Origin of the sequence: Streptomyces sp. NPDC002790 (genome assembly GCF_040295505.1) — a bacterium.
Lineage (GTDB): Bacteria > Actinomycetota > Actinomycetes > Streptomycetales > Streptomycetaceae > Streptomyces.
Map to the genome: position 1 here is coordinate 110,978 of NZ_JBEOVM010000002.1, position 55,119 is coordinate 166,096.

The window sequence follows — 55,119 nt, forward strand, 5'->3', positions numbered from 1 at the left end:
AACTTCGCCACCTCTTCGGCAACAGCCAACTGGTGGCCAGCAACGCGAAGTTCGTCATCCTGAAGGCAACCAAGCGCGAGCCCCGCGGCCGACGCGACTGAGGGTGTTCAGGCCCGCCCGTGCGAGACCGGCATCGGCATCAGCGGGAACAGTGCACAATGCACTCCCGTGACTGAACCGCATCCGCTCCTCGCGTACTTCACCCGCGCGTCCGACGGTGGATTCCCGCCCTGCGACGGCGGTGTGACCGTGCTGCCGCCACTGCCCGGCGGCCTGGAATGCTCCGTCGCGTTCACCGGACACGCGGTCGTCGCCACGGCCCTGCCCACCGCCGACGTACAAGGACACGCCCCCGACGGCTACGGTGCCTCCCTGGCCCCCGACTTCCTGCGGTACCTCGCCGGACCCGCCGGATGGATCGGCTGCACCGACGCGACCCTCACCGCGCGGGGCACCGGAGGCACCCCACGTCTGGCAGACCTGACGCACGACGTGACTGACCACCCACGTGTGCTCCACGCCCGCGAACTGCGGGCACATGTCGAGGTCCACGGCGACGAGCGAGGCCTCATCACCCTCGCCGACGGCCTCGCGGGACGCCGCGAGCTGAGCATCGACCTCCACGCGTCCCACGGCGGCGGCCGAGGACACGGACGCTCCCTCCTCGCCGACGCCCTCTCCCTGGTCCACGACGGCGAACCGGTCTTCGCCGCGGTGTCCCCCGGCAACGCGCGTTCCCTCCGCGCCTTCTTGGCATGCGGCTTCACGCCACTCGGAAGCGAGGTGATCCTCCGCCCAGCACGGTCGGATCGCCCCGATCACCCCGAACGCCCCGCGCCCCAAGCCTTGTAGGAACGAGGCGCTCCGGGTCACGATGCCCGCATGAAGGGTGATCTTTTCGCGAATGAGTACATGGTGCAGCCCGCCGTCGCGCCGGGCATGACCGTCCAGAACGCCAAGTCGATCCGGTATGTGATCGACGGCGAGATGATGGCCCGGCAGGGGGCGATGGTCGCGTACCGGGGGAATCTGACGTTCGAGCGGAAGGGGCAGGGCGTCGGCGGCATGCTGAAGCGCGCCGTCACCGGGGAGGGGCTTCCCGTGATGAAGGTGCGTGGTCAGGGCGAGGCATGGTTCGCGCAAGAGGCGCAGAACGTGTTCGTCGTGGACATCGAGCCCGGCGACGTGTTCACCGTCAACGGCCGCAACGTGCTCTGCTTCGACCCCACCCTGACGTACGACATCAAGACGGTGAAGGGCGCCGGGATCAGCGGCGGCGGACTGTTCAACAGCGTCTTCACCGGGCACGGCCGGCTCGGACTCGTCTGTGAGGGCAATCCGCTGGTACTGCCGGTGTCCCCGCAGCAGCCCGTGTACGTCGACACGGACGCGGTCGTCGGGTGGACCGCCGGCCTGCGCACCTCACTGCACCGTTCGCAATCGCTCGGCTCGATGATCCGCGGCGGCTCTGGGGAAGCGGTTCAACTCATGCTGGAGGGCGAGGGGTTCGTGGTCGTCCGACCCAGCGAGGCGACCCCGCAGAAGCCGCAGCAGCACTAGGGCCGTTCTGACGACATCGGAGAAGTACCGGCTCAGACGACCAGGACCCGGCGTCCTCGCGTGTGCCCGGCGTGGCTGTCGACGTGTGCCGTCGCGGCCTCGGCCAGCGTGTACGACTTCTCGACCGGGATGTGCAGCTTCCCACGCGAGATGAGTGCCACCGCCTCGGCGAGGGCTTCCGGCACGCTCCCGGCCGCGCCGGAGAACCGGACCCCGAACTCGGGCGCACCGAGGTCGGCGATGGAGATCACCTTCCGGGGGTCCCCGGTCAGTTCGACGAGTTCGGGGATCACACCCGAGCCGGCCAGGTCGAGCGCCGCGTCGACCCGGCCGAACTCCCGGACCCGCTCCACCCAGCCCTCTCCGTACGTCGTGGCGTGGGCGCCCAGACCGCGCAGGTAGTCCTGGTTCGCCGCCCCGGCCGTACCGATCACGTTGATGTCGCAGTCGCGGGCGATCTGCGACACCGCCGAACCCACTCCCCCGGACGCGCCGCTGACGAGCAGCGTCTGACCCGGCCGGACGCCGACCTCACGGATGAGGCGCAGCGCGGTCTCCACCACGGAGGGGTACCCCGCGGCCTCTTCGAACGTGAGCCCATCCGGCATCCGCGCCCAGGCCGTGAGCACCGCGAACTCGGCGTAGGTGTCTACGCCTTCACCGAACACGCGGTCCCCGACCTCGACCCCTTCGACGCCCTCGCCGACCTCGTCCACCACGCCCGCGGCGTCCAGCCCGACCCCGGAGGGCAATTCGGTCGGGTGGGCGCCCAGGACCTGCCCCTCGCGGATCCTCCAGTCGACGGGGTTCACACCGGCCGCACGCACGGCGATGCGTATTCGGCCCGGGCCCGCGTGGGGCTCCTCGGCATCGATCAGGTGCAGCACGTCCGGGCCGCCGAACTCGTCGAAGCTCACTTTTCTCATACCGTCGAACGTAGCACTAACGGTTAGGTTTTCACGACCGATAGCTTTTCAAAACTGTTCCAAGCACGCATCTGCTAGCGTGCGGGCATGACCGAGCCGCAGTCCGGACGTCGCGAGCGCAAGAAGGCCGCGACCCGCCAGAACATCGCCGAGACCGCCCTGCGGCTCTTCCTGGATCGCGGGTACGACGCCGTGGGTATCCGAGACGTGGCCGCCGAGGCCGACGTCGCCGTCACCACGGTCTTCTCCCACTTCGCCTCGAAAGAGGCCCTGGTGTTCGAGCAGGACCAGAACTTCGAGCAGCGCCTCACGCGGGCGGTCACCGACCGGGCGCCGCACGACCCGCTCGTCCCCGCCCTGCGCCACGAGATCGAGGCCCTGGTCCGGCACTGCACATCGGACAGCGCCGCACCGATCTGGCAGATGATCGAGTCGTCGTCGGCCCTGCGGGAGTACGAGGAGTCGATGCGGCTGCGGCACGCGGAGTCGCTGGCCGCGGCCATCGCCGACGACCCCGAACTGCCGTACACCACCACGGCCTGCCGGACGATCGCGAGATTCGTGATCGACGCGTTCGCGCTGGCCCGCGAGGCGGCCGATCCGGACTCCGCACTCGACGAGACCTTCCGGATGATCGACGCCGCCTGGGCGGCCTGCCGCCCCGTCACGACCTGAGCGGGCCAGGAGCCGCCGCCAAACCGGCTGGAAGTCGGCGCGCGGTGCGCTCGCGTGTTCCTCGCCAACAGCGGCTTCGTCGCCGCGCCCGAGAAGACCTGCCACGCCCGATCCGGCGCCGACGGTCGCGTACGTACGGCGGCTCCGCCAGAATGTGGCCGATGGCAGCGACGGCCGACCCCACTCCCGACGCCGCCCCCGGAGTCCGGCTCTCGTCGGCGCGCGGGCGGTGGATCCTCGCGTGTGTGGTGCTGGCCTCCGGCATGGCCATGCTCGACGGGACGGTCGTCAATGTCGCCCTCCCGACCATGGGGCGGGACCTCGGCGCCTCTCTGTCCGCGCTGCAATGGGTCGTCAACGCCTACATGTTGACGCTGTCCGCGCTACTCCTGTGGGGCGGCGCGATGGGCGACCGGATCGGCCGCCGACGGGCGCTCGTCCTGGGCGTGGCATGGTTCGCGGTCGCCTCCGCGGCGTGCGGGCTGGCGCCGAACGAGGGCGCGTTGATCGCGGCGCGGGCGCTGCAAGGAGTCGGCGGGGCGCTGCTGACACCCGGATCGCTGGCGTTGGTGCGGTCGGTGTTCCATCCCGACGACCAGGCGCGGGCGGTGGGCGCCTGGTCGGGGCTGACGGGCGTGGCGGGGGCGCTCGGACCGTTCCTCGGCGGGTGGCTGATCGATGGGCCCGGGTGGCGGTGGATCTTCCTCATCAATGTGCCGATCGCCGTGGTCGTGCTGGTCATCGCGGTGCGGTACGTGCCCGAGAGCCGGGACACCGCGGCCGCGGACGCCCCGTTCGACCAGGTCGGCGCCGTGCTCGCGGCGGTGTGTCTGGCCGGGGTGAGCTACGCGCTGATCGGGTCCTCGGGCGGCACGTTCTCCGTGGCGACCGGCCTCGCCGCGCTCGTCGGGGTCGTGGCCGGTGTCGCCTTCGTGGCCGTGGAGCGGCGGCGGGCCGCACCGATGCTGCCGCCGTCACTGTTCCGCTCGCGCCTGTTCAGCGCCGCGAACGCGATGACACTGTGCCTCTACGCGGGCATCGGCGGCATCCTGTTCATGCTGCCCGTCCATCTTCAAGTCGCCCTGGGCTACGACGCGTTGGAGGCCGGGGTGGCCACCTTGCCGGTGACGGCGCTGATGCTGCTGCTGTCGCCGAGGGCCGGAGATCTGGCTCGCCGGGTGGGGCCGACGCCGCCGCTGGTCGTGGGGCCCGCCATCGCCGCGATCGGGGTACTGCTGATGCTGCGGGTCGGTCCGGGGTCGTCGTACGCGGCCGATGTGCTGCCCGCGGTCGCCGTTCTCGGGCTCGGCATGAGCCTCTTCGTGGCCCCGCTGACGACGACGGTCCTCGCGTCGGTGGAACCGGAGCACGCCGGTCTCGCCAGCGGCGTCAACAACACGGCGGCGCGGGTCGCGCAGCTGTTGGTGGTGGCCGCGCTGCCGCTGGCCGTCGGCCTGTCGGGCGATGCCTATACGCGGCCCGAGGCCGTGGACACGTCGTTCCACCGGGCGGCGGCCGGCTGCGCCGTGCTGTTCGTGCTGGGCGCCGCCACGGCAGCCCTGTTCATCCGGCCACGTGCGGTGCGCCCACGCCTGAAGGACGCACCCCGCCCCCAGTGCCGCTCCCATCTCGGCGTCTCCGCGCCGGCGTTGGAACCGGGCAGCGAGCAACGACCGTAAATGCACGCACAATCCGGGCGCCGGCCGTCGGGAGCGGCTCACCGGTCGCTGTCCGCAGGCCTCCCCGGTCGTTCCGACAGCGGGGACGCCGCGCGGAGTTCGGGGCCGCGCAGGCTCAGAAGCTCCTCGAACTCCCGCATGCGGCCCGCCTGGTACGCGGCGATGCTCTCCGGGTCGTACGCGTAGAAACCGGCATGGTCCTGGAGGCCGCGGCGGTGGGTCGCCATGTTCTCCTCGACGACGGCCGGCGCGCGGAACCGGTCGCCGAGCTGGGCGGTCAGGTAGCGGGAGGCGTAGTACAGGATGTCTCCGCCACCCCAGTCGATGAATTCCAGCGGGCCGAGCACGGAGAAGCGCGTTCCGAGGCCCGCGCGTACCGCCAGGTCGATGTCGGCCGCGGTCGCGACGCCCTCCTCGACCATGCGGGCGGCCTCGTTCATCACGAGGGCCTGGAGCCGGGGGACGATGTAGCCGGCCGCGGGGCCGCAGACGACGGGGATCTTCCCGATCCGGCGCAGCAGTTCGGTCATCCGCTCCACCTGCGCGGGGTCGGTACGGTCGCTGCGGCTGACCTCGACGAGGGGCATGAGGTCGGCGGGGTTCAGCCAGTGCGCATTCAGGACCCGGCTCGCGTCGCCGACCAGGTCGGCGATCTCGGTGACGAGGAAGGTCGAGGTCGTCGACGCGATGAGCGCGTCGGCCGCCACATGCGCGTCGACCCACGACAGGATGTCCCGCTTGACCTCGATGACCTCGGGCACGGCCTCGAACACGACGTCCGCCTCGGCGAGCCGGGCCTGTGCCGCTTCGCGATCGCACACAGCGAGCGTCGCCGGTCGCCCGGAACCGGCCTCGCATCGCAGGCGCGCCCTCACCTGTTGCTCGGCCGCCTTCCGGTAGTGCGCCCGGTCCTCGTCCGCCTCCTTGACGTCCGCGAGGGTGACATCGAGCCCCGCGGTCAGGAAGGCACGCGCGATGCCCTGCCCCATGCGCCCGGCGCCGACCACCACCACGTCGATACGTCGCTCCGTGTCCGTCATGCCGGCACCCCTTCGTGAAGCAGCTTGGTCAGTGCAGGACGGGAGAGCCGGTCCAGGCCGAGGGACTCCAGCGTGCGTCCTTCGGCGTACAGGTCCTTGCCGGTGACGGCGGACGCGACGCTCAACAGGCCCTGCGCGACGGGGGTGTTGACGTCGGCCCAGCGCCCCACCGACACGAGGAACGACAGGCCGAGGCGGGTGTCCTCCAGCATGTAGCGGTGGCCGAGCAGGTCGATCCGCTCCCGCCAGTCGCCGCTGTCCGTGAGCCGTTCGTGGGCCGCGCGGCCGTACATCCACTCGTCGCCGTCCGCCGCGTAGTGATCGGCGAGCGGGAAGTGCGGGGCCGCGTAGCCGAGCGCTTCGCGGACCGCGACCCGTTCGGCGTCCAGGGCGTCGGTGACCCGCCGGACGGACGGCTGGGTTCCTTCGTTGTGGATGTCCCAGGACGAACTGTGCTCCAGGGGACCGGCGTTCATGAGGATGAGCGGAGGATGGATCACAGGACCGGCATTCATGAGCGCGCCGCTGAGGCTGTCCTCGACCGGCTCGACGGACGGATAGGCCTCCCGCAGCACGCGGAACGCGGCGTCGGACGAGCGGGCGGGGAAGACGCCGGTGGGCAGCCGCGTCGCATACCCGCTCACGACCACCTCGTACGGTCCGTGCGTACGCGCCAGATAGGGCAGCGTGCCGGTCTCGGCGAACGCGACGTCCGCCGTGTTGCCCGCTTGCGCCATTGCCTTCGCGAAGAGCATCGTTCCGAACGTGCCCGGCGGCAGGAACACCACCTGCCCGTCCTGGAGCAGCGGCGCCACCCGGGCCGCCAGGTCCTCGTGCACGGTGGCCGGCAGCGGTACGACGACGAGTCGCGCGCCGCGTACGGCTTCCGCGAGGTCCGCGACGGGCTGGATGACCCCCGCGCGTGCCGCGTCGCTCACCGGTACCTTCCTGCTGCCGCGGTGATCGCGAACCGCGAGGGCGCCGAGCTCGCGCAGTCCGTCCAGCGCCTTGGCGTCCCGCCGCCACCAGCGCACGGTGTGGCCGTTCTCCGCGAGTTCCGCCGCCGCGGCGAAGCATCCGTGCCCGCCGCCGAGAATGGTGATGTCCATGTGTGCTTCCGTTCCCTTCAGTTGAGCGTACGAAGCGTGGTGTCCGGTTCCTGCGCGGCGAGCCGTTCCTCGCGTGCGAGGCTGCGGCGGAAGTGTGCGCAGCCGCGCCACAGCAGCACGATGCTGCCGACCGAAGCGACGCCGTACACGAGTGACAGGGACGTACCGATGCGCTCGCTCGACCCGAGCAGTTCGTCGGTGACCAGCGCGACGAGCGTCGTGCCGAGGCCCACGGCGGTGAGGTTCGAGATGAGCAGGAAGACGGCGGACACCTGGGCGCGCATCTGGTTCGGGCTGAGCACCTGCATCGCGGCGGTGGACGCGGGCATCGGGAACGAGGCGAAGAACATCGTCACCACGAGCAGCGCCAGCGACAGCCACAGGGGTCTGACGTGCGGGAAGACGATGACCGGGACGAGCATGCCGATCGCGCCGATGACACCGGCGCGCATCGCCCCGTCCGGGTGACCGAGCTTGGTGAGCCGGTCGACCAGCCATCCGCCGAAGAGCACTCCTGAACCGTTGGCCAGCAGGACGACACCGCCCAGCACATAGCCGACCTCGGTCGCGCTCAGTCCGAACGCGCGCATGTAGAAGGCCGGCAGCCACGCCATGAGGCCGAGCAACACCATCGCGTAGCAGGAGAATCCGGCGTAGTGACAGATGAACGTCCGGGCATGGCTGCGCAGGAACGTGAACACGTCGCGCATGGCCACCTTCCGTACGGCTCCCGCGGAGTCCCGTGCCAGTCCGCGCCGCACCGGGTCGCGGACCGTCAGCAGGAACACGAGCGCGACGAGCAGTCCGGGCAGACCGATGACGAAGAACGTCAACTGCCAGGCGCGCACGTCGCCGACGAGCGGCAGGGACACCTGGTCGACGTCCTGGAGCAGCCCGATGACGTACCCGCCGATGATGAACGCGGTGCTGCCTCCGATGAACGAGCCGAGCGAGTAGATTCCGGCCGCCCGGCCCAGCCTGCTCTTCGGAAACATGTCGGCGAACATCGAGTACGCGGACGGGGTCAGCGACGCCTCGCCCACCCCCACCCCGACGCGGGCCAGGAACATGTGGGCGAACCCCTTGCTCAGCCCGGAGAGCGCAGTGGCAAGGCTCCACAGCGCGATGCCGATGGAGATGATCACGGGGCGCGAACGGCGGTCGGCGAGCGCCGCGATGGGCAGCCCCATCACCGAGTACAGGACGGAGAAGGCGAGCCCGCTCAGGAGACTGAACTGCGTGTCTGTCAGGCTGAGATCACGCTTGATGGGTTCGATCATCAGCGACAGGGCCTGCCGGTCCACGAAGGACAGGACGTAGGCGGCCGTGCAGATGCCGACGATGTAATTCTTGTACCGCTCGGACATACGGGGTGCGGGTTCGAGGTCGGTTTCGGACAGCTGCGACTGCTCGGTCATGGGACGGCGCCTCATCGGGTCTGGGTGCGACGAGTTGAACCGGATCAACGAGTTGAGAGGCTAGCCACGCCCAACTCGGCCAGCCATCCCGGGAATCCCGGTGCGGGGTCGGGGATTTCCCGCATCACGTGGGGCGGGAAAGAGCCGGCCCGCGGAGGTCCTAGAGTGGGGGCGGTCTTGAAACAGCAAGGAAATGGGGCACACGTGGTCGACATGGCAGCCGCGGCGCAGAAGGTCTTCGACCGGTACGACGTCGACGGGGACGGGCAGTTGACTGCCGAAGAGTACCGGCAGGTCGTCGCGGAGCTCGGTGACACGGGTGTCACCACGGAGGCTGCGCAGGCCCTCATCGACACCATCGACACCGACGGCGACCGGCAGGTCTCGTTCGAGGAGTTCCGGGCCTCGATGGGGCTCTGATCCCCGACACACCAGTCGCACCCACCTGTGCCCCCGTATCTGCGGATACGGGGGCACAGGTGTGTGCGGGCTTGGTGTGTCGGTCGCTGGGAGTAGGTCCTGCGCCCGAGGCGTGCGTCGCGCCTGCCTGGCTAGGGTCGGCCCGCATGGAGACCACAGGAATTGTTCGCCGCCCGAGGGCGGAGCGAACGCGCGATGCTCTGGAGCGGCTCGCCACCGAACGGGACGTATGGGTGTCGTCGGCTCACCCCGAGCACGGCCCGCACCAAGTGCCGCTGTGGTTCCTGTGGGACGGGCGGGCGGTGTGGCTGTGCACCGGCGCCACGTCCGCGACCGCGCGAAACGTCGGCGTGGAACCGCGCGTGCACCTGTCGCTGCCGGACACCTTCGACGTACTGCTCGTCCAAGGTGAGGCGGAGTGTTTCCCGGACCAGGAAGTACCGGAGGGCGCGGCGGACGCGTTCACGGACAAGTTCGGGTGGGATCCGCGCGCGGAGGACGGCGACTTTCTGTACGTACGCGTGGCCCCGCGGACGGTACGCGCCTGGCGTGGCGAGCCGGAACTGCGCGGACGCGTCATCATGCGGGACGGAGAGTGGCTGGAATAACGGCCGCCCCTCGGTCCACGCCGGGCCCGAGTTCCCCGCGAAGACCTTGACACGCTCACGACCACTTGTATGGTCTAGTCCAAGCAACGGCCGTTCAGCTCAAGGGAGTTCAGGGTTCACCCGCGCCATCCGCCGGGTGGACTCCCTCCTGCCTCCACCTTCGCGCCTCTTGGCCCCACCCTCGAGAGGCCGACCCGGGCGTGCGCCCCCACTTCACGCACGCCCCGGGAAGACCTGAAGTGAAGGAGTACGCATGAACGCCAGAAGGAAGACCGCCGCACTCATCGGCGCGGCCCTCGCCCCGGTCATCGCCATCAGCCTTCCCGCCGGTTCGGCGAGCGCCCACGGCTACATCTCCACCCCGCCCAGCCGGCAGGCGCAGTGCGCGGCGGGCACCGTCTCCTGCGGTGAGATCACCAACGAACCGCAGAGCGTCGAAGGCCCCAAGGGGCTGACGAGTTGCAGCGGCGGCAACAGCCGGTTCGCCGAACTCGACGACGACTCCAAGGGCTGGCAGGTCACTTCAGTCTCCCGTAACACCACCTTCGAGTGGAAGCTGACGGCGCAGCACGCCACCAGCACCTGGGAGTACTTCGCCGGTGGTCAGGAGATCGCCGAGTTCAACGACAACGGCGCGAAGCCCGGCGCCACGGTCACCCACGACGTCGACTTCGGTTCCCTGACAGGGCATCAAAAGGTGCTGGCCGTCTGGAACATCGCCGACACGGCGAACGCCTTCTACGCCTGCATCGACGTGAACGTGGGCGGCTGAGCGAGCACCTCGGTACGGCGGCGCCGCGGGTCTTCCCCCACGGCGGGCCCCGCCCGGCCCGTCACGGCCCACGGCGCCGCACCCCCACCCCCACCAACCCCCCACCACTCTCCCTCGATCGGAGTGCTTCGCCATGCGCTTCCGCATGCTCACTCTGCTGTCCGCGACCGCATCCGCCGCCACCCTCGGGGCACTGGCCCTGGCCGGCCCCGCGTCCGCCGAAAAGGTGGACGCGCAGGCCGACTTCGTCGTCAGCCAGAGCCAGTTCGACCAGATGTTCCCGGGCCGGAACTCCTTCTACACGTACGAAGGCCTGACCGCCGCCCTCAGCGCCTACCCGGGGTTCACCGGCACGGGCAGCGACACCGTGCGCAAGCAGGAGGCCGCCGCCTTCCTCGCCAACGTGAGCCACGAAACCGGCGGCCTGGTCCACGTCGTCGAGCAGGACACCTCCAACTACCCGCACTACTGCGACAGTTCGCAGTCGTACGGCTGCCCGGCGGGCACCGACAAGTACTACGGACGCGGCCCGATCCAGCTCAGCTGGAACTTCAACTACAAGACCGCGGGCGACGCGCTCGGCATCGACCTGCTCAACAACCCCGACCTCGTGCAGAACGACGCGGCCGTCGCCTGGAAGACCGGCCTGTGGTACTGGAACACGCAGACCGGCCCCGGCACCATGACCCCGCACAACGCCATGGTCGACGGAGCCGGATTCGGCGAGACCATCCGCAGCATCAACGGCACCCTGGAATGCAACGGGGCGAACCCCGGACAGGTCCAGAGCCGTATCGACAACTACAAGAAGTTCAGCCAGGTACTCGGTGTCGACCCGGGCGCCAACCTGAGCTGCTGAACCGAGAACACCGCCGTCGGTGAGACGGCGTCGCGCGCCCGTGGCGGAACCCCCGCCACGGGCGCGCTTGCCTCTTCGCGTCCTGGACGACACACGGCGGAAGGGTGTGCCGAAGCGGTTGTCGGGAAACCGTCCCGAAGTGCGCCGAGTGATCAATGTGCGGAGACTCGGCCCTGACGAGCAGAGATGAGGACGACAGGGAGAGGCGGCATCGGCACGTGGCCCACACACCTTCCGACGGCCCGACCGGCGGCCCGAGCACCAGAGGCCGCAAGCGTATGCCGGAGACAGTCGCGGGCATGCCCCAGCACGTACGGGAGGAACTCGCCCGCCGCCTGCGGCGCACCAAGCGGGCCTACCGCAAGCAGGACGTCCAGGTCGTCGAGAAACCGCTGCTCAAGCGGGCTGTCAGCGCCTCGGCGCTCGGCAACTGCATGGAGTGGTTCGACTTCGGCGTCTACAGCTATCTCGCCGCGACCATCGGCAAGGTGTTCTTCCCCGGCGCCTCCCCTGGCGCCCAGCTGATCTCGTCCTTCGCAACATTTGCTGCCGCATTCGTGGTGCGACCGCTCGGCGGCCTCGTGTTCGGGCCGCTCGGTGACCGCATCGGGCGGCAGAAGGTGCTCGCCACCACCATGATCATGATGGCGGCCGGAACATTCTCGATCGGACTCATCCCGAGCTACGAGACGATCGGAATGGCCGCTCCCATTCTTCTGCTCGTCGCCCGAATGGTGCAGGGCTTCTCGACCGGTGGCGAATACGGCGGAGCCACCACCTTCGTCGCCGAGTATTCGCCGGACCGACGACGTGGCTTCCTCTCCAGCTGGCTCGACTTCGGCACCTTCGTCGGGTACGCCCTGGGCTCCGCGCTCGTCACCGTGCTGAACGCGGCTCTGTCGGACGACCAGATGTTGTCCTGGGGCTGGCGCCTGCCGTTCCTGATCGCGGGACCGCTGGGGATCATCGGCCTGTACATGCGGCTGAAGCTGGAGGAATCCCCCGCCTTCCAGCAACAGCTCGACGACCACGAGAAGAACCTCGCGCAGGACTCGGTCGGCAGCGAGTTCAAGACCATCGTCCGCGCACACTGGCGCCCCCTGCTGGTGTGCATGGGCCTGGTCCTGCTCTACAACGTCACGAACTACATGGTCACGGGCTATCTACCGACCTATCAGACGGAAACGCTCAACCGCTCCAGCGGCTCGGCGGACGTCCTGGTGCTCATCGGCATGGTGTGGATCGTCATCCTCATCACCTTCCTCGGGCGCCTCAGCGACCACATCGGCAGGCGCCCCCTGTACGCGGGCGCGGCGATCGCCATGATCTTCCTCGCCGTCCCCGCCTTCCTCCTCATCAAGTCGGCGGGCACCTGGCCACCCATCTTCGGCGTGCTGATCCTGTCCACACTCCTCGCGTGTTTCGCGGCGCCGAGCGCCGCCACGCTGCCCGCGCTGTTCCCGACCGCGGTGCGGTACGGGGCGATGGGCATCGGCTTCAACTTCGCCGTGGCGGCGTTCGGAGGCACCACCCCACTGGTGACGGAGGCGCTGGTGAACGCGACCGGGAACAAGCTGATGCCCGCCTACTACTTGATGGCGGCCGGGGTCATCGGCCTGATCACCGTCAAGTTCCTGCCGGAGAGCGCACAGTTGCCGCTCAACGGCTCCCAGCCGATGGTCGGCTCGGCAGAGGAACAGAAGGAACTGATCGACACGTCACAGGACTTGTACCGATACGCCAAGGAAGAGTCCTCGACACACTGAGACGCACTGAGACGCACTGAGACGCCACTGACCGACTTCATCGCGCCCCGCCCCGTCACGCCACCGCATTGCGAGCGACGTAGACGGTGTTGGTCGAGGCCCCGCCCTGAAGTGGGTTGTCGAACTCGACGACGTGTGCGGAGGTCTCCACGAAGGCCTTCGCGAGCACCGAGCCGAACTCGTCGTCCGGCGGGTCGTTCGACCACAGCGCGAACACTCCGCCGGGAAGGAGCAGTTCGGCCAGCGCGGTCAGACCTTCCTGGCTGTAGAGCGCTGCATGGCTGGGGTGCAGCACGTGCCGCGGCGAGTGGTCGACGTCCAGCAGGATCGCGTGAAAGCGCCGACCGGGAGTCTCGGGGTCGAACCCGCGCGGGGCCGCACCGGCGCCGTCGTCCGTGCTCCCCGCCGCCATCGCGAAGAAGTCCCCGTGCACCAATCGGCACCGGGGGTCAGACGCGATGGCCTCGCCCAGGGGTACGAGCCCGCGCCGATGCCAGTCGATCACCTCCGCGAGCGCGTCGACGACGATCAGCGAACCCACCCGCGGATCGTCCAGCGCCGTACGGGCCGTGTACCCGAGCCCGAGCCCGCCCACGACGACGTCGAGCTGCCCCTCACCCGACCCGGCCAGACCGAGTCGGGTGAGTTCGACCTCCCCCTTGGTGAAGAGGCTGGACATCAGATACTCGTCACCGAGCTTCACCTCGTAGACGTCCTGGCCCGACACCGGGTCCCGCCGCCTTCGCAGGCTGATCTCGCCCATGGGCGTCGGACGCCAGTCGATCTCCTCGAAACGTGCGCTCATCCTGGGTCCTTCTCTGTCGTTGCGCGCTGCCGCCGGCGGATATGGGGTGCGCCCCAGGAACGTACCCCTGCCGCATGGTTCACCCATGCACCGCCGGCCGGAGGTTCCTCAGGCCGCCGTCAGCGACGCCAGCGCGCGGTCCATCGCGGCGGTGAACTCTTCCGGCGTCAGCGACAGCCGGGCCTTGACGTCCCGGCTCCACTGGTCGGCGAGGACCTCGGTGGAGCCCGCCTCGACGCCGTCGAGCGCCGCGTCTGCCAGGTCCGCAGGCGCGAGCTTGGCCACCGGCCAGCCGGAGGCCATGTCGGTGTCGGCCAGGCCGAGGTGCACCGCCGTCACGAGCGTGCCCTGCTCGGCCAGCTCCAGGCGGACGCCGTTGGTCATGGCCCAGGCGGCGGCCTTGGTCAGGTGGTACGCGTTGGCACCCGCGCCCCCGAACCACGACATCGCGGAGAGGACGTTGACGATCGCGCCCCCGCCGTTCCCGGCGAGCGCCGGCGCGAACTCCCGGATCATTCCCAGGTGGCCGAACATGTTGGTCTCCAGTTCGAGCCGTACCGCGTCCAGCGAACCGGTCACCAGGTCGGTCCCCGTCTGGATCCCCGCGTTGTTGACGAGCAGCGAGACGTCCGGGGCGGCCTCGGCGGCGGCCCTCACGGATGCGGGATCGGCGATGTCGAGGGGCAGCACCTCGACCCCGGGCAGGTCGACGGTCTCCGGACGGCGGGCCGTCGCGTAGACCTTGCGGGCGCCCCGTTCGAGCAGGCGCTGGGCGAAGGCGCGGCCCAGGCCGCGGTTGGCTCCGGTGACGAGGGCGACTGAGTTGTTGATGTCCATGTCCGGTACGCTAAAACCTGACGCTGACGTCAGAGGCAAGCGCCGCCCGCCAGGATCAGGGTGAGAGGGATCACATGACCGTCACAGAGTCCGCGGCCGAGCGGCTGATCCGCATCGGCGAGGTGGCACGGGGTGCCGACGTCTCCGTACGCGCCGTGCGCTACTACGAGCAGCAGGGGCTGCTCGTCGCGGAGCGCAGCCCCTCCGGCCAGCGCCTCTACCGGCAGGACGCCATCTCCCTGGTCCGCTTCTTCCAGCGGATGTACGCCGCCGGCCTGACCAGCCGAAGGATCACGGAACTCCTCCCGTGTTGGGACTCCGGGCACACCGACGCCGAGCAACGCGCCATGCTGCGCGCCGAGCGCGACCGCATCCAGGCCAAGGCCGACGACCTCCAGGCCGCCCTGGACCGCCTCGACGAGGTCATCGCGATCACGGACACGCATCCGTAGGCACGGTCGACGACCGGACGCCGCACCGCGATCTACGGCCGGAGTGCTCGCCCTCAGAACGGCCCCGAACTCACCGCACCACGACCGGCACCGTCACCCTCACCGTCTGGGGTCGGGTCCCGTGGCGCGCCTGGTGCACGTCGCGGTACGAGCCGTCAGCCCGGCGCCGCTGGTACACCAGCGTCAGCCGTGCCGCGCCCTTGCGCAGCCCGCGCAGCGTCACCGTGCCGTCCTCGACGCGTACCGACGCCTGCCCGGCCGGCCGCAGTTCGGCCCGCACCCGATTCCCCGGCGCCGACAGGTCGAACGCGGCGCCCGCGGCACTGCGCACCGCACAGGCGACGTCCACCGTCTCGCCCACGCGCACCGCGGCCGGTCGGGCGGTGAGCGTGAACGGCGCGGTTCCGGTGGGCACGGGTTCGTCGCCGGTGGACTGGTCGATGGTGAGCAGCGGGCGGCCCGCGGCGTCCACGTGGTGGTCGTCGATCCGCAGCCGCTCGGTGTAGACGACTCGGTCGGGCGACGTGGGCGACGTACGGCCGTGGTGCACGTAGTACAGCTCGCGGCCGTCCGGCGATGAGGTCTGACTGCCGTGGCCGGTGGAGTACATCCCGACGTCGGGATTCTGCGAGAGCACCGGGTTGTTCGCGTATTTGCGCCACGGGCCCAGCGGATGCTCCGCGACGGCGTAACCCACCCCGTAGTACTCGTTCTCGAAATTGTTGGCTGAGTACGTCAAGTAGTAGACGCTGCGCCGCTCACCGGCGTGGACGTACGTGTGCCGCCAGGCCGTGGAGCCCTCTTCCCAGCGGCGGTCCTTCTTCGAACCACCCGACGTCTCATGGTCGTTGACGTGTGCGTCCTCCCACGGCTGGGGGTCGGCCGCGTAGGTGAGGACCGGCACGAACCCGTCCCGGCGCCGCGCATCGGATTCGGTCCCCGCGTTGGCGTCGACGTAACGGGGCTCAACGGTTGGCATGGTGGCGCCCTCGGGATCCCGCCACCAACCCGTAGTCAGCTCGACGGCGGCGATATTGGACTCCTCGACGTACTTGCCGAGCCGGGTGTCCCAGACCCAGTTGCGGTAGGCGTTACTGGAGAAGTACAGATAGATCCGCCCTTCGTCGAAGAGCAGGTTCGGGTCGATCATCGGGATGTAGGAGCCCAGCGGCGCGGTGCGCCCCTCCTCCTCGGTGGCCGGCGGGGTGAGCTGGTCGGCTCCCATGATCAGATTGACGTCGTGGTAATCCGGCTTGTACGGGTGGTAGTCGAGCGGCCGGTCGTCGATGTTGCGGAACGGACCATCGGGCGTCCGGGAGACGGCGACCCCGATCGAGCACGGCTCCTCGAAGTCCGCGTAGCCGAAGTACTGTTCGGAAAGCGCGCTGCCCATGCGGGCCGCATAGAACAGGTAGTACAGACCGGTGTCGGAGTTCCGATACACCTCCGGCGCCCAGAACCAGTCCTTGCCCCACTGCTTCGGGTCATCGGCGCGCAACGCACCGCCGGGCAGCCGCTCCCACGTCGACAGGTCGGGCGAGCGGTGCACACCGAAGTAGAAGCCGTCGTCCGAACCGCCCGTGCAGTACGCGTAGTAGTAGCCGCTGGGCTCGTCGAACAGCACGTAGGGGTCGCCGCCCGACGTCGTCGCGTCGTTGACGTACGTGGCGTCGGTGACGGTGGACGCGTGCGCACCACGGGCGGGCCGCCGCTCGGCGGCAACGGCGGCGCCGGGCACGAGCACCGCGGCGGCGAGGGCCAGCGTCCCACCGAGGACGGCACGTCTGGCGGGCGGGAACGAGGGGCTTGCCGGCTCGCGGCTCATGACGGCACCTTCTTCTTCAACGGTACGGCGGACAAACGAGGTTGGGGCCCTCGGTCAGCAGCCGCCACAGTTGTAGAACGTCACGTCCCAGTGGTTTCCCTCGTCCGCGTACACGTTGCCGGACGTGGCCTTGTACTGCGGAGCGCCGTCGCCGCGCAGACCGATGTAGGTGAAGTGGTTCTTGACGTAGCTCGTGACGCAGGTGTTCTTACCGAAGTCCAGCTTGTAGCCGTTCCAGTGCGAGTACGTGCCGCTCGCGTGGCCGGTCTCGGTGCCACCCGTGATGTTGAGCGCGCACCCACTGGCTGTCTTCAGCGTCTGGGCTCCCTGGGCGGTGGCGAGATTGAGCTGGTCGAACGATGTGCACGTGGACACATTCCGGTCGGAACAGCCGCCGGACGACGACCAGGTGATCCCGACCGACCTGAACATCGACGTCGCCGTCGCATGCGAGATCTTCGTGGCGGCGAACGCGTCGGTCGAGTTCGCCAGTACGCCGAACCCGGGGGCGACGAGAGCGCCCGTGGTGAGGGCGAGTGCGGTGAGCGCGGAGCGGATACGCATGGGGAATCGCGGCCCTTCCTGCCAGTGCCTGAACGGGGTGTGACAACTGTGACGCAGGTGGATCGGCACAGATCGTGCCAGGGTCTACGCGCGTGCGGAAGACCCGGCAGCGGGTGGAACTGCCAGTCGGGCCAGGGCGGTTACCCCAAACCTATCGCCCTACGACCGCCACCCCGCCCTCGTCGCCGCCCGGCACGGACCCGATGGTGCCGCAAGCTGTGACGATACTCTTCGCTCGCGGGTTGCAGGTGACCTTCCACAGGTAGACCCTGTCCTGCCCGCCGTCGCCCAGCATCTGCTGCCAGCGCGGGTCTGTCAGATCGGGTACGACGTCCAGTCGCGATTGGGTGACCTCGATGTGGTAGGGGGCTCTGGTGGCGGCAAGTTCCGCGTGTGCGTGCCAGATCAGCGCGTCGCCCGCAGTACTGCCTGCCTGGGGCGGCGACAGCGGCACCTTCCTGCAGCCCGCGGACCGTGAACTGTTCGTCGAACTCCGGGTGTCCGATGCGCAGGTCGTCAGGGCCACCGAAGGCACGCGAGACGCGGCCTGCACGGCGTACGGAGAAGTCGCCGACAGAGTAGGGAAGTTGTGTGGCCCACGCGGCGACGACCATCGGTTTGCCACTGTCGTCGTCGCCCGCTCCAGGGAACGACAAACGGGGCACGGTGGCCTGGAAGGAGCAGGCAGGGCGGCCGAGGTAAGTGCCGTAGCAGTAGTCGGAGGCAAGTCGTTCCGGGGCCCCGCCGGGCGGGAACGGCTCGTCACGCATCAGCCTGGCGATGTCCCCGTTCCGGGGGCGCTCGATGAGCTGCCAGCCGAGCCGCTTCGTGAACTGGTCGTACTTGCCCAGCTCCCCGCGCCGCTTTCGGCGCCGCCAGAGCGAGGAGACGACGCCGAGCAGCACGACGAGGACCGCCGTAACCATGAACTCCTGCACGCTGTCGGACTGCGTCACCCCTCCCCTTGCCCGGCGCCGCTTCGCCCGGCGGGGCCGACGGTACGCAGAATGCCCTGGGAGTCTCAAACGCGCTCGGCGGTCCGTCGTCGATCTAGCCGCGATACGTCTCCAGCAACCGCAACCACACCTCGCTGATCGTCGGATACGCCGGTACCGCGTGCCACAGCCGGTCGATCGGGACCTCGCCCGCGATGGCGATCGTCGCCGAGTGGATGAGTTCGCCGACCGCGGGGCCGACGAACGTGACGCCCAGGAGGATCTCGCGGTCGAGGTCGACCACCATGCGGGCCATGCCGCGGTAGCCGTCGGCGTAAAGGCCGGAGCCCGCCACGTTCGCCATGTCGTAGTCGACCGCGCGGACGCGGTGGCCCGCCGCCTCCGCCTCGGCGAGGGTGAGGCCCGCGCTCGCGGCCTCGGGGTCGGTGAAGACGACCTGGGGGACGGCGGACGTGTCGGCCGTCGCCGCGTGGGCGCCCCAGCGGTCGGTCTCCAGGAGCGGGACGCCCTGCGCGCGGGCCGTGATCGCGGCGCCCGCGATGCGTGACTGGTACTTGCCCTGGTGGGTGAGGAGCGCGCGGTGGTTGGCGTCGCCGACGGCGTAGAGCCACGTGCTGTTCGTGACGCGGAGGCTGTCGTCGACGTCCAGCCAGGAGCCGGGTTTCAGGCCCACCGTCTCCAGGCCGATGTCCTCCGTACGCGGCGCGCGGCCGGTCGCGAAGAGGATTTCGTCGGCTTCGAGTGTCGTGCCGTCGTCGAGGGTCGCCGTGACCGTACCGGCGGGCGAGCGCTCCACCGATGTCACCGAGACGCCCGTGCGGAGCTCCGCGCCCGCCTCCCGCAGTGCGTCGGCCACCAGCTCGCCCGCGAACGGTTCCATGCGCTCCAGCAGGCCGCTCCCGCGCACGAGCACCGTGACCTGCGAGCCGAGTGCCTGCCAGGCCGTGGCCATCTCCGTGGCGACCACGCCGCCGCCGACCACGATGAGGCGGCCCGGCGCCCGGTCCGCGCTCGTGGCCTCCCGGCTGGTCCATGGTTTGACCGCGTCGAGGTCCGGGAGCGGGGGCAGGGCTGCGCGGGTTCCCGTGCACACGGCGACCGCGTGGCGTGCCGTGAGGGTGGTCACCGTGCCGTCCTCGGCGGTGACCGTGACGCTGCGCGGTCCGTCGATGCGGCCGTGGCCGCGGTACAGGTCGATGCCGATGGACTCCAGCCAGCCGACCTGGCCGTCGTCCTTCCAATGTGAGGTGTAGTCGTCGCGGTGCGCGAGGACCGCCGGGGCGTCGAGCGGGCCCCGGACCGCCTGGCGCAGGCCGGGCACCCGGCGTGCGTCGGCGCGGGCGATCACCGGGCGGAGCAGCGCCTTACTGGGCATGCACGCCCAGTACGAGCACTCTCCCCCGACGAGCTCGCTCTCCACGATGGCGGCGCTCAGGCCGCCCGCTCGCGCGCGGTCGGCGACGTTCTCGCCGACAGGTCCGGCTCCGAGCACTACGACGTCGTACGCGATGGCTTCCGTCATGCGCCCCAGTCTCTCAGTGTGGTCCCATGTGTGGGTGCCGAGCACATGGGTACGAGCGCGGAATACGTCCGACATCCGGACGGTTGTGAGCACAGCGGCTTTGCCCCCGACGGCTTCGCCCCGAACCCCGGAAGCAGGAAGAGGGAAAACACCATGAGCAGCACCACCACGGAGCTGACCAAGGACAACTTCGATCAGACGGTTACGGAGAACGAGTTCGTACTGATCGACTTCTGGGCTGACTGGTGCGGGCCTTGCAAGCAGTTCGCCCCGGTCTACGAGGAGACCGCTGAGGCCAATCCGGACCTGGTGTTCGGCAAGGTCGACACCGAGGCGCAGCCGGAGCTTGCCGCCGCTTTCGGGATCCAGTCGATCCCGACGCTGATGATCGTGCGTGACCAGGTCGCCGTCTTCGCGCAGCCGGGCGCGCTGCCGAAGGAGGCGCTCGAGGACGTCATCGGTCAGGCCCGCAAGCTGGACATGGACGAGGTCCGCGCGTCGGTCGCCGAGCAGCAGGCGAAGGCCGAGCAGGAGGGCCAGGGGCAGGGTCAGGAGGGCTGAGACTCCCCCCGTCACTCGACTGTCCGCGAGGCGGTCGCCCAATGGGCGGCCGCCTCGCGGCATGATCATCCCTCAACAGCGGCCGTCAGGTCAGCAGTCGTCAGGCCGATTCGCGCGCCACCAGCGTCACCGCCAGCACCTCGCGCGGTTCCGGTTCCGGTTCCGGTTCCGTGTCCTGGTCGGCGTCCCGAGCCGGGTCCCTGACCAGGCGGTCCACCAGTTCGGCGAGCTCCCGGCCCGAGGGCAGATCGAGCCGCACCGTGCTCAGGCGGGGGCGCAACAGCCGGCCCAGCATCAGGTCGTCGGCGCCCATCACGGCGACGTCGCCGGGGATGTCGACGCCCGCGTCCTGCAACGCGCGCATCAGCAGCATGGCGTACTCGTCGTTGTACGCGAACACGGCGCCGAGCCCCAACCCACTTACCTGTGCGGCGACTTGGGCCGCACCCTGCTCGTCGTACGCGAGCGGCAGCGGCACCGTCTCCGCGCCCGCCCCGCGTACGCCCTCCAGGCGCGGCACCGCGAACGTGTCGAGGCCCGGCTCCCTCGGCATGACCACGCCGATACGCCGGTGGCCACCGGCCAGGAGGTGCGATGCGGCGACGCGGCCGACCTGCCGGTGGTCCGTGAGCAGGGCGTGCGCGCCCTCGACAGGCTCCGGACCGAGCGTGATGACGGCGCGGGCGCCGGAGCGGCGGAGCACGGCGATGCCATCGGGGCCCATGCCGACAGGGCCGAGCACGGCGACGGGACGCAGTTCGGCCCAGGCGCGGGCGGCGGCGTCGCCGCTGAGGCCCACGCCGCCGTACTGCACGACGGTGTAGTCGAGGCGGCTCAGCGCCCACTGCAGTTCGTTGAGGAAAGCGCTGTACAGAGGCCCGATCGGCACGTCAGGGGACGGGACGAGGACGATCCGGGTGTGTCCCGCGCGCAGGCTGCGGGCGGCGGCGTGCGGAACATAGCCGAGTTCCTTCGCGGCCTCGTGGACCCGTCGCCGGGTCGGCTCGCTGATGCGGACCGCGCTCGTGTTGTTGAGGACGTAGCTGACGGTGGCGCGCGAGACCCCGGCGAGGCGCGCGACGTCGGCGCTCGTGGGCAGGGCGCCGGATGTGGGCTTGTGGGGCGCGGACGGCTGGGCGGACTGCTGCTTCGGTATCTGCACCATGACGTACGGCATCCTTGCAGACGCCGCCCAGCGGCCGCCGCTACCCCTGCCCAGCCGGCTGCGGCCACCCCCTGCGCTAGCCCTGCGCCAGGGTCTTCCACAGTTTCGGGTCCTCGAAGTTCAGCGCCCACAGGACCGTGTTGCGTACGCCGTATTTGCGCAGGACGGGGAGGTGTGCGGCGGTGCCGGCGGCGTCCTGGTACCAGACGGTGCGGCGGGTCGCCTTCTTGCCCTTGCCCTCCTTGTACGTGAAGTGGGGGGTGCGGGATTCGGGGTCGAGGGCGTAGCGCGCGCCGACCTTGCGGCGCAGCTCCTCGGCCGACTTCGACGTGACATGCCGGGCGCGCTCCTTGCCGCCGCGGGCGCCGCCCACCTTCCAGTTCCAGCCGTACGCGGGCAGGCCCATCTCCAGCTTGGCGCGCGGGACTTGGGCGGTCGCGAGGGACAGGATCTCGTCGTACCACTGGGGCGAGGCCAGCGGTCCCGGCTTGCCCTCCGCGGAGTGCAGGTTGTACGCCATGATCCGGATGCGGTCGGCGGCGGCACCCAGCCTCTCGTAGTCCCAAATGCGGCCCGTCGAACGGGTCTTGGGCATCACGGTCAGGAAGCACTTCTTATCGGAGGCGTGCAGGCGCGCGCAGAGTTCGGTGGCGAAGGCGGTGTAACCGGCGCGCACCGCACGGTACTTGTCGTCGGGGGCGGTGGCGATCGACTCGTAGTCGATGTCGAGCCCGTCGTAGGAGCGGCTGCGGACGACGTCGAGGAGCGCGTCGATGTGGCGGGTGCGGGATTCGCGGCTGTTCAGGACCTTGGCCAGGGCGCCCGACTTCATCGTTTCCATGACCGTGGGCACGACCTGGATGCCTCGGGCGTGCAGTCCGTTGATGATGCGGCGCTCGCCTGCGCCGGGGTGTCCTACGACGCGGGCCGCGGATTTCGTCTCGTACCAGAAGGGGCTGATGGTGCGGATCTGCGCGGCGTGCTCGAGAGCGTTCTGGTAGGCGGCCTCCTGGTCCCAGTACGGGAGCCATGCCGAGACGGTGCGCGGGGGCGCGGCTTCGGATGCGGCGGGGCCGGAGGGCGCGGCAGCCGTGAGGGCGAGGGTCCCGGCGAGGACGCAGAGGACGGTGCTGTGGCGTCGTTTCATGGGGCGAGCCTGCGGCCCATCCGGCGTACCCGCCGCAGGGATTGGGCCGGTCGGCGTCTAACGTGACCCGCGTGACTGCCTACACGGATGACCAAGCGTACGAACACCCCGGCCGCGGCGGCGCGACGGCCACGGTGGAGGCCGATCCGGCCCGGGTCGGGAAGGTGCGCACCGAGTACGCGCCCGCGCACGACGGCGACCCGGATCCCGGCGAGATCGTGTGGACGTGGGTTCCGTACGAGGAGAACGACGGGCGCGGCAAGGACCGCCCGGTGCTCGTGGTCGCCCGGGAGCCGGGCGGCACGCTGCTGGCGGTTCAGCTGTCCAGCAAGCGGCACGACAGCGACCGCGAGTGGGTGGCGCTCGGCTCGGGCCCCTGGGACAGGGACGGCCGGGATTCGTGGGTGGACCTGGACCGTGTGCTGCGCGTGCACGACAAGGGGATGCGCCGCGAGGCGTGCGCCCTGGACCGCGGCCGGTTCAACACGGTGGTGCTGCGGCTGCGGGAGCGCTACGGCTGGCGCTGATCCGCCGGACTGAAGGCGCGCTCGAACGCGGAGCGGGTGGCCGTGTCCTTCGTGCGGTCGAGGACGGCGAACACGACCTGCTCGAAGTGGTGCGCGAAGCGCCCTTCGAGCAGCGTGCCGAAGGCCTCGGCGACCTGCCCCGGGTCGTTGCGGAACACGCCGCAGCCCCAGGCCCCGAGGACGAGCCTGCGGTACCCCTCGACCGCCGCGACCTCAAGGACGCGCTCGGCGCGCACGGCCAGGGCCGCGGGTATCTCGTGGACCCGCTCGGGGGTTCGCTGCGTGATCACTCCCGCGTTCGGCGCGGGTGACGTCAGGAATCCGGCCTCGAACGGCGCCTCCAGCAGCCGGCCCTGGTCGTCGCGGAACACCGGGACTCCCGGCGTGTGGATGACGCGGTCGCTGTAGAAGGCGTCGCGGTGCTCGCGGTGGTGGGCGTAGAACTCGGGCGCCTCGATCAGGCACGTGTACAGGGCGGAGCAGCGGCAGAGCGCCTCCTCCTGGGCCTGCGCCCCGTTGAGGTAGCCGCCTCCCGGGTTGCGCGCCGAGGCGAAGTTCAGGACGGCGACCGGCTGCGGCCGCTCCCCCGCCATGCGGCGCGCCGCCTCCAGGCTGCTCTCGCCCGTGACCTCGACGTCTGTCCGGTCCACCGGCGGTATCGGTGGCACGGGCACCGGGTCGGGCCCGTACATCCCGGTGCCCGCCCGCGCCCGCGCCACCGCGGCGCCGATCGTCACCACGCGGCCCCCGTCGTCCGCGTACTCCCCCGATTCGACGATCTTCTCCGTGCTCCGCGCGAGCTCGCGCAGTCGCGCGCTCACGCGGTGTCCCCCGTGGTCTCCCCCGTCGTGTTCATGAATCCATCGTGTACGCACAGTGACCGCTCGGGCAACAGGTTTTCTCCGCGTCCGGGGAAGTCTCAGGGAAGCCCCTGAGAAGTCCCGGCAAAGTCTCCGGGTTGTCCAGAGGCACTCTTGTGCGAGCCGCCCGAACCGTCTTGGGTGGAGGGTCTGCGTCGCCCGGAAGGGGCTGATTGTCGGCGCCCGGCCGAATCGACGGGATGGCCCCCACCGGGGACCATGGAGACGTGCGAACCAGGAGGAATCCCCCCATGAGCGAGGGAGACTGTACGGCGCTCGGTGAGCTGGTCACCGAGGCCGAGGCGGAGGCCCTGGTACGGGGCATCTGCTTCAAGACCGGACCACCCCGCAAGGTCGGGGTCGAACTGGAATGGATCGTGCACGAGCCGCGCCCGATGCTGAAGCCGTGGCTCCCCTTACCACCCGAACGACTCGACGCGGCATACGTCGCACTGCGCGCCCTGCCGCTGCGCTCGGCGATCACCGTGGAACCCGGCGGGCAGCTGGAACTCAGTTCGCTCCCCGCCGACTCCCTCCCCGAATGCGTCTCGGCCATGCGGGCCGATCTCAGCGCCGTCCGCACCGTGCTCCGCGGCCACGGACTCGTCCTCTCCGGCCACGGCACCGACCCGTGGCTCCCGCCCCGGCGCGTTCTCCGTCAGCCCCGTTACGACGCCCTGGAGGCATCGCTCGACCGGGCCGGGCCCGCCGGGCGCGCCATGATGTGTTCGTCAGCGTCCGTGCAGGTGTGTCTGGACGCGGGGCACGAGGAGCCGGGTCCGCAGGGGCTCGGCAGGCGCTGGCGGCTCGCGCATCTGCTGGGCGCCGTCCTGGTGGCCGCGTTCGCCAACTCCCCTATGCTGTCCGGCCGTCCGACCGGCTGGCGCTCCACGCGGCAGCTGCTGTGGGAGCGGATCGACGTGGGCCGCTCCGGCGGCGTACCCCTCGATTTCGATCCGCGCGAGGCGTGGACGAGGCACGTGCTCGACGCGCCCGTGATGTGCGTGCGCACCGACGAGGGGCCGTGGCAGGTGCCGGAGGGGCTGACCTTCCGGGAGTGGGCGCGCACGGGCGTGCCCAGGCCGCCGACCCGCTCGGATCTCGACTACCACGTGACCACCCTCTTCCCGCCCGTGCGCCCGCGCGGGCACCTCGAACTGCGCATGATCGACGCGCAGTCCGGCGACGACGGGTGGCTGGTGCCGCTCGCCGTGACCACCGCCCTGTTCGACGATCCGCAGGCCGCCGAGACCGCGTACCGCGCGGTCAAGCCGCTCGCGGAGCGGGCGGGTCCGCTGCCCGCTCCGCACAACCCGTTGTGGCGCGACGCGGCCCGGCTCGGCCTCGCCGATCCCGAGCTGCGCGAGGCCGCCACGGCCTGCTTCACGACGGCGCTGGAGGCGCTGCCGAGGCTCGGCGCGGACCCGGAGACCCGCCAGGCGGTCGCCGACTTCACGCACCGCTATGTCGTCCGCGGCCGCTGCCCCGCCGACGACGTGCTCGAACAGCTCACGCGACAACCCGCCCAGGGGAGGACCGTCCGATCATGACCGCTGAGGAGAACGTCACCACGGACCCGGAGGCGCTCCGCGGCCGCGCCGCGGAGGCCCTCGAGGCCGCCCGGCGCCGCACGACGCTGCTGACGAACTGTGTCGACGAGGGCGAACTCACCTCCCAGCACTCGCCGTTGATGTCGCCGCTCGTCTGGGATCTCGCGCACATCGGGAACCAGGAGGAGCAGTGGCTGCTGCGCGCGGTCGCCGGCCAGGAAGCGATCCGCCCCGAGATCGACCCGCTGTACGACGCCTTCGAGCACCCGCGCTCGGAGCGCCCGAGTCTGCCGCTGCTCGCGCCCGAGGAGGCGCGCGGCTACGCGGCGGACGTCCGCGGCCGGGCCTTCGACGTACTGGAGAAGGCCTCGTTCGAGGCGGTGGGGACGCAGCGTCTGACGCGCTCGGGCTTCGCGTTCGGGATGATCGCCCAGCACGAGCAGCAGCACGACGAGACGATGCTGATCACCCATCAGCTGAGGCTTGGTGGCACGGCACTCACCGCGCCCGATCCCGAGCCCCTGGCGCGTCCGTACGACGGCCCCGCCGAAGTGCTCGTGCCCGGCGGCCCGTTCACCATGGGCACGACGGCCGAGCCGTGGGCCCTGGACAACGAACGGCCCGCGCACACCCGCCTGGTGCCGCCGTTCCACATCGACGCGACGCCGGTGACGAACGCCGCCTACATGGAGTTCGTCGAGGAGGGCGGCTACCGCCAGGAGCGGTGGTGGGCTCCGACCGGCTGCGCGATGGTGCGCGAGCACGACCTTCGGGCGCCGCTGTTCTGGCGCCGCGAGGGCGGGCAGTGGCTGCGCAGGCGGTTCGGGGTGACCGAGCCCGTACCGCCGGACGAGCCGGTGCTCCACGTGAGCTGGTACGAGGCCGACGCCTATGCCCGGTGGGCGGGGCGCCGCCTGCCGAGCGAGGAGGAGTGGGAGAAGGCGGCCCGGCACGACCCGGCCACCGGGCGTTCGATGCGCTACCCCTGGGGCGACGCGGACCCGACGCCGGAGCGCGCCAACCTGGGCCAGCGCCACCTGCGCCCGGCGACCGCGGGCAGCTACCCGCTGGGCGAATCCCCGCTGGGCGTACGGCAGTTGATGGGCGACGTGTGGGAGTGGACGTCGAGCGACTTCCTGCCCTACCCGGGGTTCGTGGCGTATCCGTACCGCGAGTATTCGGAGGTGTTCTTCGGGCCGGACCACAAGGTGCTGCGCGGTGGTTCGTTCGCCGTGGACGCGGTGGCGTGCCGGGGCACGTTCCGCAACTGGGACCTTCCGGTCCGGCGGCAGATCTTCTCCGGGTTCCGCACGGCCCGCGACGCCGAGCCCCAGGAGCGCGCCTGATGTGCCGTCACCTGGCCTACCTGGGGCCGCCCGTACCGCTCGGCGAAGTCGTCGACCGACCGCCGCACAGCCTGTTCCGCCAGTCGTGGGCACCGCGCAGGCAGCGCCACGGGACGGTCAACGCCGATGGTTTCGGGGTGGGTTGGTACGCGGACGGCGACCCGGTGCCCGCCCGCTACCGCCGCGCCGGACCCATCTGGGGCGACGCCGCCTACCAAGATCTGGCCCGCGTCGTCCACTCCGGGGCACTGCTCGCGGCGGTCCGCGACGCGACGCTAGCCGGGGCGGACGGGGAGGCGGCAGCGGCCCCGTACGCTTCGGGACGCTGGCTGTTCAGCCACAACGGGGCGGTGCCGGGCTGGCCGCAGTCCCTGACCTCTCTGGCACCCACCCTGCCGCCGGCGGACCTGCTCTCCATGGAGGCCCGCTGCGACGCGGCATTCCTGTGGGCGCTCGTCCTGCACCGGCTGCGGGCGGGCGACGCCGCGGGGCAGGCGCTCGCCGACACCACCCTGGAGGTCGCCGAGGCCGCGCCCACCGCCCGCCTCAACCTCCTGCTCACCGACGGCGAGACGATCACCGCCACGGCCTGGGGCGACACCCTCTGGTACCGCACGGAGCCGGGCCGCGCCGTCGTCGCCTCCGAGCCCTACGACGACGATCCGCACTGGATCGAGGTCCCCGACCGCACGCTGCTCGCCGCGAGCCGCACCGACGTCCTGTTGACCCCGCTCAAGGAGCCCTCCGCGTGAGCCCGTACCGCATGACCCGCACCCTGCCCGAGGACGCCACCGACGCAGCGCTCCGGTCCGACGTCCTGCACGGCCTGACCCAGACGCCGAAGACCCTCCCGCCCAAGTGGTTCTACGACGCGCGCGGCAGCGAACTCTTCGACGAGATCACCCAGTTGCCCGAGTACTACCCGACCCGCGCCGAGCGCGAGATCCTCATCACGCGCGCCCACGAGATCGCGGCGGCGACGGGTGCGCGCACACTCGTCGAGCTGGGCTCCGGCTCGTCCGACAAGACGCGCCACCTCCTCGACGCGCTCACCGACCTCACGACTTACGTACCCGTGGACGTGAGCGACAGCGCGCTGCGCGGCGCGGCGGACACGCTCCTCGCCGAGCGGCCCGCGCTCGACATCCACGCCATGGTCGCCGACTTCACGGCCGCGTTCGACCTGCCGGAGACTCCGGGGCCGCGCCTGGTGGCCTTCCTCGGCGGCACGATCGGCAACCTGCTGCCCAAGGAACGGGCCGCTTTCCTGACGGCGGTGCGGGGCCTGTTGGCCCCGGGCGACTTCTTCCTGCTCGGCACGGACCTGGTGAAGGACGAGGCGACGCTGGTGGCGGCGTACGACGACGCGTCGGGTGTCACGGCCGCGTTCAACAAGAACGTGCTGACCGTGATGGCTCGCGAGCTGGGCGCCGACTTCCACCCCGACGCGTTCGAGCACGTCGCCCTGTGGAACGCCGACTGCGAGTGGATCGAGATGCGGCTGCGCTCCACCACGGCGCAGACGGTGAAGATCCCGGCCCTCGACCTGGAAGTCGACTTCGCGGCGGACGAGGAGGTGCGCACAGAGGTCTCGGCGAAATTCCGCCAGGAGGGCGTGAAGGCGGAACTGCACGAGGTCGGGCTGGAGTTGGGGCACTGGTGGACGGATGCGGAGGGAAGGTTCGCCCTGTCGCTGAGCAGGGCGTCGGCGCACAAGGCCTAATTGCGCTCGTCGAGCCGATCCGTGATCTCGCGGGAGGCGCGCTCCGCCTCCGTGGACGGGTCGCCGCCGGCGAGGACCTTGGACATGTACTCCTTGATGGGATTGTCGCCGGCCTCCACGTTCGGCCACAGCGGTGAGCGGGGCGTCGCCTTGCCGTGGGCGGCGCCGACGGCCATCGCGGCCACGCCCGGCTCACCGGCGACCGCGTCGGCGAGGGTGGCCTTGTTCGGCACGTAGTTCATGGTGCGGGCCAGTTCGGTGTTCCACTTCTCGCCGGCCAGCGCCTTCACGACCTCGACGGCGCCGTCCCGGTCGTCGGTGTTCGCCGGCACGACCAGGTCGGAACCGCCGGTGAACACCGTGCCCGGCCTGCTCGACGTCTTGCCGGGGATCGGGAAGTAACCCAGCTTGCCCTTCAGTTCCGGGTTCTTCTGGAGGATGCGCTGGGCGGCGCCCGGCACGGAGATGATCTGCGCGATGTCACCGCGGGCGAACTGCTCGGCCTGGGGCGGGTGTTCCTCGTCGGCGTCCTTGGGTCCCCCGCCGAGCGCCTGGAGTTGCCGGTAGAAGGCCATGCCGCGCAGCGCGGCGGGCGTGGCCAGGGTGCCGGACCAGACGCCCGAGGACTCCTTGGCGAGGTGGCCGCCCTCGTCCCAGATGAACCCGGAGAGCGTGTACCAGTCCTGGCCCGCGAGGTAGATGCCCTGGGTGTCGGCGGAGTTCAACTTCCTTGTCGCGTCCAGCCATTGGGCGCGCGTGGTGGGCGGGTCGTCGATGCCCGCCTGCCGGAAGAGGTCCTTGTTGTAGATGACGACGCGGTTGGCCGCGTACCAGGGGATGCCGTACTGCCGGGAGGCGTCGACGCCAGGTTCGGCGAGGCCGGGCAGCCAGTCGTCCATGCCGAGGTCGCGCGCGGACTCCAGGGAGAGGTCGAGCAGGCCGTCCTCCTCGACGTACTGCGGGACCTGGGTGTTGCCGACCTCGATGACGTCGGGCGCGCCGGACTCGCCGCTCCCCTCGTCGAGTGCCTTGGTGACCTTGGCGCCGATCCCGGTCCAGTCCTGGATGCGGATGTCGAGCGTGATGCCGCCGTGCCCGGCCTCGAAGTCCTCCGTGAAGCGTTTGAGGAAGTCCTCCGACGCGCTGCCCCGCATCAGCCACACGGTGACCGCCTCCTCCCCCTCCCCCGTGCCCGGCAGGACGCCGCATCCGGTGAGGAGTACGCCGGTGGCGAGGAGGGATCCGTAAGTCAGGGCAAGGCGGCGGGAGTTCACGTGGGTCACTTTCTGCCTGCGGACAGGGAAGTTCGGCCCGACGTGGGGGAAGAGCACACGGCTCATACGGGTGTTCAGGGAGTTTGGTATAGACCAACGGAAGGGTCAAGGGGTGTGTCACGGACTCCGCAGCGCCCGCCGCCCTCGACCCTCCCTTCATGAAGTGCCCGGGGTCAGGCGACCGGCCTGGCCAGGCAGGTCGCGAGCCGCTTCTCGGCCGTGCCCAGCAGCTTCTTGGCGCGGGCGCGCTCGGCGAGCAGCTGCGGGTCGACCTCGACGCCGTTCAGCGCCGCGGACGCCGCGCGCGCCTCCTCACGTGCCTGCGCGAGCTCCCGCTCGGCGGTGTCGCGGTCCTGGACGGCCTTCAGGTAGTCGGCGCTGTTGGGGTCGAATCCGTCCTCGCGCTCCAGCTCCCGCACCCAGTCGCGCGCTTCGGTGTACACCGTGGACCGGTACTCCACCGCGCCGTGCGCCGAGTCGTAGTCGTGCTCCAGCGCTTCGATCCGCGCCTCCACCGGAGTGATCCGGGCGTCAAGACCGTCGACCGTGTCCTGGTGTCGGTTGACGGTCGCCTGGTAGCGGTGGCACGGAGCCGGTTCGGCCGTCGCCGCGATGGCCTGTGCGGCGCCGGTGGCCCCGAAGGCCATCACGGTCAGGGTGGTCAGGACGGCGGCACGGGTGAGTCGGCGGTGCATCAAGATGAGCCTCTTTCACGGACGCGCGCGCGGGCGGGCCGCGCGCGAAGAATTGGTTCGACCGAGACCATGAATGACCGGGCGCCCGGGTCGGCTACGCGAAGTGAGCGGCGATGTCATACGGATGGCGGGCCACGCCGCGCTGGGGCACGGTGGAAGCATGTCGAACCACACGTATCGCGTCACCGAGATCGTCGGCACTTCTCACGAAGGCGTGGACGAGGCGGTCCGTAATGGGATCGCGCGTGCCTCGCAGACCGTGCGCAACCTCGACTGGTTCGAGGTCACGCAGGTCCGGGGGCAGATCGTCGACGGCCAGGTCGAGCACTGGCAGGTCGGCCTGAAGGTCGGTTTCCGCATGGAGGACGACGAATCCTGAGCCTCCACGGGTCGGCCCCGGGGATCCCTGGGGCGCCACGGCGTTGAACCAAGGTGTGAGCACCGTGATCGAATCGACCCGCTTCTCCGTCCTGGACCGCTCCCGCACCCGCACGGGCCACTCGGACCAGGACGCGCTGCGCGACACCGTCGCCCTGGCCCAGGACCTGGAGCGGCTCGGCTACCACCGGCTGTGGGTCTCGGAGCACCACGGTGTGCCGGGCGTCGCCGGTTCCGCGCCGACGGTGCTCGCGGCGGCCATCGCCGCGGCGACGCGCACCATCCGCGTCGGCACCGGCGGCGTGATGCTGCCCAACCACCAGCCACTGGTGGTGGCCGAGCAGTTCGGGGTCCTGGAGTCGCTCTTCCCCGGCCGCATCGACATGGGGCTCGGCCGCTCGGTCGGCTTCACGGGCGGGGTCCGCAAGGCGCTCGGCCGGGACAAGGACGATGCCGACGACTTCGCGGAACAGCTCGACGAACTCCTGGCGTTCTTCACCGGGACCTCGTCCACGGGCGTGCACGCCCGCCCCTCCGAGGGCCTGGCCGTCCCGCCGTTCGTCCTCGCGATGGGCGAGGGCGCCTCGATCGCCGCCCGCGCCGGTCTGCCGATGGTGATCGGCGACTTCCGCGCCCGCGAGAAGATGCTGCGCGGCATCGACCGCTACCGCGCCGATTTCCGCCCCTCCCCCTGGGCCGCCGAGCCGTACGTCCTGATCTCGGGAACCGTCGCCGTGGCGGGCAGCCGGCCTGAGGCGCACCGCATCCTCGCCCCGGAGGCCTGGTCGATGGCGCACTCGCGTACGCACGGCACGTTCCCACCACTGCCGCCCGTCGAACGCATCGCGGGTTTCGAGATGACCGAGAAGGAGCGGGAGCTGTACGAGTCCGGGCTGCTCGGCCACATCGTGGGCACGGAGCAGCAGGTCACCGACGAGCTGGAGATGGTGATCAAGGAGAGCGGGGCGCAGGAGGTGCTGGTGACGACCAGTACGTACGACCGTGAGGCCCTGCTGGAGTCGTTCCGCCGCCTGGCCAGGATCGCGCGCCTGACACCCCGCTGATACGTCAATCGAGCCCGAGGCCGCGCAGCAGCATCGGCAGCGACGCGTGCAGTTCGCGCTGCCAGTACGGCCAGGTGTGGGTGCCGGGGCCGTAGAAGTTGGTGGTGAGGTGTCTGGCTCCCGCCTTCTTCAGCCGGTCGGCGAGGGCGTGGTTCTGCCGGTTGAAGTCGGCCTCCAGGGCGTTGGTGGTGCCCGGCGGGTCCAGGGGGCCCGCGGTGCCGTCGCCGCAGGAGAGGTACAGGGGCAGCGACTTGAGGCGCTTGGCCAGGTAGTACGGGTCGTGGGCGGCCCAGATGTCCCGCTGCGCGACCGGGTCGCCCCAGACGCGCCGGGGATCGTTGCCCTGGTCGGCGAAGAAGCCCATGATCCGGCCCGTCGACTCGTCGTTCAGGAGTGGGTGTGCGGAGCCGGAGTAGGCAGCGGCCGCCTTGAACATTCCCGGGTGCCGGGCCGCGTACAGGAGCGCGCCCTGGCCGCCCATCGAGAGGCCCGCGACGACGCGGCGGGAGCCCGCGCCCCAGTCGCTCTCCAGGAGGCGGCGCAGGTCGCGGGTGTGGAAGGTGTCCCAGGCCGGGTCGCCGCCCTTGCCGTGGTTCCACCAGTCGCTGTACCAGCCGTTCCGGCCCGCCTCGGGCATCACGACGAGGACGTCGCGCAGGCCCTCGACGGAGGCGACGTCCGTCTGGTTCGTCCAGGACGTGTAGTCGCCGCAGCAGCCGTGCAGCAGCCACAGGGTGGGCCAGTGTTTGGTGCGGTCGCCGGGCTTCCAGCCGTCCGGCGTGAGCAGGCGGACCTTGACCGTGCGGCCGCCCAGGGCCGATGCGCGTACGGAGAGGTCCACCTGGCGGTCGGCGACCCGGGTGACGTCGACGACCTCGGCGGCGGGTCGGGCACGTGCGGCGGCGACCGCGGACGGGGCCGAGCTCAGCATGAGCAGCAGGGTGGCGAGGACGAGTAGCAGGCGTCTGGTGCGGAGGGTCAGGGCGGCGGTCACGGCGGCTCCCTCGAATCGGCCGGTTCGCATCGTCCGGCGCTTGCGTCAGTGTGTGCGGGGAAGCACCAGCAGGCCATCTCCAACAGGGCGTTCGCCGGACGCGTCCGACGGGTCGTTGATCACCTGGTCGTCGACGACCATCGTGGTCGATCCGCCGCCGTCGAGGTTGATGGCGTCCCGCAGACCGAGGGCCTTGGCGACGTCGGCGCTCTCGTTGATGCTCAGGCCGAGGGAGCCGGTGCCACGACCGTCGGCGGTGATGAGCACGGTGCGGCCTGCGGCATCCGTGCCCGCGAGGGTGCGCGGGTTCCGCTTGTGCACCCAGCCGTAGTAGAAGCTCGGGTTGCCGGGCTGCACCATGCCGTCGGTGGCCGGGGTGACGTGGCGGCGGCCGTCGCGGACGAGTTCGGGGCCACCGTTGAGGATGCTGGTCGAGCGGGAGGCGGTGAAGGGCCGACCCTTGATGTCCTTCAACCCGCCCTGGATGCGCAGCGGTTGGCCGACCTTGGCGAGGGCCGTCAGTCTCGCCGCGTACGCGCCCGTGGCCTGGACGCTGCGGCCTCCGGCGGGCAGTGCGCCGCCGCGCGGCGAGCGCACCTCGACGACGTGGCCGGTCCGGTCCAGGACGGCTTCGACGCCGTCGCCCTTCGGGGTCTGCTTACCGAACTCCGGGGTGAACGCGACGAGTTCGTCGGGGTCGGTGCAGGTGGTGTCGTGCAGCGGCCGGGCGGTCGGGGTGTCGTCGGCGGTGCCGCCGCAGTTGCGGATCAGGCCGGGGACGCGGTCGATGCCGTCGAGCGGCAGCTCCGTCCCGTCGACGCGGACGCTCCCCCGCCAGGTGAACCGCCCCACCTCGGTGCCGCGCGCCGAGTCGTGGACGACGAGGCCGGGCCGGCCGTTCACCGCCTCGCTCAGCAGGCGGCCGTTGTAGACGCCGGCGCCGGCCGGGTCGCCGGGGGCGCCCGCCTTGGGGTCGAGGACGAAGAAACCCGCGTTGACCCCGGCCGTCGCGCCCTCTGCGGCGGCCAGCGCGCTGGTGGTCTCGCGGTTCTCCAGGTCCGGTCCGTACGTGGCCTTGAGATCTCCGTCGAACCGCTTCGGGTCGATGGTGAGGACGTCGACGCGCCAGGGGCCGCGGTCCCCCGCGTTCCCGTCCCAGCCGGTGTACCAGGCGGCTCCGGTGTGTCCGGCGGCGCGCAGGCGGGTGCGTTCGGCGGTGGCGGCGGCCTCGGTCGGGAACGTGCCGACGCGGACCCGCCAGCCGAGGGTGCCGCCCGCGTAGTCGGCGGTCGCCGCAGTGGTGACCTTCTCCGAACGGGCATCGAAGCCGTCCGTACGCAGGTCGGAGGCGAGTTCGGCGGCGCTGGCCTCGTCGTTCAGGGCGGTCGGCGGCGCGTCCGGGTCGGGCGAGCCCGCGCCGCCCGGTATGGACACCTCCACGGTCCACGCCATGGCGGGAGCGTCCGCGCCGCGCACGATCCGGGTGAGCGTCACGCCCGGCTGCAACGTGCGCGTCGTCCGCGTCTCGGACAGGTCGGCGGCGCCGAGCGGCAGGCCGCCGTGCCGAGGCACGGACGGGGCCGGTGACGGCGAGGCCGGTGCGGGTGCCGCACCCACGAGGGCGAGAGCGCACAACACCGCGCTCACGCCGAACAGTCTGCCGTTCACGAACCCCCCACTGCTCGAAGGACGACCTCCGTAACGGTGCGTGAGCCCATGACCACCAGTCAAGGCGTGTGCACATCATTCATCGGACGTTCTCCGTGCCGCCGCCGCGGCGACGTGGGTGGATCATGGAGTACGACACCGTGCCCACAGAGCCGTCCGTACGACCGGGAGCCCGCCCCATGCACCACCCCACCTCGCCCTACCCCCGCCACGACGGTCTCGTGCGGGTGCGCGGCGCCCGCGAGCACAACCTCCAGGGCGTCGACGTGGACATCCCGCGGGACGTGCTCGCGGTCTTCACGGGGGTGTCGGGATCGGGCAAGTCCTCGCTCGCCTTCGGCACGATCTACGCGGAGGCGCAGCGCCGCTACTTCGAGTCGGTCGCCCCGTACGCGCGCCGGTTGATCCACCAGGTCGGCGCGCCGAAGGTCGGCGAGATCAGCGGGCTGCCGCCCGCGGTGTCACTTCAGCAGAGCCGTTCGGCGCCGACCTCCCGCTCCTCGGTCGGCACGGTGACGACATTGTCGAACTCGCTGCGGATGCTGTTCTCGCGGGCCGGTACGTACCCGGCGGGCGCCGAGCGCCTCGATTCCGACGCGTTCTCCTCCAATACGGCCGCCGGGGCGTGCCCTTCGTGTCACGGACTCGGTCAAGTGCACCGCACCACCGAGGAGTTGCTGGTCCCGGCCCCCTCGCTGTCGATCCGCGAGGGGGCCATCGCGGCGTGGCCGGGGGCCTGGCAGGGCAAGAACCTGCGCGACGTCCTCGACGCGCTCGGGTACGACGTCGACCGGCCCTGGCGGGAGCTTGACCGGGCGGACCGGGAGTGGATCCTGTTCACGGACGAGCAGCCGGTGGTGACTGTGCACCCGGTGCGGGACGCGGGCCGCATCCACCGCCCGTACCAGGGCACGTACATGAGCGCGAACCGGTACGTACTCAAGACCTTCTCCGACTCCAAGAGCCAGTCGCTGCGCGCGAAGGCGGAGCGCTTCCTGGAGAGCACGCCGTGCCCGGTCTGCGGCGGCGCCCGGCTGCGCGCGGAGGCGCTGGCCGTCACCTTCGCGGGCCGTACGATCGCGGAGCTCGCCGGTGTGCCGCTCGCGGACCTCGCCGACCTCCTGTCCACCGAGGGCGACACGTCCGAGACGGCGCGCGTGCTCACCGAGGATCTGCGGGCCCGCATCGCCACGGTCACGGAGCTCGGCCTCGGCTACCTCAGCCTCGACCGGTCGACTCCCACCCTGTCGGCCGGTGAGCTCCAACGGCTGCGCCTGGCAACCCAGTTGAGGTCGGGACTCTTCGGAGTCGTCTACGTCCTCGACGAACCGTCGGCCGGACTCCACCCGGCCGACACCGAGTCCCTGCTCACCGTCCTGGACCGGCTGAAGGCGTCCGGCAACTCCGTGTTCGTGGTCGAGCACCACCTGGATGTGATGCGGCACGCCGACTGGCTGGTCGATGTCGGCCCGCAGGCAGGCGAGCACGGCGGCAAGGTGCTGCACAGCGGCGCGGTGGACGGGCTGCGCGAGGTCGCCGAGTCGGCGACGGCCCGCTACCTCTTCGACGACGGACCCGCCGTCGAGCGCCAAGTCCGCACGCCCACCGGCTGGTTGAAGTTGGGTCCGATCACCCGGCACAACCTGCGCGAGGTCACCGCCGCGTTCCCCCTGGGCGCGTTCACCGCCGTCACGGGGGTCTCCGGGTCCGGGAAGTCGACGCTGATCGGCGAGATCACCGAGGAACTGGAGGGTGTCGGACGGCTCGTGGTCGTCGACCAGAAACCGATCGGGCGCACCCCGCGCTCCAACCTGGCCACATACACGGGCCTGTTCGACGTCGTCCGCAAGGTGTTCGCGGCCACCGACGAGGCGAAGGCGCGCGGATACGGCGTCGGCCGCTTCTCGTTCAATGTCACCGGCGGGCGCTGCGAGACATGTCAGGGCGAGGGCTTCGTCAGCGTCGAGCTGCTGTTCCTGCCGAGTACGTACACACCCTGCCCGGACTGCGCGGGCGCCCGCTACAACCCCGAGACGCTCCAGGTCAGCTACCGGGGCCGGAACATCGCCGAGGTACTCGATCTGACGGTGGAGTCGGCGGCGGAGTTCTTCGAGGCGGCGGACGACGAGACGGCGCGGCCCGTGCTGCGCAGCCTGCGCACGCTCCTCGACGTCGGCCTCGGCTATCTGCGGCTCGGGCAGCCGGCCACCGAACTCTCGGGCGGCGAGGCCCAACGCATCAAGCTGGCCAGCGAGTTGCAGCGAGTGCGGCGCGGCCACACCCTGTACCTCCTAGACGAGCCGACAACCGGCCTGCACCCGGCCGACGTGGAGGTGCTGATGCGACAGCTGAACGGCCTCGTCGACGCGGGGCACTCCGTGGTCGTCGTCGAGCACGACATGGCGGTGGTCGCCGGGGCGGACTGGGTGATCGACATGGGACCCGGCGGCGGGGCCGAGGGCGGGCAGGTCGTGGTCGCGGGACCGCCCGCCGTCGTGGCCGCCGATGCCGCGAGCCGGACCGGGGTCTACCTGCGGCGCGTGTTGGGGTCCTGAGGGCTCGTGGCTGCCCGTGGTCGGTGCGGGGAGATGTGGTTGGCGACCACCAGCAGGTGGTCGCAGTGGGCGTCGAACGTGTCGACGTCGAGTCCGGGGTGCGGGGTGTCGAGGCGGGCGCCCATTTCCAGGGCGAAGACATCGTGGCGCAGCCGTGGGGCGGCGCGGACGTCGGGGGGATGCCAGGGGTGGCCCTCCCCGGACGCCCGGCGTGTACCGGAAAACGATGACGGGACCGGGGGTTGAGCACCACATCCGGTCCCGCCCACCCCGCGCTCTTCGCGGGACGATCATTGAAGGGTCAGCGGCTGACCTTGCGGTTCGCGCGCAGCCACTCCTTGTTCATGCTGGTGATGGAGAACAGCGGGATGCCCTTCGGGCAGGCCGTCGCACACTCGCCCGCGAGGGTGCAGCCGCCGAAGCCCTCCTCGTCCATCTGCCCCACCATGTCGAGGACGCGGGTCTCGCGCTCGGGCGCGCCCTGCGGCAGCACGTTGAGGTGGTTGATCTTCGCCGAGGTGAACAGCATCGCCGCGCCGTTGGGGCAGGCCGCGACGCAGGCGCCGCAGCCGATGCACTCGGCGTGCTCGAAGGAGAAGTCCGCGTCGGGCTTGGGAACGGGTACGGAGTGCGCCTCGGGGGCGGCGCCCGTCGGGGCCGTGATGTAGCCGCCGGCCTGGATGATCCGGTCGAAGGCCGAGCGGTCCACGACCAGGTCCTTCACGACCGGGAAAGCGGAGGCGCGCCACGGCTCGATGTCGATCGTGTCGCCGTCCTTGAAGGACCGCATGTGCAGCTGACAGGTGGTGGTGCGCTCCGGGCCGTGCGCGTCGCCGTTGATGACGAGCGAGCAGGCGCCGCAGATGCCCTCGCGGCAGTCGTGGTCGAAGGCGACCGGGTCGTCTCCCTTGAGGATGAGTTCCTCGTTGAGGGTGTCCAGCATTTCGAGGAAGGACATGTCCTGGGAGATGCCGTCCACCTCGTACGTGGACATGGTGCCTTCGGCGTCGGCGTTCTTCTGGCGCCAGACGCGCAGGGTGAGCTTCATGCGTAGCTCCGCTGAGTGGGGTGGACGTACTCGAAGACGAGGTCTTCCTTGTGCAGGGTGGGGGCTTCTCCGGTGCCGGTGAACTCCCAGGCCGCCGCGTAGGAGAACTCCTCGTCGACGCGCGCGGCCTCGCCGTCGGGGGTCTGCGACTCCTCGCGGAAGTGGCCGCCGCAGGACTCGGCGCGGTGCAGCGCGTCGAGGCACATCAGCTCGGCGAGCTCGATGTAGTCGATGATGCGGTTGGCCTTCTCCAGGGACTGGTTGAACTCCTCGCCGACGCCGGGCACCTTGATGCGCCTCCAGAACTCCTCGCGGATCTGCGGGATCCGGTCGAGGGCCTTGCGCAGGCCCGCGTCGGTGCGGGCCATGCCGCAGAACTCCCACATGAGCTCGCCGAGTTCACGGTGGAAGGAGTCCGGCGTGCGGTCCCCGTCGACGGCGAGCAGCTTGGCGAGCCGCTCCTCGGTCTCGCGCACGACCTCGACGGTGGCGGGGTGCTCGGCGTTCACCTCGTCGGTGTGCGGGTGCTTGGCGAGGTAGTCGTTGATGGTGGCCGGGAGGACGAAGTAGCCGTCCGCGAGGCCCTGCATCAGCGCGGAGGCGCCGAGCCGGTTGGCGCCGTGGTCGGAGAAGTTGGCCTCGCCGACGGCGAAGAGGCCGGGGATGGTGGTCTGCAGGTCGTAGTCGACCCAGAGTCCGCCCATCGTGTAGTGCACGGCGGGGTAGATGCGCATCGGCGTCTTGTACGGGTCCTCGTCGGTGATCCGCGCGTACATGTCGAAGAGGTTGCCGTACTTGGCCTCGACGGCCTTCCTGCCCATCCGCTTGATGGCATCGGCGAAGTCGAGGTACACACCCTGCCCGCCGGGGCCCACTCCCCTGCCCTCGTCGCACACGTTCTTCGCGGCGCGCGAGGCGATGTCACGGGGCACGAGGTTGCCGAACGCCGGGTAGATGCGCTCCAGGTAGTAGTCGCGCTCGTCCTCGGGGATCTTGTTCGCCGGGCGGTCGTCGCCCTTCGCCTTCGGCACCCAGATACGGCCGTCGTTGCGCAGCGACTCCGACATCAGGGTCAGCTTGGACTGGTGGTCGCCGGTGCGCGGGATGCACGTCGGGTGGATCTGCGTGAAGCACGGGTTGGCGAAGTAGGCGCCGCGCCGGTGGGCGCGCCAGATCGCCGTCGCGTTGGAGTTCATGGCGTTCGTCGACAGGTAGAAGACGTTGCCGTAGCCGCCGGAGGCGAGCACCACGGCGTCCGCGAAGTGCGTCTCGATCTTGCCGGTGATCAGGTCACGGGCGACGATGCCGCGCGCCTTGCCGTCGACGATGACGAGGTCGAGCATCTCGGTGCGCGGGTGCAACTCGATGTTCCCGGCGGCCACTTGGCGGCTCAGCGCCTGGTAAGCGCCGAGGAGGAGCTGCTGGCCCGTCTGGCCGCGGGCGTAGAACGTACGGGACACCTGAACGCCGCCGAAGGAGCGGGTGTCGAGGAGACCGCCGTACTCGCGGGCGAACGGCACACCCTGCGCGACACACTGGTCGATGATCTCGACGGAGATCTGCGCGAGGCGGTGCACGTTCGACTCGCGGGCGCGGAAGTCGCCGCCCTTGACGGTGTCGTAGAAGAGGCGGTGCACTGAGTCGCCGTCGTTGCGGTAGTTCTTCGCGGCGTTGATACCGCCCTGCGCGGCGATCGAGTGGGCGCGGCGCGGCGAGTCCTGGTAGCAGAACTGGACGACGTGGTAGCCCTGTTCGGCCAGCGTGGCGCCGGCGGAGCCGCCGGCGAGACCTGTGCCGACGACGATGACGGTGTGCTTGCGGCGGTTGGCCGGGTTGACCAGCTTGGCCTCGAAGCGGCGGGTGTCCCAGCGCTCATTGACCGGGCCGGCCGGGGCCTTGGTGTCGACGACCGGTTCGCCGGTGGTGTATTCCGCGTACGTAGACATCTTCCTCAGCTCACCAATCCGGTCATGACGCCCACGGGCACGGCGATGAAGCCGAGCGTGAGCAGTACGGCGAGTACGTTGCCGACGGCTTTCAGGACGCGGTCCCGGGTCCGGCTGCCGACGCCGAGGGTCTGCGCGGCGCTCCAGAACCCGTGCTGGATGTGGAGGCCGAGGGCGAGCATCGCGACGATGTAGATGACGCTGCTGTACCAGGTCGAGAACGTGTCGATGATGTTCTGGTACGGGTGCAGGTGCTCGTAGCCGCCGGGGTGCACCGTGCCGGTCGTCAGGTCGAGGATGTGCCAGACGATGAACAGGCCGAGGATGATGCCGCCCCAGCGCATGGTGCGCGTGGCGTAGTCGGAGCGCGGCTTCTTGTGCGCGTACTTGCTGGGGCGCGCCTTGTTCCCGCGGCGGCTCAGTTGGTACGCGGAGGTGGCGTGCGCGACGACGGCGACGACCAGCACCACTCGGGCGATCCACAGGCCCCACTCGTAGTGCAGGACGGGCCCGCCCATGGTGCGCAGCCAGGAGGCGTAGTGGTTGATCTCGTCGGGGCCGAAGAAGATCTTGAGGTTCCCGATCATGTGCGCGACCAGGTAGAGCAGCATGACGAGGCCGCTCACCGCCATCACGGTCTTCTTGCCGACGGAGCTGTCCCAGATCGTACGGGGCATGGACGGCCGTCGGTCCGTCCGCGTTGCCAGAGCCATGGGTCAAGACGCTAGAGCCCAAAGGCCCGATCGGTCCAAGACATGGTGCGCCTCATTTCGATAGTCAGTCTCTATCGAAGGGTTATGGTGGCCGATATGCAGTTCCAGCAGCTTCAGTACTTCGTCGCGGTCGCGGAGACCCGGCACTTCACCCGCGCCGCCGAACTGGTGCATGTCGCCCAGCCTTCGCTGTCCCAGCAGATCCGGACGCTCGAGCGGGAGCTGGGGGTCGATCTCTTCCTGCGGGCCCGGGGCAACATCTCGCTGACGGATGCGGGCGAGGCGCTGCTCCCGCTGGCGCGGCGCATCCTCGCCGACGCGGACACGGCGCGGCACGAGGTGCAGGAGCTGGCGCAGCTCAAGCGGGGGCGGGTGCGGCTCGGGGCCACTCCGTCGCTGTGCACGGGGCTGCTGCCGGACGTGCTGCGGTCCTTCCACGACCGGTACCCGGGGATCCAGCTGATGATCGAGGAGGGCGGCTCCCACGACCTCGTACGGGAACTCGCGCGCGGCGCCCTCGACCTCGCGCTCGTCGTGCTCCCGCTGCCGGCGCCCGCGCCCGCCCTGACGACGGTGGAGCTGCTGCGCGAGGAGTTGGTGGTGGTGTCTTCCAAGGACTCGCCCGCGCCGGGGCGGGGCGGGCGGAGGTCCCTGCGGATCTCCGACCTGGAGGGCGAGCGGCTCGTCATGTTCCGGCACGGGTACGACCTGCGGGAGCTGACCGTCGCGGCGTGCCGGGGTGAGGGGTTCGAGCCGGACTTCGCGGTGGAGGGCGGTGAGATGGACGCGGTGCTGGGGTTTGTGCGGGCGGGGCTCGGGGTGGCGGTGGTGCCGTGGATGGTGGCGCATCGGGGCGGGGCGGATCTGCGGGTCACCCCGCTGGCCAAGCCGGGGCTCCACCGCACGATCGCGCTCGCACACCGCTCGGACGTGGCGCCACCACGCGCTGCGCGTGAGCTTCAGCGGATACTTTTTGAGAGGCCGGCCTGAAGGTTCACGCCCCCCCCGGCGCGCGGTTTCGGGGCTCTGCCCCGGACCCCGCGCCTCAATCGCCGGCGGGGCTTGATGTGTCCCGCCGGCGGAGCTTGAAGCGCTCAGCCCGTCGCGTCCGCCAGGGCCAGGTCGTGGAGGCGGTCCGGGGGGCCGGGGCGGGCGTAGTACCAGCCTTGGGCGGTGTCGCAGGCGAGGTGGCGGAGTTGCTCGGCCTGTGCGCCGGTCTCCACGCCCTCGACGGTGACCGACAGGCCGAGGCTGTGGGCGAGCGAGACGATGCCCTCGACGATCTTCAGGTCGACGGGGTCCGCGGGGAACTGCTGCATGCCCTGTGTGAACGAGCGGTCCAGTTTGAGGACGTTCACGGGCAGGCGGCGCAGGTTGGCCAGGTTCGAGTAGCCGGTGCCGAAGTCGTCGAGGGCTATGTCGACGCCCATTTCGGAGAGGCGTCGCAGGGGCTTGAGGAGGTCGTCGTCCGCGCCGATCAGGGCCGACTCCGTGACCTCCAGGCACAGCGCGTCCGGTTCGAGGCCGAAGCGCTCCAGGATGTCGACGGTGTCCGCCACCAGACCGGGGTGGGTGAGCTGCATCGGGGACAGGTTGACGTTGATGCGGAACGGGCCCGCCTCCTGGTACCGGTCCTGCCAGATCCGCGCCTGCCGGACCGATTCCTCCAGGACCCAGCGGCCGAGCGGCACGATCAGACCGGTGTGCTCGGCGAGCGGGATGAAGCGGTCGGGGCCGAGCACGCCGTGCTGCGGGTGCAGCCAGCGGACCAGGGCCTCGGCGCCGCGCACACTGCCGTCGCCGAGGTGCACCAGGGGCTGGTACTCGATGAAGAACTCGCCGCGGTCCAGGGCGGCGGGCAGCGCCGTCGTCAGGCCGTGCCGGGTGATGGCGCGGGCGTCGGCCTCGGGGTCGGCCAGCTCGTAGCGGTTGCCGCCCGCGGACTTCGCCCGGTACATCGTGATGTCGGCGCTGCGCAGCACCTCGGCGGGGCTGCGCTCGGCGGCCGGGCCCTCGACGATGCCGACCGAACCGCGCACGGTCAGCTCGCGCCCGTCGATGCGGATGGGGTCGGCCAGGGCGTGCATGATGCGCCCGGCCAGCTCGTCGACCTCGGCCTCGGTGTCCTTGCCGGTGGTCAGCGCCACGAACTCGTCGCCGCCGAGCCGCGCGACCATCTCTCCGGGGCCGGTGGCGCAGGCCTGGAGGCGGTCCGCAACCTCGACGAGGAGCCGGTCGCCCGCCGCGTGGCCGAGGCTGTCGTTGATGGTCTTGAAGCCGTCGAGGTCGAGGTAGCACAGGCCGAAGCGCATGCCCCCGCCCGCACTGAGCACCTTCTCCAGGCGCTCGAAGAACAGGGTGCGGTTGGGGAGCCCGGTGAGCGCGTCATGGGTGGCTTCGTAGCGCAGCCGCAGGTTCAGCAGGCGGCGCTCGGTCACGTCCTCCATGAGCGCCAGCTGGTACTGGGGCGCGCCGTCCGCGTCGCGCAGCAGTGACACCGTCAGGTTCGTCCACAGGGCGGTGCCGTCCGGGCGCGAGTAGGCCTTGTCCACCCGGTAGTGCTCGCGCTCTCCCTGCACCAGCTCGTGGTACTTGCGCCAGATGTGCGGGGCGTCCTCGGGGTGTGTCAGCTCGTGGGCCTTGCGCTTGAGCAGCTGCTGCCTGCTGCCGCCGAACATCCGCACCATCGTTTCGTTGACCTCGACGATGGTGCCGTCGAGGTCGGCGATCCCGATGCCGATCGCGGCTCCGTGGAACACCGCGCGAAACTTGGCCTCGCTCGCGTGCAGGGCCTCGGCGACGGCGCTGCGGGCATCGAGCGCGGCGCGCGATATGGCCTCCTGTTCAGCGCGGGTGCGCTCCCGCAGCCCGGCCGCGAACCCGGCGGCCATCGCGTGCTGGATACGGGCGCAGCGCGAGCGCAGCTTCTCCGCGTGCTCCACGCGCTCCGCCTCGCCGGAGGGTGCCGCTTCGCCGCAGTGCCGGACGAGGTGTGTCTCCACCACGTCGAGGGTCTGCGTGAGCGCCTCGGGGTCGGTGCAGTGGGCGTCGACCAGGGCCGCGCCGACGGCCTGCGCCTCCGCGCCGTCCAGGGCCTGCGCGCCGAGCGCGGTGCGCAACCGGCGTACGAGCGGCACGAGTTCCGCCTCGAACTCGTGCCGGGTCAGCGAGGTCGCCGTGACCGGGAAGATCGCCCGGCTCCAGAGCACGGCGAACTCGCGCACTCTGTCCTCGGGACCGCCCGACGCATCACCGCCGATGCCGTCGTCGGTCCGTGCCGACCTGCCCGTCCGGCCGGCTTTTCCGGCCGTGGATCCGGGGTTCGTGCCCCGGGAGGATGCAGCAGTCACGCCTTGCGCCCCACTCCCACATAGCCCGCGAAGGTGTACGGGTCCTCGTCCTCTGGGGCGGTGTCGGGCCGCCACACCGGCATCGCCACGATGCCCGGTTCGACCACCTCGTACCCCTTGAAGAACCGTTTGACCTCGTCGCGGTTCCGCATGATCAGCGGATTGCGGACATCGTTTCGATAGACGTCGACCATCCCGTCCGCCCGCTCCGTCTCTATGGGCATGCCCTCATTGGAGGCATGCGTCACAATGAGCAGGCTGCCCGGTGCGAGCGCCTCGCTGAGTTCGGCCACGGCCGCGTACGGGTCGTCGGCCTCTTCGATGAAGTGCAGTACGGCGACGAGGAGCAGTGCCACCGGCCGCTCCAGGTCGATCAGTTCGGCGACTTCGGGGCTCCCCAGGATCTCCCGCGGCTTGCGGAGATCCGCCGTGACGACTCCCGTGTGCGGGACGTCCTCGAGGACCGCCCTGCTGTGCGCGACGGCGACCGGGTCGTGGTCGACGTACACCACGCTCGCCCCGGGGCTCGCCTGCTGGGCCACCTCGTGCACATTGCCGAACGTCGGGATGCCGGAGCCGATGTCGAGGAACTGCGTGATGCCGAGCCCGGCGGCGTACCGCACGGCCCGGCGCATGAACGCCCGGTTCGCCTGCATGATCTTCGGCAGCCCCGGCAGGAACTCCATGGCCTTGCGGGCGGCCTCCCGGTCGACCTCGAAGTTGTGCGAACCGCCCAGGTAGAAGTCGTAGATACGGGACACACTGGGCACCGAGATGTCGATGCCCAGTGGGGCCCAGGCGGGACGCTGCATCAAGGTCTCCATGGCGTAGGCGTGCCGGTGTTCGAGCAGAGGCTACTGATCCACCGCCAATGGAGCGAGTCAAAACGGAAATTGACCGTCCGTTCCCGGTCACTGCCTCCGTCACGTGCCAATCGGCAACGATCAGAAACCATCCCGAAACCTTCTCTTTCCCCGACTTCCCCGACGAAAAGAACCGGCCCGCTCCCTCCACACGGCCTGACCTGGCCATGCGGGGAACGGACCGGCGACGAGCCAATTCCGTTGACGACTCTACTGTGAGCGCCTCACTGAACGCGCTTGCCCCTCCTGGTTGTTACTTCGGAGCGCCTACCGGCTTTCCATTCGGAGCCGCCGCGTACCAAGTACCTCCCACGCCCTGTCCGTTGGTGTCACCTGGCTTTTTGTCGCCCGAGAAGGTGTAGACGGGCCAGCAGTTCAGGGTCTGCTGCTTGGTTCCGTCGGGCCTTGTGAAGGTCATGTATCCCTTCAGTGGAATGTTCCTCGTGTCGTTCTTCGCAACCGGAGCGAGCGCGGGCCACTTCTCGGCGCAGGCGCCGACACAGTTCGACTTGATGGGCCACGCCGAGTCCTTGAGGAAGCGGTAGACCGTCATACCGTTCTTGTCGACGACGACCTCGCCGAGCTTCGGGGCGTTGCGCGTCGACAGGCCTTCGAGGTCGGCGGGCACGGCCCCGGCCTCCTGCTCCGCCTTCTTGTTGGCCTTCTTGCCGTCGGGGGCCGCGGCCCACCAAGTGCCGCCCACGCCCTGGCCCTTGACGTCGCCGGCCTTCTTGTCCATCGCGTAGTGGTACATGGGCCAGCCGTCGACCGTCAGCTGCTTCGTGCCGTCGGCGGCGGTGACCTCGCCGAGCAGCGAGGCGTCGACCCCGGGCGCGGCCTTGGCGCCGCTCGCCGGCACGACCGGCCACGCCTTCAGGCAGGCCGCGTCACAGTTCGACTTGGGCGGTTCGGCGGTGTCCTTGTCGAAGCGGTACAGGGTCATACCGTCGCTGTCGGTGAGCACCTTGCCGAGTTCCTTGCTGTCCCACGAGGCCAGTTGTCCGGCCGACTTGGCCTTGGCGGCGCTCTTGTCGGTGCTGCCCGACGAGCCGTAGCCGTCGGAGGACCCGTAACCGCCCTGCGCGTCGGCCGCGCTGCCCACGTTCTGGCCCGTGGATGCCTGGTCGCCCTGGTCCTGACCGCACGCCGTCGTGAGCGCCAGCAGGGCCGCAGCTGTCGCTACGAGCGAGGCGCTCCGCCAGGAGGTCTTCATCTCAACTCCCGCACATTGCTTGGGTGTTGTGCGATCCGGGGTGGGCCGCACATGGCCCTAGGTACGCGCGGCGGTGACGGCTGTGTTCAATGCGCGGGAAGATTTCTTCGGGTGCGGCAGCGGCCTGCGCCCTGGGGGCGCAGCTCCGGTGGCAGGCCCGCGTACGTCCGCAAACCCGAATGCTCCCGCGCCCCACCATCGGGGCATTCCGGGCCCGTGTCGGCGTGCCGGGGCCCGCCACTGCTCAGGATCATGGTCGTGCATCGAACCAAGCGCTCCGGATCGGCCCTGGTCACCCGCGTCATCGCGGTGCTCGCCACCGCGTGGCTGTGCGGCGCGCCGAGCGCGGCCGCCACCGCCGCACCGGTCGCCGTCCCGGCCGACAACTGCGCGTACGCCTCCGTGGACGGCGGCTCGTCGGGCCACGCGGTGGCGGTCTCCGGCAGCGGCGTCTGCCGCGCGGGCCCCAGCACGCCCCCGCCGAAGAAGCCCGCGCCCAAGCCTCCGCCTCCGAAACCGGCACCCCCGCCACCGCCGCCCCCTCCGCCGACACCGACGCCTCCCCCGCCTCCGCCACCGCCCCCTGCTCCCGAACCACCCCCGAAACCCCGGCCGAAGCCGACGCCGACCCCGACCCATACGAAGCCCCCACCACCAAGTCCGAAGCCGGTGCACTACCCGGCCTACCGCCCGACCGCCCACCGCGCCCCACCGCGCGACGGCCCGTCCCTGGTCACGCTCACCCTGCTCATCACCGCACCCGCGGTGCTCGCTGTCGCCGCACTGCGTCCCCGCTGAACTTGTTGAACATTTGTGGAGTTGTCGATGTCGGAATGGCTTGTTCTCGCCCTCGCGATGCTCGCGGTCTGCGGTGTCGTCCTCGTCGTCCAGGTCCTGCAGCAGCGCAGGATCGGCGATGACGACGATCCGTCCGAGACCCCCGACGTCATCGAGTACATGACGATGATGATCGGCGTGGTCTACGCGATCGTCCTCGGCCTCGCCATCGCGGGTGTCTGGGAGGGCCGCAGCGCGGCCGAGGACCACGTACGCAACGAGGCGCAGGCGCTGCACGAGATCCATGAGCGCGTCCGGGTCTACCCGGCGGACGTACGCGACCGGATTCGCACGGATGTCGACAGGTATGTCAGCCATGTCGTCACCACCGAGTGGAACTCGATGCGCACCAAGGGCGAACTGACCGCGAAGGGCGACGCGCTGCTGAAGACGGTGCGCGAGGACGTCACGGACTTCGAGCCGAAGAACGACTTCCAGGCGCAGGCCTATCAGCCGCTGCTCGACCAGGTGACGGCCGCCGACGAGGCGCGCGGCGCGCGTTCGGACTCGACCGGCGCCACGATGCCGGGCGTCGTCTGGTTCGGCCTGGTCGCCGGCGCCCTGGTCACCATCGGCATGATCTTCGCGCTGCAGATCAGGCGCACCAGGCGCGAGCTGGTCCTCGCCGGGCTCTTCTCGTCCCTGATCGCGTTCCTGCTCTTCCTGATCTGGGACCTCGACGCCCCGTACAGCCGGGGCGTCGCGGCCACGGCGGAACCCTTCCTGATGCTGTTCCCCGGCGCCCACTGACCGGAAGCCACCTGACCGGCCCACACGTGTGCCCCGTTCGTACGACACGGATCGCGGCCGTACGGGGGTGTCCTTAGCGTTTCCGGCATCGAGGTGCCCGTCCCCTGCGCGCGGAACCGATCCGCTGCCGCTCCTCGTGAACTCCGGAGGAACCCCCATGCACGCGATACGTGCCGCATCCGCCGTTGCGCTCTCGCTGGCCGCTCTGACCTTGACCGCACCGTCGGCCGCTGCCGAGGACCCGGGCCCTGGCTCGTTCCGGCCGAGCATCTCCCCCACCACGATCGCCGCGGGCGGCACGGTGTCCCTGTCGGCCACCGGCTGCGAGGGAGTTACCGAGGTTTCGGCCGAGGTGTTCGCCACCGTCACGATTCCGCCCCGGCAGGGCCCTCACCCCGCGAAGGTGGACTGGGACGCGAAACAGGGCAACACCTACCCCGTGACGTTCATCTGCAACGGCGGCAAACCCCACACGGCCCAGCTCACCATCGCCACCGGCCGCCCCGACGCCTCCCCCAGCCCCGTCCCGCAGGGCGTCAAGGCCGGGATCGGTGGCAGTGCCGGAGGGCTCGATCTGCAGGAGGTCGCCCTCGGTGGCGCCCTGATCGCGGGCGCGCTCGGCACCGCATACGTCGTGGCCCGCCGCCGCACCGGCGACAAGCGCGCCTGACCCGCCCCGCCACCCCATGTCGAACTGGCGCTTCGCGGACGAGGAACGGCCCAGAAGGCGCGCCCCGTGGGGCGTGCTCGCACTGGTGCTGCTCACGGGGCTCGCGCTCGTCCGCAGCGGGTCGGGGCAGGTCGACTCCGGCCCCCCGCAGCCCGCCTCCGCCGCGACCGCCGAACGGCGCACCCCCGAGCAGGCGCGGGCGGAGGCCGTCCGTCCGCTGCCCTTCTCGCCGGTCGAGCGGGTCCGGGTTCCGGCGATCCGGGTCGACGCCCCGGTGGCGGAGGTCGGCCTGGACGCGGAGGGCTGGATCGACGCGCCGCCGCCCGAGGAGGCGAACCTGGCGGGCTGGTTCACGGGGGCCGCGGCGCCAGGTGAGCGGGGCACCGCGGTCGTCGTGGGCCATGTCGACAACGCGCGCGGCCCCGCCGTCTTCTACGGCCTGGGCTCACTGCACGAGGGCCACCACGTGGAGATCCGGCGCAAGGACGGCAGGACGGCCGTCTTCCGGGTCTACGGGGTCGAGGTGTTCGCGAAGTCCCGCTTTCCGGGGCGCAAGGTCTACCGCTCGCGCGGCACGCCGGAGCTGCGGCTCATCACGTGTGGCGGCCACTTTTCGAAGCGCGACGGATATGAGGGCAACGTCGTGGCGTTCGCCCGCCTGGTGTCGACGCGCTGAGGCCATGTCACACCCCGTAGGGGCGCGGCACCGTCATCCGGTATCCCGCGTCGAGCAAGCGTGGCAAATAGGTACGCACCGCCGTGAGCGTCTGGGAGCGGTCGCCTCCCGCGTCGTGGTTGAGCACGATCACGCCGGGCGCGGCTCGGTGCACCACTCGCGAGATCACCGTCGGGGCTCCGGGGTTGTCCCAGTCGAGCGAGTCCACGGTCCAGGCCAGCGGCTCCATGCCGAGTTCGGAACCCAGCTCGAAGACGTTCCGGTTCCACGCTCCGTAGGGTGCCCGGAACCAGAGCGGCGGCTCGCCGATGGTCCGCTCGACGAGCTCGCTGGTGCGCTCGATCTCGGCACGGATCCGCGTCCGGTCCAGCTTCAGGAGCAGGGGGTGCGTCCAGGTGTGGTTGCCGATGACGTGTCCTTCGCCGGCCATCCTGCGCAGCAGGTCGGGGCTCTCCCGCGCCCTGTCACCGCACACGAGGAACGTCGCGCGCACGTCGTGCTCGCGCAGGATCCGCAGGATCTCGGGGGTGTACGCGGGGTCGGGCCCGTCGTCGAAGGTGAGCGCCATGGCGCGGTCGCCGGGCTCGGTGTCCAGCCTCAGGACGGGCTCGGTGCGCACCTTCAGTGCCGCGCGCCGCGGGCCGCCGGGACCGGCCATCGGGCGCAGCCGGTACGTGGACGGTTCGCGCACGGGACGGGCGGCCCCGCCCGCCGGGGCCGGGGCGGCGAGCTGCCGGTCGGGGCCGGTACAACCGGTGAGCGCGGCGAGTCCGACGACGGTGAAGCCGCGCAGCAACGCGCGCCGTCCGGGGGTGTCCTGATGCTTTGTCATGATTGATGCGTGACACGGCACGCGGGCGCCGCGCACGGAACCACCGGATGGGACGCGGGAAAGCACCTGATCGGCGGCTTCTCGGTTAACCTCTGCCGCGTGACCGAAGATCAGCCACATCAGTTCGAACGCGGCACCGACGGACCGAAAGTGATCGTCGTCGGCGTCGACGGTTCCGATTCCTCGTTCCGCGCGGCGGCCTACGCGGGGGGCCTGGCCCGCAGGCAGCGGGCGCTGCTCGCCGTGGTCTATGTGCAGCCCCTGATCACGGGCGGGGCCGCGCTCGGGGTACCCGTCGCCGAGACGACCGACGAGATCGCGGAGGGGCTCATCGCCTACATCCGCGAGGCCACGGAGCGGGTCAAGGGCATATACGACGTGCGCTGGGAGTTCCACACCTTCCGCGGCGACCCGTTCAACGGTCTGGTCACGGCCGCCGACGAGTTGACGGCGGACGCGGTGGTGGTCGGCGCGTCGGAGCAGGCGGGTCACCGCATCGTCGGCTCGGTCGCCGTACGTCTGGTGAAGGCGGGCCGCTGGCCGGTCACGGTCGTCCCGTAAAGATTTCCGTGGGTGCCTCTACGGCGCTGCTGTCTTCCGAACCCGCTGCCACAGGGGCATCATGATCGGCCGTCAGCCGTCGTCGCAGCAGCGAAGAGGTGAGGTCCCCATGGCCGTCCCCCCAAAGATCTCGAGAGGGCATGGCGTACTGCGCCGCAAGCCCATCGAGCAGATCGAGGACACGGAGTCCGGAGGGAAGCTCACCCGTTCGCTCGGCCTGTGGCAGCTCACCTCGATCGGTGTCGGCGGCATCATCGGCGCAGGCATCTTCACCCTCGCCGGCACCGTCGCGAACGGCACGGCGGGGCCCGCGGTCCTCGTCTCGTTCCTCATCGCGGGCATCGCGAGCGCGGCGGCCGCGCTGTCGTACGCGGAGTTCGCCGGGATGATCCCGAAAGCCGGGTCCGCGTACACGTACGGCTACGCGGTGCTCGGTGAGCTCGTCGGCTGGTTCATCGGCTGGGACCTGCTCCTGGAGTACACGGCGATCGTCGCGGTCGTCGCGATCGGCATCTCCGGCTACTTCAGCTTCCTGCTGGGCGAGATGGGACTCGACCTTCCCAGCTGGATGCTGGGCGCGCCGGGCACCGGCAGCGGCCACAAGGTCGACCTGTTCGCCGCCGCGCTGTGTCTGCTCATCGCGTGGCTGCTGAACATGGGCATGAAGAACGCGGCCCGCTTCGAGACCTTCGTGGTCGTGCTCAAGGTCCTCGTGGTGCTGCTCGTCATCGGCGTCGGCGTCTTCCACATCAACTCGGGCAACTACACGCCGTTCTTCCCGTTCGGCGTCAGCGGAGCGTTCACCGGCGCCGCCACGGTCTTCTTCGCGGTCTTCGGCTACGACGCCATGTCGACGGCGGCCGAGGAGTCGAAGGACGCGCAGCGCCACATGCCGAAGGCAATCATCTACTCGCTCATCATCTCGATGATCCTTTACGTGCTTGCCTGCCTGGTCCTGACCGGCATGCAGAACTACAAGGACATCGACCCGGAGAGCGGATTCTCGACCGCGTTCAAGTCGGTGGGCCTGGGCGGCCTCGCGGACGTCATCGCGGTGGGCGCGATCATCGGCATCCTCACCGTGATGTTCACGTTCATGCTGGGCGTCACGCGCGTGTGGTTCGCCATGTCGCGCGACGGTCTGCTGCCGAAGTGGTTCGCGAAGACCCACCCGACGCGGAACGTGCCGACCCGTGTGACGTGGATCGTCGGCTTCTGCTCCGCCGCCATCGCCGGTTTCCTGCCGATCGGCGAGGCGGCCGAACTCACCAACATCGGGATCCTGTTGGCGTTCGTCGTGGTCTGTGTGGCGATCATCGTGCTGCGCTACCGTCAGCCGGAGCTGCCGCGCACCTTCCGCACGCCGGCCATGCCGTTCGTGCCCGCCGTGGGCATCGTCTTCTCGATCTGGCTGATCACGTTCCTGCAGTGGCAGACGTGGGTGCGGTTCGCCGTGTGGTTCCTGATCGGTCTGGTCATCTACTTCACCTACTCCTACAAAAAGTCCGAATTGGCCCGCACATCCGACTGATTCCGCACTGGCCACCGGGGCTCCGCCCGTCCCGCTCACCGCACCGCTCGTCGAGGGCTTCGCCCCGCCCGCCGCAGATCCCCGCGCGTCCCCTGGGCGCGCGGGACGGGCTGCGTTGGCATACGCCCATGACGACGGCGCTCACGACACCCACGACGACGGAGGAGGACCTCGCCCAGGTCCAGCGGGAGCACGGCGGTCCGCTCTTCTCGTTCCTGCTGCGCCTGTGCGACGGTGACGCCCAGCGCGCGGAGGACCTGGTCCAGGAGACGTACGTACGCGCCTGGCAGCATCCGGAGGCCCTCGACCCACGCTACGAGTCGGTGCGGCCCTGGCTGTTCACGGTCGGGCGGCGGCTCGCCATCGACGCCCGCAGGGCGCGGCTCTCGCGGCCCGCAGAGGTGGGCGACGCCGTCCTGGAGAACGCCCGGGTGTGCGCGGACCACGCGGAGCGCTCGGCGGCCGCTCTCGACGTGCGGGAGGCGGTGGCGACCCTCTCCCCCGAACACCGTGCCGTCCTGCTCGAGGTCTACTTCAAGGGCGCCAGTGTGTCGGAGGCCGCACACGCGCTCAACATTCCCACCGGTACGGTGAAGTCCCGTGCGTATTACGCGTTGCGGGCGTTGCGGCGCGTCCTTCCGGGTTACGCATCCGACCTGCGGTGAAACCGTAGGCCGGGTCAAGCATCGGTAAAGCGCCTTGCTCCGCACCCCCTTTCCTCGGTTGAGTAATCCGCTGTCCTCCCCGTTGAGTTGAGGCGGGTGGGTCCGGGGGCCGAAGCAGCACGCGGACCGGAGGAAGGCAGGAAGGCGATGCGGTACGGGAGCGATGAGGGCACGGACGGCATGTCCGGCGCCGAGGGTGGACCGGGCGGCGGACTCGTCGTCCCCATGGCGTGGTTGTACGCGGAATACATCGCGGACGAGTTGCTGCGGACGGGCGACCTGATGCCGCCCACGTCCTTCGAGTTCAAGGCGGGCCGTGACGCGCTCGCGCTGACGATCTTCCTGTCCGACGCGGGCGACGAACTCTCCGGGATCCGCGTCGTGTCCCAACTGGAGAACTGGCTGTCGCTGACGGCGTACGACCAGCCGTGGCAGTCGTGGGTACGGGACCGCTTCGCGGAGCGGCTCGACCGGGACGCGAGGGCCCGGCGGCCCTCGCCCGACCTGCTGCTCGCCGAGGCGGCGTGGAGATGGCTGGAGGAGACGGAGCTGCTCGCCCCCGACCTGGACGCGGTGCCCGTGCCGGACGAGGAGGACGGGCCGCAGGTGTGGACACCTGCGTGGCAACTCGGCTTACCGCTCGGCCACTTGGCGATTTCGCTTTTCTGAGCGGGCCGCGGACCCTACGGCGCGTACACGCCCGCCCGGTACTTCGGGATCCGGATCGTGATCTTCATGCCCGCGCCCTCCGCGGTCTCGATCACCAGGCCGTACGCGTCGCCGAAGACCTGGCGCAGGCGTTCGTCGACGTTGGAGAGGCCGATGCCGTGGCCCTGGCCGCCCTCGCCGCGCAGGATCGCCCGGAGTTCGCCGGGGTTCATGCCGACGCCGTCGTCCTCGATGACGACCTCGGCCTCGGCGCCCGCGTCGGTGGCGCCGATCGAGATGCGGCTGCGGGCGGCGGCGCCCTCCAGGCCGTGCTTGACCGCGTTCTCGACGAGCGGCTGGAGGCACAGGAACGGCAGCGTCACCGGCAGGACCTCCGGGGCGATCTGCAGGGTGACGGAGAGGCGGTCGCCGAAGCGGGCGCGGACGAGGGCCAAGTACTGGTCGATGGAGTGCAGTTCGTCGGCGAGCGTCGTGAAGTCGCCGTGCCGGCGGAAGGAGTAGCGGGTGAAGTCGGCGAATTCCAGCAGGAGTTCGCGGGCCCGCTCGGGGTCCGTGCGGACGAACGAGGCGATCGCCGCGAGGGAGTTGAAGATGAAGTGCGGTGAGATCTGCGCGCGCAGCGCCTTGATCTCCGCCTCGATGAGGCGGGTGCGGGAGCGGTCCAGCTCGGCGAGTTCGAGCTGGACCGAGACCCAGCGGGCGACCTCGTCGGTGGCGCGGGCCAGCACCGCGGACTCCCGGGCCGCGTAGGCGACGACGGCACCGAGCACCCGGCCGTCCGCGACCACGGGCGCCGCCACCGCCCACCCCAGCGGGCAGTCGTCGTCTCCGCATCCGCAGTCGAACGCGGCGCTGCGGCCTCCCGTGAGCACCGTGTCGACGCGCTCCATCACCTGGGCGGCGTGGGCGTGTTCGGCTGCCCCGTCCCACGCGAGGACCGTGGAGCGGTTGGTGACGGCGAGGGCGTCAGTGCCGAGCAGCGTACGCAGGCGGCGCGCGGACTTGCGGGCGGTGTCCTCGGTGAGCCCCGCACGCAGCGCGGGGGCGGCGAGCGAGGCGGTGTGCAGGGTCTCGAAGGTGGCGCGCTCCACGGGCGTGCCGACGTCGCTGCGCCCATCGGGGTGCGCGGTGCGCCGTCCGAGCAGGAACCCTGCGCCGAGCAGGACGGGGCACAGGGCGATGAGAACCGCGGTGACGGTACCGCTCACTGCGACCCGCCTCCCGTCTCCCCCGCACGTGCCCGCGACGTCCGGCCGTCCAGTCCCTCGCGGCCCCGCCCGGCCGCGCCCAGCGACTCGGGGAGGTGCAGGCGCGTCATCGTCGCCGTCGTGTGCGGCGGGATCGCGGCCCGCGTGGCCAGGGACACGAGGATCATCGCGAGGAAGCCGACCGGCACCGACCACACGGCCGGCCAGGCCAGCAGCGTGTGCAGCCAGCCCGAGGTGTCCGGCCCTGCCACCGTCAGCGTCACCGCCACCAGGGCCGAGCCGCCCCC

Annotated in this window: 55 protein-coding genes and 1 pseudogene (2 of these 56 only partly in view); 29 read left to right on the plus strand and 27 right to left on the minus strand. The window is 70.6% G+C overall.

Annotation, left to right across the window (positions count from 1 at the left end; all coding sequences use genetic code 11):
* From ABT004_RS01915 to ABT004_RS01925, 3 genes are all read left to right on the plus strand, one after another.
* Positions 1-101, plus strand: partial view of a methyltransferase gene (locus ABT004_RS01915; RefSeq protein ID WP_351330826.1) — the 3' end only. It extends 1,111 nt beyond the left edge of the window; the window shows 101 of its 1,212 coding nt (coding positions 1,112-1,212); its start codon lies off the left edge, out of view; its stop codon occupies positions 99-101.
* Positions 102-168: 67 nt separating this feature from the next.
* Complete coding sequence (locus ABT004_RS01920) at positions 169-852, plus strand: hypothetical protein (RefSeq protein ID WP_351330828.1); 684 nt, start codon at positions 169-171, stop codon at positions 850-852.
* A 30-nt stretch (positions 853-882) separates the two neighbouring features.
* Positions 883-1,560: an AIM24 family protein gene (locus tag ABT004_RS01925; protein ID WP_351330830.1), complete on the plus strand. Its 678-nt coding sequence runs from the start codon at positions 883-885 to the stop codon at positions 1,558-1,560.
* 32 nt (positions 1,561-1,592) lie between these two features.
* Here the strand turns inward: ABT004_RS01925 and ABT004_RS01930 are convergent, their stop codons facing one another.
* A complete protein-coding gene (locus ABT004_RS01930; RefSeq protein WP_351330832.1) occupies positions 1,593-2,486 on the minus strand; it encodes an NADP-dependent oxidoreductase in 894 nt (297 codons plus the stop codon).
* Between the two features lie 87 nt (positions 2,487-2,573).
* On the opposite strand from ABT004_RS01930, the gene ABT004_RS01935 reads away from it, so the two are divergent.
* Positions 2,574-3,161 (plus strand): TetR/AcrR family transcriptional regulator, encoded by a 588-nt coding sequence (locus ABT004_RS01935; protein WP_351330834.1) that lies wholly within the window; start codon positions 2,574-2,576, stop codon positions 3,159-3,161.
* A gap of 161 nt (positions 3,162-3,322) precedes the next feature.
* On the plus strand, positions 3,323-4,840 hold the full coding sequence (locus ABT004_RS01940; protein ID WP_351330836.1) for an MFS transporter: 1,518 nt from the start codon (positions 3,323-3,325) through the stop codon (positions 4,838-4,840).
* A 38-nt stretch (positions 4,841-4,878) separates the two neighbouring features.
* Here ABT004_RS01940 and ABT004_RS01945 read toward each other — a convergent pair whose 3' ends face one another.
* Genes ABT004_RS01945 through ABT004_RS01955 form a run of 3 tightly spaced genes read right to left on the minus strand, consistent with a single transcriptional unit; the run spans position 4,879 to position 8,407 of the window.
* The gene (locus tag ABT004_RS01945) at positions 4,879-5,880 is read right to left on the minus strand and encodes a 3-hydroxyacyl-CoA dehydrogenase NAD-binding domain-containing protein (RefSeq protein ID WP_351330838.1); all 1,002 of its coding nucleotides are present in this window, start codon (positions 5,878-5,880) and stop codon (positions 4,879-4,881) included.
* A complete protein-coding gene (locus ABT004_RS01950; protein WP_351330840.1) occupies positions 5,877-6,989 on the minus strand; it encodes an NAD/NADP-dependent octopine/nopaline dehydrogenase family protein in 1,113 nt (370 codons plus the stop codon). Before ABT004_RS01950 ends, ABT004_RS01945 begins: the two co-directional genes overlap by 4 nt.
* A gap of 17 nt (positions 6,990-7,006) precedes the next feature.
* Positions 7,007-8,407, minus strand: a complete 1,401-nt coding sequence (locus ABT004_RS01955; protein WP_351330842.1) for a spinster family MFS transporter — start codon at positions 8,405-8,407, stop codon at positions 7,007-7,009.
* Between the two features lie 213 nt (positions 8,408-8,620).
* Between ABT004_RS01955 and ABT004_RS01960 the strand changes: the two genes are divergently transcribed.
* From ABT004_RS01960 to proP, 5 genes are all read left to right on the plus strand, one after another.
* A complete protein-coding gene (locus ABT004_RS01960) occupies positions 8,621-8,827 on the plus strand; it encodes an EF-hand domain-containing protein (protein ID WP_351330961.1) in 207 nt (68 codons plus the stop codon).
* Between the two features lie 146 nt (positions 8,828-8,973).
* Positions 8,974-9,435, plus strand: a complete 462-nt coding sequence (locus ABT004_RS01965; RefSeq protein ID WP_351330844.1) for a pyridoxamine 5'-phosphate oxidase family protein — start codon at positions 8,974-8,976, stop codon at positions 9,433-9,435.
* 253 nt (positions 9,436-9,688) lie between these two features.
* Positions 9,689-10,207 (plus strand): lytic polysaccharide monooxygenase auxiliary activity family 9 protein, encoded by a 519-nt coding sequence (locus tag ABT004_RS01970; RefSeq protein ID WP_351330846.1) that lies wholly within the window; start codon positions 9,689-9,691, stop codon positions 10,205-10,207.
* Between the two features lie 133 nt (positions 10,208-10,340).
* A complete protein-coding gene (locus tag ABT004_RS01975) occupies positions 10,341-11,066 on the plus strand; it encodes a chitinase (protein ID WP_351330848.1) in 726 nt (241 codons plus the stop codon).
* A 299-nt stretch (positions 11,067-11,365) separates the two neighbouring features.
* A complete protein-coding gene (proP, locus tag ABT004_RS01980) occupies positions 11,366-12,832 on the plus strand; it encodes a glycine betaine/L-proline transporter ProP (RefSeq protein WP_351330850.1) in 1,467 nt (488 codons plus the stop codon).
* A 55-nt stretch (positions 12,833-12,887) separates the two neighbouring features.
* On the opposite strand, the gene ABT004_RS01985 is transcribed toward proP, so the two are convergent.
* Complete coding sequence (locus ABT004_RS01985; RefSeq protein ID WP_351330852.1) at positions 12,888-13,637, minus strand: polyamine aminopropyltransferase; 750 nt, start codon at positions 13,635-13,637, stop codon at positions 12,888-12,890.
* 108 nt (positions 13,638-13,745) lie between these two features.
* Positions 13,746-14,474, minus strand: a complete 729-nt coding sequence (locus ABT004_RS01990) for an SDR family oxidoreductase (protein WP_351330854.1) — start codon at positions 14,472-14,474, stop codon at positions 13,746-13,748.
* Between the two features lie 74 nt (positions 14,475-14,548).
* Between ABT004_RS01990 and ABT004_RS01995 the strand changes: the two genes are divergently transcribed.
* Positions 14,549-14,926, plus strand: a complete 378-nt coding sequence (locus ABT004_RS01995) for a MerR family transcriptional regulator (protein ID WP_351330856.1) — start codon at positions 14,549-14,551, stop codon at positions 14,924-14,926.
* Positions 14,927-14,996: 70 nt separating this feature from the next.
* On the opposite strand, the gene ABT004_RS02000 is transcribed toward ABT004_RS01995, so the two are convergent.
* From ABT004_RS02000 to ABT004_RS02015, 4 genes are all read right to left on the minus strand, one after another.
* Positions 14,997-16,751: a family 43 glycosylhydrolase gene (locus ABT004_RS02000; protein ID WP_351330858.1), complete on the minus strand. Its 1,755-nt coding sequence runs from the start codon at positions 16,749-16,751 to the stop codon at positions 14,997-14,999.
* Positions 16,752-16,805: 54 nt separating this feature from the next.
* The gene (locus ABT004_RS02005) at positions 16,806-17,315 is read right to left on the minus strand and encodes a hypothetical protein (RefSeq protein WP_351330860.1); all 510 of its coding nucleotides are present in this window, start codon (positions 17,313-17,315) and stop codon (positions 16,806-16,808) included.
* Between the two features lie 151 nt (positions 17,316-17,466).
* The gene (locus ABT004_RS02010) at positions 17,467-17,841 is read right to left on the minus strand and encodes a hypothetical protein (protein WP_351330862.1); all 375 of its coding nucleotides are present in this window, start codon (positions 17,839-17,841) and stop codon (positions 17,467-17,469) included.
* A gap of 524 nt (positions 17,842-18,365) precedes the next feature.
* Positions 18,366-19,793 carry a dihydrolipoyl dehydrogenase family protein gene (locus ABT004_RS02015; RefSeq protein WP_351330864.1) on the minus strand — a complete coding sequence of 476 codons (1,428 nt, stop codon included), beginning with the start codon at positions 19,791-19,793 and terminating at the stop codon, positions 18,366-18,368.
* A 153-nt stretch (positions 19,794-19,946) separates the two neighbouring features.
* On the opposite strand from ABT004_RS02015, the gene trxA reads away from it, so the two are divergent.
* On the plus strand, positions 19,947-20,354 hold the full coding sequence (gene trxA, locus ABT004_RS02020) for a thioredoxin (protein ID WP_351330866.1): 408 nt from the start codon (positions 19,947-19,949) through the stop codon (positions 20,352-20,354).
* A gap of 100 nt (positions 20,355-20,454) precedes the next feature.
* Here the strand turns inward: trxA and ABT004_RS02025 are convergent, their stop codons facing one another.
* Both ABT004_RS02025 and ABT004_RS02030 read right to left on the minus strand, forming a co-directional pair.
* Positions 20,455-21,519 (minus strand): LacI family DNA-binding transcriptional regulator, encoded by a 1,065-nt coding sequence (locus tag ABT004_RS02025; RefSeq protein ID WP_351330867.1) that lies wholly within the window; start codon positions 21,517-21,519, stop codon positions 20,455-20,457.
* A gap of 76 nt (positions 21,520-21,595) precedes the next feature.
* Positions 21,596-22,666, minus strand: a complete 1,071-nt coding sequence (locus ABT004_RS02030) for a glycosyl hydrolase family 18 protein (protein ID WP_351330868.1) — start codon at positions 22,664-22,666, stop codon at positions 21,596-21,598.
* A 71-nt stretch (positions 22,667-22,737) separates the two neighbouring features.
* Here ABT004_RS02030 and ABT004_RS02035 point away from each other — a divergent pair, with 71 nt between their 5' ends.
* Complete coding sequence (locus tag ABT004_RS02035) at positions 22,738-23,193, plus strand: type II toxin-antitoxin system PemK/MazF family toxin (RefSeq protein ID WP_351330869.1); 456 nt, start codon at positions 22,738-22,740, stop codon at positions 23,191-23,193.
* Here the strand turns inward: ABT004_RS02035 and ABT004_RS02040 are convergent.
* Complete coding sequence (locus ABT004_RS02040) at positions 23,178-24,014, minus strand: TIGR02452 family protein (protein ID WP_351330870.1); 837 nt, start codon at positions 24,012-24,014, stop codon at positions 23,178-23,180. The genes ABT004_RS02035 and ABT004_RS02040 overlap by 16 nt on opposite strands.
* A 290-nt stretch (positions 24,015-24,304) precedes the next feature.
* Between ABT004_RS02040 and egtA the strand changes: the two genes are divergently transcribed.
* From egtA to egtD, 4 genes are read left to right on the plus strand one after another with little or no spacing between them, the layout of a single operon-like run.
* Positions 24,305-25,603: an ergothioneine biosynthesis glutamate--cysteine ligase EgtA gene (gene egtA / locus ABT004_RS02045; RefSeq protein ID WP_351330871.1), complete on the plus strand. Its 1,299-nt coding sequence runs from the start codon at positions 24,305-24,307 to the stop codon at positions 25,601-25,603.
* Complete coding sequence (gene egtB / locus ABT004_RS02050) at positions 25,600-26,949, plus strand: ergothioneine biosynthesis protein EgtB (protein ID WP_351330872.1); 1,350 nt, start codon at positions 25,600-25,602, stop codon at positions 26,947-26,949. The genes egtA and egtB overlap by 4 nt, the downstream gene beginning before the upstream one ends.
* A complete protein-coding gene (gene egtC, locus ABT004_RS02055; RefSeq protein ID WP_351330873.1) occupies positions 26,949-27,701 on the plus strand; it encodes an ergothioneine biosynthesis protein EgtC in 753 nt (250 codons plus the stop codon). Before egtB ends, egtC begins: the two co-directional genes overlap by 1 nt.
* Positions 27,698-28,672, plus strand: a complete 975-nt coding sequence (gene egtD / locus ABT004_RS02060; protein ID WP_351330874.1) for an L-histidine N(alpha)-methyltransferase — start codon at positions 27,698-27,700, stop codon at positions 28,670-28,672. The genes egtC and egtD overlap by 4 nt, the downstream gene beginning before the upstream one ends.
* Here the strand turns inward: egtD and ABT004_RS02065 are convergent.
* Positions 28,669-29,946, minus strand: coding sequence for an extracellular solute-binding protein (locus ABT004_RS02065; protein WP_451187164.1), 1,278 nt, complete (start codon positions 29,944-29,946; stop codon positions 28,669-28,671). The genes egtD and ABT004_RS02065 overlap by 4 nt on opposite strands.
* Before the next feature lie 173 nt (positions 29,947-30,119).
* Positions 30,120-30,641, minus strand: a complete 522-nt coding sequence (locus ABT004_RS02070; protein WP_351330876.1) for a hypothetical protein — start codon at positions 30,639-30,641, stop codon at positions 30,120-30,122.
* A 160-nt stretch (positions 30,642-30,801) separates the two neighbouring features.
* Between ABT004_RS02070 and ABT004_RS02075 the strand changes: the two genes are divergently transcribed.
* Positions 30,802-31,020, plus strand: coding sequence for a dodecin (locus tag ABT004_RS02075; protein ID WP_351330877.1), 219 nt, complete (start codon positions 30,802-30,804; stop codon positions 31,018-31,020).
* A gap of 55 nt (positions 31,021-31,075) precedes the next feature.
* Entirely contained in the window at positions 31,076-32,083 is a 1,008-nt protein-coding gene (locus ABT004_RS02080; protein ID WP_351330878.1) for an LLM class flavin-dependent oxidoreductase, read from the plus strand.
* 4 nt (positions 32,084-32,087) lie between these two features.
* On the opposite strand, the gene ABT004_RS02085 is transcribed toward ABT004_RS02080, so the two are convergent.
* Together ABT004_RS02085 and ABT004_RS02090 are read right to left on the minus strand one after the other, a co-directional pair.
* A complete protein-coding gene (locus tag ABT004_RS02085) occupies positions 32,088-33,107 on the minus strand; it encodes an alpha/beta hydrolase (RefSeq protein WP_351330879.1) in 1,020 nt (339 codons plus the stop codon).
* A gap of 15 nt (positions 33,108-33,122) precedes the next feature.
* Complete coding sequence (locus tag ABT004_RS02090) at positions 33,123-34,745, minus strand: phosphodiester glycosidase family protein (protein WP_351330880.1); 1,623 nt, start codon at positions 34,743-34,745, stop codon at positions 33,123-33,125.
* Positions 34,746-34,924: 179 nt separating this feature from the next.
* Between ABT004_RS02090 and ABT004_RS02095 the strand changes: the two genes are divergently transcribed.
* A complete protein-coding gene (locus ABT004_RS02095; protein ID WP_351330962.1) occupies positions 34,925-37,300 on the plus strand; it encodes an ATP-binding cassette domain-containing protein in 2,376 nt (791 codons plus the stop codon).
* A 47-nt stretch (positions 37,301-37,347) separates the two neighbouring features.
* Here the strand turns inward: ABT004_RS02095 and ABT004_RS02100 are convergent.
* The 4 genes and pseudogenes from ABT004_RS02100 to ABT004_RS02115 all read right to left on the minus strand — a co-directional run.
* A pseudogene (locus tag ABT004_RS02100) lies at positions 37,348-37,569 on the minus strand (GNAT family N-acetyltransferase); the annotation flags it as partial.
* 32 nt (positions 37,570-37,601) lie between these two features.
* Entirely contained in the window at positions 37,602-38,348 is a 747-nt protein-coding gene (locus ABT004_RS02105) for a succinate dehydrogenase/fumarate reductase iron-sulfur subunit (protein ID WP_351330881.1), read from the minus strand.
* Entirely contained in the window at positions 38,345-40,294 is a 1,950-nt protein-coding gene (locus tag ABT004_RS02110) for a fumarate reductase/succinate dehydrogenase flavoprotein subunit (RefSeq protein ID WP_351330882.1), read from the minus strand. Before ABT004_RS02110 ends, ABT004_RS02105 begins: the two co-directional genes overlap by 4 nt.
* A 5-nt stretch (positions 40,295-40,299) precedes the next feature.
* Positions 40,300-40,971: a succinate dehydrogenase gene (locus ABT004_RS02115; protein WP_351330883.1), complete on the minus strand. Its 672-nt coding sequence runs from the start codon at positions 40,969-40,971 to the stop codon at positions 40,300-40,302.
* 132 nt (positions 40,972-41,103) lie between these two features.
* Between ABT004_RS02115 and ABT004_RS02120 the strand changes: the two genes are divergently transcribed.
* A complete protein-coding gene (locus tag ABT004_RS02120) occupies positions 41,104-41,997 on the plus strand; it encodes a LysR family transcriptional regulator (protein WP_351330884.1) in 894 nt (297 codons plus the stop codon).
* Positions 41,998-42,101: 104 nt separating this feature from the next.
* Here the strand turns inward: ABT004_RS02120 and ABT004_RS02125 are convergent, their stop codons facing one another.
* From ABT004_RS02125 to ABT004_RS02135, 3 genes are all read right to left on the minus strand, one after another.
* The gene (locus ABT004_RS02125; protein WP_351330963.1) at positions 42,102-44,267 is read right to left on the minus strand and encodes a putative bifunctional diguanylate cyclase/phosphodiesterase; all 2,166 of its coding nucleotides are present in this window, start codon (positions 44,265-44,267) and stop codon (positions 42,102-42,104) included.
* An 86-nt stretch (positions 44,268-44,353) separates the two neighbouring features.
* The gene (locus tag ABT004_RS02130; protein WP_351330885.1) at positions 44,354-45,169 is read right to left on the minus strand and encodes an SAM-dependent methyltransferase; all 816 of its coding nucleotides are present in this window, start codon (positions 45,167-45,169) and stop codon (positions 44,354-44,356) included.
* 304 nt (positions 45,170-45,473) lie between these two features.
* Positions 45,474-46,433 carry an SCO0930 family lipoprotein gene (locus ABT004_RS02135; RefSeq protein WP_351330886.1) on the minus strand — a complete coding sequence of 320 codons (960 nt, stop codon included), beginning with the start codon at positions 46,431-46,433 and terminating at the stop codon, positions 45,474-45,476.
* Positions 46,434-46,685: 252 nt separating this feature from the next.
* On the opposite strand from ABT004_RS02135, the gene ABT004_RS02140 reads away from it, so the two are divergent.
* The 4 genes from ABT004_RS02140 to ABT004_RS02155 all read left to right on the plus strand — a co-directional run bounded on the left by ABT004_RS02140 (position 46,686) and on the right by ABT004_RS02155 (position 49,366).
* Positions 46,686-47,231 (plus strand): hypothetical protein, encoded by a 546-nt coding sequence (locus tag ABT004_RS02140; RefSeq protein ID WP_351330887.1) that lies wholly within the window; start codon positions 46,686-46,688, stop codon positions 47,229-47,231.
* Positions 47,232-47,258: 27 nt separating this feature from the next.
* On the plus strand, positions 47,259-48,020 hold the full coding sequence (locus ABT004_RS02145) for a bestrophin-like domain (RefSeq protein ID WP_351330888.1): 762 nt from the start codon (positions 47,259-47,261) through the stop codon (positions 48,018-48,020).
* Between the two features lie 157 nt (positions 48,021-48,177).
* Positions 48,178-48,690 carry a hypothetical protein gene (locus ABT004_RS02150; protein WP_351330889.1) on the plus strand — a complete coding sequence of 171 codons (513 nt, stop codon included), beginning with the start codon at positions 48,178-48,180 and terminating at the stop codon, positions 48,688-48,690.
* A 16-nt stretch (positions 48,691-48,706) separates the two neighbouring features.
* Positions 48,707-49,366, plus strand: coding sequence for a class F sortase (locus ABT004_RS02155; RefSeq protein WP_351330890.1), 660 nt, complete (start codon positions 48,707-48,709; stop codon positions 49,364-49,366).
* A 7-nt stretch (positions 49,367-49,373) separates the two neighbouring features.
* Here ABT004_RS02155 and ABT004_RS02160 read toward each other — a convergent pair whose 3' ends face one another.
* Positions 49,374-50,198 (minus strand): polysaccharide deacetylase family protein, encoded by an 825-nt coding sequence (locus tag ABT004_RS02160; RefSeq protein WP_351330891.1) that lies wholly within the window; start codon positions 50,196-50,198, stop codon positions 49,374-49,376.
* Positions 50,199-50,297: 99 nt separating this feature from the next.
* Here ABT004_RS02160 and ABT004_RS02165 point away from each other — a divergent pair, with 99 nt between their 5' ends.
* The 4 genes from ABT004_RS02165 to ABT004_RS02180 all read left to right on the plus strand — a co-directional run bounded on the left by ABT004_RS02165 (position 50,298) and on the right by ABT004_RS02180 (position 53,624).
* The gene (locus tag ABT004_RS02165) at positions 50,298-50,759 is read left to right on the plus strand and encodes a universal stress protein (RefSeq protein ID WP_351330892.1); all 462 of its coding nucleotides are present in this window, start codon (positions 50,298-50,300) and stop codon (positions 50,757-50,759) included.
* Positions 50,760-50,868: 109 nt separating this feature from the next.
* Entirely contained in the window at positions 50,869-52,290 is a 1,422-nt protein-coding gene (locus ABT004_RS02170) for an amino acid permease (RefSeq protein WP_351330893.1), read from the plus strand.
* Between the two features lie 128 nt (positions 52,291-52,418).
* Positions 52,419-52,955: a sigma-70 family RNA polymerase sigma factor gene (locus tag ABT004_RS02175; RefSeq protein ID WP_351330894.1), complete on the plus strand. Its 537-nt coding sequence runs from the start codon at positions 52,419-52,421 to the stop codon at positions 52,953-52,955.
* A 147-nt stretch (positions 52,956-53,102) separates the two neighbouring features.
* Positions 53,103-53,624, plus strand: coding sequence for a hypothetical protein (locus tag ABT004_RS02180; RefSeq protein ID WP_451187158.1), 522 nt, complete (start codon positions 53,103-53,105; stop codon positions 53,622-53,624).
* 14 nt (positions 53,625-53,638) lie between these two features.
* On the opposite strand, the gene ABT004_RS02185 is transcribed toward ABT004_RS02180, so the two are convergent.
* Positions 53,639-54,832 carry a sensor histidine kinase gene (locus ABT004_RS02185; RefSeq protein WP_351330895.1) on the minus strand — a complete coding sequence of 398 codons (1,194 nt, stop codon included), beginning with the start codon at positions 54,830-54,832 and terminating at the stop codon, positions 53,639-53,641.
* Positions 54,829-55,119, minus strand: partial view of a sodium/solute symporter gene (locus ABT004_RS02190; protein WP_351330896.1) — the 3' portion only. 1,287 nt of this gene lie beyond the right edge of the window; 291 of the gene's 1,578 nt are visible here — the last part of the coding sequence; its start codon lies beyond the right edge, outside the window; it ends in the stop codon at positions 54,829-54,831. The genes ABT004_RS02185 and ABT004_RS02190 overlap by 4 nt, the downstream gene beginning before the upstream one ends.

Bases quoted from the DNA above. Each gene is read 5' to 3' on its own strand.
- ABT004_RS01925 (WP_351330830.1), top strand. From the start codon at position 883: ATGAAGGGTGATCTTTTCGCGAATGAGTACATGGTGCAGCCCGCCGTC.
- ABT004_RS01930 (WP_351330832.1), bottom strand. From the start codon at position 2,486: ATGAGAAAAGTGAGCTTCGACGAGTTCGGCGGCCCGGACGTGCTGCAC.
- ABT004_RS01935 (WP_351330834.1), top strand. From the start codon at position 2,574: ATGACCGAGCCGCAGTCCGGACGTCGCGAGCGCAAGAAGGCCGCGACC.
- ABT004_RS01940 (WP_351330836.1), top strand. From the start codon at position 3,323: ATGGCAGCGACGGCCGACCCCACTCCCGACGCCGCCCCCGGAGTCCGG.
- ABT004_RS01945 (WP_351330838.1), bottom strand. From the start codon at position 5,880: ATGACGGACACGGAGCGACGTATCGACGTGGTGGTGGTCGGCGCCGGG.
- ABT004_RS01950 (WP_351330840.1), bottom strand. From the start codon at position 6,989: ATGGACATCACCATTCTCGGCGGCGGGCACGGATGCTTCGCCGCGGCG.
- ABT004_RS01955 (WP_351330842.1), bottom strand. From the start codon at position 8,407: ATGACCGAGCAGTCGCAGCTGTCCGAAACCGACCTCGAACCCGCACCC.
- ABT004_RS01960 (WP_351330961.1), top strand. From the start codon at position 8,621: ATGGCAGCCGCGGCGCAGAAGGTCTTCGACCGGTACGACGTCGACGGG.
- ABT004_RS01965 (WP_351330844.1), top strand. From the start codon at position 8,974: ATGGAGACCACAGGAATTGTTCGCCGCCCGAGGGCGGAGCGAACGCGC.
- ABT004_RS01970 (WP_351330846.1), top strand. From the start codon at position 9,689: ATGAACGCCAGAAGGAAGACCGCCGCACTCATCGGCGCGGCCCTCGCC.
- ABT004_RS01975 (WP_351330848.1), top strand. From the start codon at position 10,341: ATGCGCTTCCGCATGCTCACTCTGCTGTCCGCGACCGCATCCGCCGCC.
- proP (WP_351330850.1), top strand. From the start codon at position 11,366: ATGCCCCAGCACGTACGGGAGGAACTCGCCCGCCGCCTGCGGCGCACC.
- ABT004_RS01985 (WP_351330852.1), bottom strand. From the start codon at position 13,637: ATGAGCGCACGTTTCGAGGAGATCGACTGGCGTCCGACGCCCATGGGC.
- ABT004_RS01990 (WP_351330854.1), bottom strand. From the start codon at position 14,474: ATGGACATCAACAACTCAGTCGCCCTCGTCACCGGAGCCAACCGCGGC.
- ABT004_RS01995 (WP_351330856.1), top strand. From the start codon at position 14,549: ATGACCGTCACAGAGTCCGCGGCCGAGCGGCTGATCCGCATCGGCGAG.
- ABT004_RS02000 (WP_351330858.1), bottom strand. From the start codon at position 16,751: ATGAGCCGCGAGCCGGCAAGCCCCTCGTTCCCGCCCGCCAGACGTGCC.
- ABT004_RS02005 (WP_351330860.1), bottom strand. From the start codon at position 17,315: ATGCGTATCCGCTCCGCGCTCACCGCACTCGCCCTCACCACGGGCGCT.
- ABT004_RS02015 (WP_351330864.1), bottom strand. From the start codon at position 19,793: ATGACGGAAGCCATCGCGTACGACGTCGTAGTGCTCGGAGCCGGACCT.
- trxA (WP_351330866.1), top strand. From the start codon at position 19,947: ATGAGCAGCACCACCACGGAGCTGACCAAGGACAACTTCGATCAGACG.
- ABT004_RS02025 (WP_351330867.1), bottom strand. From the start codon at position 21,519: ATGGTGCAGATACCGAAGCAGCAGTCCGCCCAGCCGTCCGCGCCCCAC.
- ABT004_RS02030 (WP_351330868.1), bottom strand. From the start codon at position 22,666: ATGAAACGACGCCACAGCACCGTCCTCTGCGTCCTCGCCGGGACCCTC.
- egtA (WP_351330871.1), top strand. From the start codon at position 24,305: ATGAGCGAGGGAGACTGTACGGCGCTCGGTGAGCTGGTCACCGAGGCC.
- egtB (WP_351330872.1), top strand. From the start codon at position 25,600: ATGACCGCTGAGGAGAACGTCACCACGGACCCGGAGGCGCTCCGCGGC.
- egtC (WP_351330873.1), top strand. From the start codon at position 26,949: ATGTGCCGTCACCTGGCCTACCTGGGGCCGCCCGTACCGCTCGGCGAA.
- ABT004_RS02070 (WP_351330876.1), bottom strand. From the start codon at position 30,641: ATGCACCGCCGACTCACCCGTGCCGCCGTCCTGACCACCCTGACCGTG.
- ABT004_RS02075 (WP_351330877.1), top strand. From the start codon at position 30,802: ATGTCGAACCACACGTATCGCGTCACCGAGATCGTCGGCACTTCTCAC.
- ABT004_RS02085 (WP_351330879.1), bottom strand. From the start codon at position 33,107: ATGCGAACCGGCCGATTCGAGGGAGCCGCCGTGACCGCCGCCCTGACC.
- ABT004_RS02095 (WP_351330962.1), top strand. From the start codon at position 34,925: ATGCACCACCCCACCTCGCCCTACCCCCGCCACGACGGTCTCGTGCGG.
- ABT004_RS02105 (WP_351330881.1), bottom strand. From the start codon at position 38,348: ATGAAGCTCACCCTGCGCGTCTGGCGCCAGAAGAACGCCGACGCCGAA.
- ABT004_RS02110 (WP_351330882.1), bottom strand. From the start codon at position 40,294: ATGTCTACGTACGCGGAATACACCACCGGCGAACCGGTCGTCGACACC.
- ABT004_RS02115 (WP_351330883.1), bottom strand. From the start codon at position 40,971: ATGCCCCGTACGATCTGGGACAGCTCCGTCGGCAAGAAGACCGTGATG.
- ABT004_RS02120 (WP_351330884.1), top strand. From the start codon at position 41,104: ATGCAGTTCCAGCAGCTTCAGTACTTCGTCGCGGTCGCGGAGACCCGG.
- ABT004_RS02130 (WP_351330885.1), bottom strand. From the start codon at position 45,169: ATGCAGCGTCCCGCCTGGGCCCCACTGGGCATCGACATCTCGGTGCCC.
- ABT004_RS02135 (WP_351330886.1), bottom strand. From the start codon at position 46,433: ATGAAGACCTCCTGGCGGAGCGCCTCGCTCGTAGCGACAGCTGCGGCC.
- ABT004_RS02140 (WP_351330887.1), top strand. From the start codon at position 46,686: ATGGTCGTGCATCGAACCAAGCGCTCCGGATCGGCCCTGGTCACCCGC.
- ABT004_RS02145 (WP_351330888.1), top strand. From the start codon at position 47,259: ATGTCGGAATGGCTTGTTCTCGCCCTCGCGATGCTCGCGGTCTGCGGT.
- ABT004_RS02150 (WP_351330889.1), top strand. From the start codon at position 48,178: ATGCACGCGATACGTGCCGCATCCGCCGTTGCGCTCTCGCTGGCCGCT.
- ABT004_RS02155 (WP_351330890.1), top strand. From the start codon at position 48,707: ATGTCGAACTGGCGCTTCGCGGACGAGGAACGGCCCAGAAGGCGCGCC.
- ABT004_RS02160 (WP_351330891.1), bottom strand. From the start codon at position 50,198: ATGACAAAGCATCAGGACACCCCCGGACGGCGCGCGTTGCTGCGCGGC.
- ABT004_RS02170 (WP_351330893.1), top strand. From the start codon at position 50,869: ATGGCCGTCCCCCCAAAGATCTCGAGAGGGCATGGCGTACTGCGCCGC.
- ABT004_RS02175 (WP_351330894.1), top strand. From the start codon at position 52,419: ATGACGACGGCGCTCACGACACCCACGACGACGGAGGAGGACCTCGCC.
- ABT004_RS02180 (WP_451187158.1), top strand. From the start codon at position 53,103: ATGCGGTACGGGAGCGATGAGGGCACGGACGGCATGTCCGGCGCCGAG.